The organism is Serratia rhizosphaerae, from assembly GCF_009817885.1.
GTDB lineage: Bacteria > Pseudomonadota > Gammaproteobacteria > Enterobacterales > Enterobacteriaceae > Serratia_B > Serratia_B rhizosphaerae.
Genome location: NZ_CP041764.1, coordinates 1833267 through 1890937 on the forward strand (window position 1 = coordinate 1833267; position 57671 = coordinate 1890937).

General features: G+C 59.2%; 52 protein-coding genes and 1 pseudogene (2 of these 53 cut by a window edge). 13 read left to right on the forward strand and 40 right to left on the reverse strand.

Annotated elements, in window-relative coordinates; all coding sequences use genetic code 11:
- On the forward strand, positions 1-229 hold the 3' end of the coding sequence (gene fadB, locus FO014_RS08645) for a fatty acid oxidation complex subunit alpha FadB (protein WP_160029002.1). The gene continues 1961 nt to the left of window position 1, outside the view; 229 of the gene's 2190 nt are visible here — the last part of the coding sequence; its start codon lies off the left edge, out of view; its stop codon occupies positions 227-229.
- An 11-nt stretch (positions 230-240) separates the two neighbouring features.
- The gene (gene fadA / locus FO014_RS08650; protein WP_160029004.1) at positions 241-1404 is read left to right on the forward strand and encodes an acetyl-CoA C-acyltransferase FadA; all 1164 of its coding nucleotides are present in this window, start codon (positions 241-243) and stop codon (positions 1402-1404) included.
- Positions 1405-1553: 149 nt separating this feature from the next.
- Here fadA and fre read toward each other — a convergent pair whose 3' ends face one another.
- Genes fre through pepE form a run of 3 tightly spaced genes read right to left on the reverse strand, consistent with a single transcriptional unit; the run spans position 1554 to position 4609 of the window.
- Positions 1554-2255, reverse strand: coding sequence for an NAD(P)H-flavin reductase (fre, locus tag FO014_RS08655; protein ID WP_160029006.1), 702 nt, complete (start codon positions 2253-2255; stop codon positions 1554-1556).
- Positions 2256-2306: 51 nt separating this feature from the next.
- Complete coding sequence (gene ubiD, locus FO014_RS08660) at positions 2307-3827, reverse strand: 4-hydroxy-3-polyprenylbenzoate decarboxylase (protein ID WP_160029008.1); 1521 nt, start codon at positions 3825-3827, stop codon at positions 2307-2309.
- Between the two features lie 56 nt (positions 3828-3883).
- Positions 3884-4609 (reverse strand): dipeptidase PepE, encoded by a 726-nt coding sequence (gene pepE / locus FO014_RS08665; protein WP_160029010.1) that lies wholly within the window; start codon positions 4607-4609, stop codon positions 3884-3886.
- A 274-nt stretch (positions 4610-4883) separates the two neighbouring features.
- Here pepE and rfaH point away from each other — a divergent pair, with 274 nt between their 5' ends.
- Positions 4884-5372: a transcription/translation regulatory transformer protein RfaH gene (gene rfaH, locus FO014_RS08670; protein WP_160029012.1), complete on the forward strand. Its 489-nt coding sequence runs from the start codon at positions 4884-4886 to the stop codon at positions 5370-5372.
- Between the two features lie 33 nt (positions 5373-5405).
- On the opposite strand, the gene hemB is transcribed toward rfaH, so the two are convergent.
- From hemB to udp, 12 genes are all read right to left on the reverse strand, one after another.
- The gene (hemB, locus tag FO014_RS08675) at positions 5406-6428 is read right to left on the reverse strand and encodes a porphobilinogen synthase (RefSeq protein WP_105229411.1); all 1023 of its coding nucleotides are present in this window, start codon (positions 6426-6428) and stop codon (positions 5406-5408) included.
- A 14-nt stretch (positions 6429-6442) separates the two neighbouring features.
- On the reverse strand, positions 6443-7225 hold the full coding sequence (gene tatD, locus FO014_RS08680; RefSeq protein ID WP_160029014.1) for a 3'-5' ssDNA/RNA exonuclease TatD: 783 nt from the start codon (positions 7223-7225) through the stop codon (positions 6443-6445).
- Positions 7226-7278: 53 nt separating this feature from the next.
- Positions 7279-8049 carry a Sec-independent protein translocase subunit TatC gene (tatC, locus tag FO014_RS08685; protein WP_160029016.1) on the reverse strand — a complete coding sequence of 257 codons (771 nt, stop codon included), beginning with the start codon at positions 8047-8049 and terminating at the stop codon, positions 7279-7281.
- A 3-nt stretch (positions 8050-8052) separates the two neighbouring features.
- Positions 8053-8595, reverse strand: coding sequence for a Sec-independent protein translocase protein TatB (gene tatB / locus FO014_RS08690; protein WP_160029018.1), 543 nt, complete (start codon positions 8593-8595; stop codon positions 8053-8055).
- Positions 8596-8598: 3 nt separating this feature from the next.
- On the reverse strand, positions 8599-8862 hold the full coding sequence (gene tatA / locus FO014_RS08695; protein ID WP_160029020.1) for a Sec-independent protein translocase subunit TatA: 264 nt from the start codon (positions 8860-8862) through the stop codon (positions 8599-8601).
- A 133-nt stretch (positions 8863-8995) separates the two neighbouring features.
- Positions 8996-10627 (reverse strand): ubiquinone biosynthesis regulatory protein kinase UbiB, encoded by a 1632-nt coding sequence (gene ubiB, locus FO014_RS08700; protein ID WP_160029022.1) that lies wholly within the window; start codon positions 10625-10627, stop codon positions 8996-8998.
- Positions 10624-11232, reverse strand: a complete 609-nt coding sequence (gene ubiJ / locus FO014_RS08705) for a ubiquinone biosynthesis protein UbiJ (RefSeq protein WP_160029024.1) — start codon at positions 11230-11232, stop codon at positions 10624-10626. The genes ubiB and ubiJ overlap by 4 nt, the downstream gene beginning before the upstream one ends.
- A 13-nt stretch (positions 11233-11245) precedes the next feature.
- Positions 11246-12001: a bifunctional demethylmenaquinone methyltransferase/2-methoxy-6-polyprenyl-1,4-benzoquinol methylase UbiE gene (gene ubiE / locus FO014_RS08710; protein ID WP_160029026.1), complete on the reverse strand. Its 756-nt coding sequence runs from the start codon at positions 11999-12001 to the stop codon at positions 11246-11248.
- Positions 12002-12081: 80 nt separating this feature from the next.
- A complete protein-coding gene (gene rmuC / locus FO014_RS08715; protein ID WP_160029028.1) occupies positions 12082-13617 on the reverse strand; it encodes a DNA recombination protein RmuC in 1536 nt (511 codons plus the stop codon).
- Between the two features lie 125 nt (positions 13618-13742).
- On the reverse strand, positions 13743-14273 hold the full coding sequence (locus FO014_RS08720) for a DedA family protein (RefSeq protein WP_105229405.1): 531 nt from the start codon (positions 14271-14273) through the stop codon (positions 13743-13745).
- A gap of 90 nt (positions 14274-14363) precedes the next feature.
- Positions 14364-15146, reverse strand: coding sequence for a tyrosine-protein phosphatase (locus FO014_RS08725; RefSeq protein ID WP_105229404.1), 783 nt, complete (start codon positions 15144-15146; stop codon positions 14364-14366).
- Positions 15147-15379: 233 nt separating this feature from the next.
- Positions 15380-16141 (reverse strand): uridine phosphorylase, encoded by a 762-nt coding sequence (gene udp, locus FO014_RS08730; RefSeq protein ID WP_160029031.1) that lies wholly within the window; start codon positions 16139-16141, stop codon positions 15380-15382.
- 272 nt (positions 16142-16413) lie between these two features.
- On the opposite strand from udp, the gene FO014_RS08735 reads away from it, so the two are divergent.
- Complete coding sequence (locus FO014_RS08735; RefSeq protein WP_160029033.1) at positions 16414-17250, forward strand: dienelactone hydrolase family protein; 837 nt, start codon at positions 16414-16416, stop codon at positions 17248-17250.
- A 72-nt stretch (positions 17251-17322) separates the two neighbouring features.
- Here the strand turns inward: FO014_RS08735 and FO014_RS08740 are convergent, their stop codons facing one another.
- The 4 genes and pseudogenes from FO014_RS08740 to metE form a co-directional block, all read right to left on the reverse strand.
- Entirely contained in the window at positions 17323-18258 is a 936-nt protein-coding gene (locus FO014_RS08740; protein ID WP_160031381.1) for a FecCD family ABC transporter permease, read from the reverse strand.
- A gap of 62 nt (positions 18259-18320) precedes the next feature.
- Positions 18321-19274, reverse strand: a complete 954-nt coding sequence (locus tag FO014_RS08745; RefSeq protein ID WP_160029035.1) for an ABC transporter substrate-binding protein — start codon at positions 19272-19274, stop codon at positions 18321-18323.
- Between the two features lie 8 nt (positions 19275-19282).
- Positions 19283-19990 (reverse strand): annotated as a pseudogene (locus tag FO014_RS08750) (ABC transporter ATP-binding protein); the annotation flags it as partial.
- A 363-nt stretch (positions 19991-20353) separates the two neighbouring features.
- Entirely contained in the window at positions 20354-22627 is a 2274-nt protein-coding gene (metE, locus tag FO014_RS08755; RefSeq protein WP_160029039.1) for a 5-methyltetrahydropteroyltriglutamate--homocysteine S-methyltransferase, read from the reverse strand.
- 126 nt (positions 22628-22753) lie between these two features.
- On the opposite strand from metE, the gene metR reads away from it, so the two are divergent.
- Positions 22754-23704 carry an HTH-type transcriptional regulator MetR gene (gene metR, locus FO014_RS08760; RefSeq protein WP_160029041.1) on the forward strand — a complete coding sequence of 317 codons (951 nt, stop codon included), beginning with the start codon at positions 22754-22756 and terminating at the stop codon, positions 23702-23704.
- Between the two features lie 45 nt (positions 23705-23749).
- Here metR and FO014_RS08765 read toward each other — a convergent pair whose 3' ends face one another.
- From FO014_RS08765 to FO014_RS08805, 9 genes are all read right to left on the reverse strand, one after another.
- Positions 23750-24868: a porin gene (locus tag FO014_RS08765; RefSeq protein ID WP_160029043.1), complete on the reverse strand. Its 1119-nt coding sequence runs from the start codon at positions 24866-24868 to the stop codon at positions 23750-23752.
- Between the two features lie 44 nt (positions 24869-24912).
- Positions 24913-26031, reverse strand: a complete 1119-nt coding sequence (locus FO014_RS08770; protein ID WP_160029045.1) for a phosphotransferase — start codon at positions 26029-26031, stop codon at positions 24913-24915.
- Between the two features lie 14 nt (positions 26032-26045).
- Positions 26046-27146, reverse strand: a complete 1101-nt coding sequence (locus FO014_RS08775) for a phosphotransferase (protein ID WP_160029047.1) — start codon at positions 27144-27146, stop codon at positions 26046-26048.
- Entirely contained in the window at positions 27136-28968 is a 1833-nt protein-coding gene (locus FO014_RS08780; protein ID WP_160029049.1) for an ABC transporter ATP-binding protein, read from the reverse strand. The genes FO014_RS08775 and FO014_RS08780 overlap by 11 nt, the downstream gene beginning before the upstream one ends.
- Positions 28965-30113, reverse strand: a complete 1149-nt coding sequence (locus tag FO014_RS08785) for a glycosyltransferase family 4 protein (protein WP_160029051.1) — start codon at positions 30111-30113, stop codon at positions 28965-28967. The genes FO014_RS08780 and FO014_RS08785 overlap by 4 nt, the downstream gene beginning before the upstream one ends.
- The gene (locus tag FO014_RS08790) at positions 30110-31348 is read right to left on the reverse strand and encodes a glycosyltransferase family 4 protein (protein WP_160029053.1); all 1239 of its coding nucleotides are present in this window, start codon (positions 31346-31348) and stop codon (positions 30110-30112) included. Before FO014_RS08790 ends, FO014_RS08785 begins: the two co-directional genes overlap by 4 nt.
- Positions 31293-32324 (reverse strand): glycosyltransferase family protein, encoded by a 1032-nt coding sequence (locus FO014_RS08795; protein WP_160029055.1) that lies wholly within the window; start codon positions 32322-32324, stop codon positions 31293-31295. The genes FO014_RS08790 and FO014_RS08795 overlap by 56 nt, the downstream gene beginning before the upstream one ends.
- Positions 32325-32860: 536 nt before the next feature.
- Positions 32861-33721 carry a carboxylate/amino acid/amine transporter gene (locus FO014_RS08800; protein ID WP_160029057.1) on the reverse strand — a complete coding sequence of 287 codons (861 nt, stop codon included), beginning with the start codon at positions 33719-33721 and terminating at the stop codon, positions 32861-32863.
- 139 nt (positions 33722-33860) lie between these two features.
- The gene (locus tag FO014_RS08805) at positions 33861-35759 is read right to left on the reverse strand and encodes an ATP phosphoribosyltransferase regulatory subunit (RefSeq protein ID WP_160029059.1); all 1899 of its coding nucleotides are present in this window, start codon (positions 35757-35759) and stop codon (positions 33861-33863) included.
- 424 nt (positions 35760-36183) lie between these two features.
- Between FO014_RS08805 and hdcC the strand changes: the two genes are divergently transcribed.
- The 5 genes from hdcC to FO014_RS08830 all read left to right on the forward strand — a co-directional run bounded on the left by hdcC (position 36184) and on the right by FO014_RS08830 (position 41991).
- The gene (gene hdcC / locus FO014_RS08810) at positions 36184-37536 is read left to right on the forward strand and encodes a histidine-histamine antiporter (protein WP_160029061.1); all 1353 of its coding nucleotides are present in this window, start codon (positions 36184-36186) and stop codon (positions 37534-37536) included.
- 38 nt (positions 37537-37574) lie between these two features.
- On the forward strand, positions 37575-38711 hold the full coding sequence (locus tag FO014_RS08815; protein WP_160029063.1) for a histidine decarboxylase: 1137 nt from the start codon (positions 37575-37577) through the stop codon (positions 38709-38711).
- 201 nt (positions 38712-38912) lie between these two features.
- Positions 38913-40328 (forward strand): amino acid permease, encoded by a 1416-nt coding sequence (locus FO014_RS08820; RefSeq protein ID WP_201282924.1) that lies wholly within the window; start codon positions 38913-38915, stop codon positions 40326-40328.
- 2 nt (positions 40329-40330) lie between these two features.
- Positions 40331-41590 carry a histidine--tRNA ligase gene (gene hisS / locus FO014_RS08825; protein WP_160029065.1) on the forward strand — a complete coding sequence of 420 codons (1260 nt, stop codon included), beginning with the start codon at positions 40331-40333 and terminating at the stop codon, positions 41588-41590.
- 77 nt (positions 41591-41667) lie between these two features.
- Positions 41668-41991 carry a hypothetical protein gene (locus FO014_RS08830; RefSeq protein WP_160029067.1) on the forward strand — a complete coding sequence of 108 codons (324 nt, stop codon included), beginning with the start codon at positions 41668-41670 and terminating at the stop codon, positions 41989-41991.
- A 1-nt stretch (position 41992) separates the two neighbouring features.
- On the opposite strand, the gene ugpQ is transcribed toward FO014_RS08830, so the two are convergent.
- The 11 genes from ugpQ to FO014_RS08885 form a co-directional block, all read right to left on the reverse strand.
- Positions 41993-42730 carry a glycerophosphodiester phosphodiesterase gene (gene ugpQ, locus FO014_RS08835; protein WP_160031383.1) on the reverse strand — a complete coding sequence of 246 codons (738 nt, stop codon included), beginning with the start codon at positions 42728-42730 and terminating at the stop codon, positions 41993-41995.
- Positions 42730-43803 (reverse strand): sn-glycerol-3-phosphate import ATP-binding protein UgpC, encoded by a 1074-nt coding sequence (locus tag FO014_RS08840; protein ID WP_105229388.1) that lies wholly within the window; start codon positions 43801-43803, stop codon positions 42730-42732. The genes ugpQ and FO014_RS08840 overlap by 1 nt, the downstream gene beginning before the upstream one ends.
- Positions 43804-44649 carry a sn-glycerol-3-phosphate ABC transporter permease UgpE gene (ugpE, locus tag FO014_RS08845; protein WP_160029069.1) on the reverse strand — a complete coding sequence of 282 codons (846 nt, stop codon included), beginning with the start codon at positions 44647-44649 and terminating at the stop codon, positions 43804-43806. It abuts the gene before it with no gap.
- Positions 44646-45533: a sn-glycerol-3-phosphate ABC transporter permease UgpA gene (gene ugpA, locus FO014_RS08850; protein ID WP_160029071.1), complete on the reverse strand. Its 888-nt coding sequence runs from the start codon at positions 45531-45533 to the stop codon at positions 44646-44648. The genes ugpE and ugpA overlap by 4 nt, the downstream gene beginning before the upstream one ends.
- 95 nt (positions 45534-45628) lie before the next feature.
- Complete coding sequence (gene ugpB, locus FO014_RS08855; RefSeq protein ID WP_160029073.1) at positions 45629-46942, reverse strand: sn-glycerol-3-phosphate ABC transporter substrate-binding protein UgpB; 1314 nt, start codon at positions 46940-46942, stop codon at positions 45629-45631.
- A 192-nt stretch (positions 46943-47134) separates the two neighbouring features.
- Positions 47135-48322 (reverse strand): aminotransferase-like domain-containing protein, encoded by a 1188-nt coding sequence (locus FO014_RS08860; protein ID WP_105229384.1) that lies wholly within the window; start codon positions 48320-48322, stop codon positions 47135-47137.
- Between the two features lie 78 nt (positions 48323-48400).
- Positions 48401-49102 carry a high-affinity branched-chain amino acid ABC transporter ATP-binding protein LivF gene (gene livF / locus FO014_RS08865; protein ID WP_105233184.1) on the reverse strand — a complete coding sequence of 234 codons (702 nt, stop codon included), beginning with the start codon at positions 49100-49102 and terminating at the stop codon, positions 48401-48403.
- A 5-nt stretch (positions 49103-49107) separates the two neighbouring features.
- The gene (gene livG, locus FO014_RS08870) at positions 49108-49878 is read right to left on the reverse strand and encodes a high-affinity branched-chain amino acid ABC transporter ATP-binding protein LivG (protein WP_160029075.1); all 771 of its coding nucleotides are present in this window, start codon (positions 49876-49878) and stop codon (positions 49108-49110) included.
- Complete coding sequence (locus tag FO014_RS08875; protein ID WP_160029077.1) at positions 49875-51158, reverse strand: high-affinity branched-chain amino acid ABC transporter permease LivM; 1284 nt, start codon at positions 51156-51158, stop codon at positions 49875-49877. The genes livG and FO014_RS08875 overlap by 4 nt, the downstream gene beginning before the upstream one ends.
- Entirely contained in the window at positions 51155-52081 is a 927-nt protein-coding gene (livH, locus tag FO014_RS08880; protein WP_105229381.1) for a high-affinity branched-chain amino acid ABC transporter permease LivH, read from the reverse strand. The genes FO014_RS08875 and livH overlap by 4 nt, the downstream gene beginning before the upstream one ends.
- 109 nt (positions 52082-52190) lie before the next feature.
- Positions 52191-53303 carry a branched-chain amino acid ABC transporter substrate-binding protein gene (locus tag FO014_RS08885; protein ID WP_160029079.1) on the reverse strand — a complete coding sequence of 371 codons (1113 nt, stop codon included), beginning with the start codon at positions 53301-53303 and terminating at the stop codon, positions 52191-52193.
- Positions 53304-53708: 405 nt separating this feature from the next.
- On the opposite strand from FO014_RS08885, the gene panM reads away from it, so the two are divergent.
- Genes panM through FO014_RS08900 form a run of 3 tightly spaced genes read left to right on the forward strand, consistent with a single transcriptional unit; the run spans position 53709 to position 57365 of the window.
- Entirely contained in the window at positions 53709-54101 is a 393-nt protein-coding gene (panM, locus tag FO014_RS08890) for an aspartate 1-decarboxylase autocleavage activator PanM (protein WP_160029081.1), read from the forward strand.
- A complete protein-coding gene (locus FO014_RS08895; protein ID WP_160029083.1) occupies positions 54098-55315 on the forward strand; it encodes a DUF3142 domain-containing protein in 1218 nt (405 codons plus the stop codon). The genes panM and FO014_RS08895 overlap by 4 nt, the downstream gene beginning before the upstream one ends.
- Positions 55302-57365: a hypothetical protein gene (locus tag FO014_RS08900; RefSeq protein ID WP_160029085.1), complete on the forward strand. Its 2064-nt coding sequence runs from the start codon at positions 55302-55304 to the stop codon at positions 57363-57365. The genes FO014_RS08895 and FO014_RS08900 overlap by 14 nt, the downstream gene beginning before the upstream one ends.
- A 66-nt stretch (positions 57366-57431) precedes the next feature.
- Here the strand turns inward: FO014_RS08900 and rpoH are convergent, their stop codons facing one another.
- A protein-coding gene (gene rpoH, locus FO014_RS08905; protein WP_105229375.1) for an RNA polymerase sigma factor RpoH crosses the window boundary here: on the reverse strand, positions 57432-57671 show its end. 618 nt of this gene lie beyond the right edge of the window; only the last 240 of its 858 coding nucleotides appear in the window; its start codon lies beyond the right edge, outside the window; the stop codon is at positions 57432-57434.

The following is a 57671-nucleotide window of genomic DNA, read 5'->3' on the forward strand; positions in this document are numbered from 1 at the left end:
CGATATGGCGCTGGTTTACGGCATCGGTTTCCCGCCGTTCCACGGCGGCGTCTTCCGCTACCTGGATACCATGGGCACGGCTCATTACGTTGAAATGGCGCAGCGTTACGCACATCTGGGCGCGCTGTATCAGGTTCCGGCCGGCCTGCGCGCCAAAGCCGAACGTAATGAAACCTACTACCCGGTGACGGCGCCAATCGCGAATGTCTCCACGGGCCAACCGGCATGAGGTCATAAAAGATGGAAAACGTAGTTATTGTTGACGCCGTCCGTACGCCGATGGGCCGCTCAAAAGGCGGCGCCTTCCGTCAGGTGCGCGCCGAGGATCTGTCCGCCCACCTGATGCGTACGCTGCTCAGCCGCAATCCGGTAGTGGAACCCAGCGCAATTGACGATATTTACTGGGGCTGCGTACAGCAAACGCTGGAGCAAGGCTTTAACGTCGCGCGTAATGCCGCACTACTGGCGGAAATTCCCCATACGGTGCCCGCCGTTACCGTGAACCGCCTGTGCGGCTCCTCCATGCAGGCGCTACACGACGCCGCTCGCGCCATTATGGTCGGCGATGCGCAGGTCAGCCTGATCGGCGGCGTCGAGCACATGGGCCACGTGCCGATGAACCACGGCATTGATTTCCACCCAGGCCTCAGTCGTTCGGTCGCCAAAGCCGCCGGCATGATGGGGCTGACCGCCGAGATGCTGGCCAAGATGCATAACATCAGCCGCCAGATGCAGGATGAGTTCGCCGCACGTTCGCACCAGCGGGCCCATGCCGCTACTCTGGCCGGTCATTTTAAACAGGAGATCGTCGCCACCACCGGTCACGATGCCGATGGCGTACTGACCCGCTACGATTTTGATGAGGTGATCCGCCCGGAAACCACGGTGGAAACGCTGGCGGCGTTGCGCCCGGCCTTCGACCCGGTGAACGGTACGGTCACCGCCGGCAGCTCCTCCGCCCTGTCAGACGGCGCTTCCGCCATGCTGCTGATGAGCGAATCGCACGCCAAATCCCTGGGACTGAAAGCACGTGCGCGCATCCGCTCCATGGCGGTGGTGGGTTGCGATCCGTCCATCATGGGCTACGGTCCGGTACCGGCCAGCCGGCTGGCGCTGAAGCGCGCCGGACTAACCACGCAGGACATCGACCTGTTTGAACTGAACGAAGCCTTCGCCGCCCAGTCGCTGCCCTGCATCAAGGATCTGGGGCTTCTGGACAGCCTTGACGATAAGGTGAACCTGAACGGCGGCGCTATTGCGCTGGGTCACCCGCTGGGCTGCTCCGGCTCGCGTATCTCCACCACCCTGCTGAACCTGATGGAACGCCGCGACGCGCAGTTTGGCCTGGCCACTATGTGCATCGGCCTGGGACAAGGCATCGCCACCGTGTTCGAACGCGTATAACACACCCTTTGCCGGCCCGCCGGGTCGGCACCTCAGTTTAGTTGCCGTGCTTCCCGCCTGTCAGGGGCGGGTTTTTTCTGTCTGCCGTTTCACCGACAAAAAATAGGGCGGCTTGCGCCACCCCTGTTACAACCCGTATCGCATCCCGCTTAAATAAACGAGAAAGCATCGCCAAACATGCGCGACGCCTGCGCACCGCGCTCAGCGCAGAAGCGCTCACGGGCAATCTTCGCCATTTCAAAGCGTCCAGCGATATAAATATCGTGGTCGGCCAGCGAACCGTAATCCTGCAGCACCGCGCTCAATACCGTGCCGCTGCGGCCGCGCCATTCTGGGTCTGGCTGTTCCACCACCGGGATCACCTGCAGATTCGGGTGCTGCAACGACAGCGCTTCCAGCTCGCTCAGGTCATACAGATGCTGCAGTTCACGGCCGCCCCAGTAAATCGCGATATCGCGATCCGGCTGCTGCTCCAGCGCGGTCAGCAAAATGGAACGCGCATACGAGAAGCCGGTACCTCCGGCGATCAGCACCAGCGGGCGGCTGCCGTCTTCACGCAGCCAGGCATCGCCATGCGGTACGTCGACGGTAATCGCCTGCTCTTTCAAAATACGGTCCATCACCGCCATGGCGTACAGATTCAGCTCTGAAGCGCCGATATGCAGCTCAATATACTCCTGCTGCGACGGGGTGGAGGCCAGTGAGAACGGGCGCTTGTCGCGCTCGTCCATCACCACCATCAAATATTGTCCGGCCTTGAATGAAAACGGCGCTTCCGGCACCAAACGTACCCGATAAACGGTATCGGTAATGGCCTCTACGGAGGTCACTTTACAGCTCAATATTGTCATGCGTTCCCTCTGTCGGGTCATCAATGCAAAACTGAGAACAGAGAGCTGACGCTACAGCGTCGGCTCTCTGTCACTGAAGATTGCGAGTTCGTCCCAGATCTCATCGATGCGCGCACGCACCTTTTCGTCCATCACAATCGGACGGCCCCACTCGCGTTGGGTTTCCCCCGGCCATTTATTGGTGGCGTCCAGCCCCATCTTCGAACCCAGCCCGGAAACCGGCGAGGCGAAGTCCAGATAGTCAATCGGCGTATTTTCCACCATCACGGTATCCCTTGCCGGATCCATTCGTGTGGTAATCGCCCAAATCACATCATTCCAGTCGCGCGCGTTGACATCGTCATCACAAACAATCACGAACTTGGTGTACATAAACTGACGCAGGAACGACCAAACGCCCATCATCACACGTTTGGCATGGCCCGGATACTGCTTCTTGATGGTGACTACCGCCAGGCGATAGGAGCAGCCTTCCGGCGGCAGGTAGAAGTCGACGATTTCCGGGAACTGTTTTTGCAGAATCGGCACAAACACTTCATTCAACGCCACGCCCAACACCGCCGGCTCATCCGGCGGACGACCAGTATAGGTGGAATGGTAAATGGCGTCACGACGCTGCGTCACATGCGTGACGGTGAATACCGGGAAATGGTCGATTTCATTGTAGTAACCGGTGTGGTCGCCGTATGGCCCTTCCGGCGCCATTTCGCCCGGTTCAATATAGCCCTCGAGCACAATTTCGGCGCTGGCGGGTACTTCCAGATCGTTGGAAATACATTTGACGACTTCGGTTTTATTGCCGCGCAGCAGCCCGGCGAAGGCGTATTCAGACAGCGTATCCGGCACTGGCGTCACCGCACCGAGGATGGTGGCTGGATCGGCCCCCAACGCCACGGAAACCGGGAAGCGCTCGCCGGGGTGCGCCTGGCACCACTCCTGGAAATCCAACGCGCCGCCGCGGTGCGACAGCCAGCGCATGATAACCTTATTCTTACCCAGCACCTGCTGACGGTAGATGCCCAGGTTCTGACGCTCTTTCTCCGGGCCGCGGGTCACGGTCAGCCCCCAGGTAATCAGCGGCGCAGCGTCTTCCGGCCAGCAATGCATCACCGGGATGCGGCCAAGATCGACATCATCGCCCTGCCACACCTGTTCCTGACACGGTGCCGCCCCCAGGACTTTGGTTGGCATGTTCAGCACCTGCTTGAACTTCGGCATCTTGTCGAACAGATCGCGGAAGCCCTTCGGCGGCTCAGGCTCTTTCAGAAACGCCAGCAGTTTGCCCACATCGCGCAGTGCGCTGACGTCTTCCTGGCCCATGCCCATCGCCACACGGTTCGCCGTGCCGAACAGGTTGCACAGCACCGGCATGTCATAGCCTTTCGGGTTTTCAAACAGCAGCGCCGGGCCGCCCGCACGCAGGGTGCGATCGGCAATTTCCGTCATTTCCAGATAGGGATCGATAGGCTGGCTGATGCGTTTTAGTTCCCCTCTCTTTTCCAGCAATGAGAGGAAATCGCGTAAGTCACGGTATTTCATACTGTTCATTATAACGGCCAGTGAGGCGGGCATTATAAGCCCTCTTCACGGTTGATGCTGCAATTTTGTTAAACAGAGCCGCGGCGCTGTCAGTGGCAGTCGAATGGCACCAGCGCCTGCAGCGCCAGCGTATCCTGATGTTCCTGCGTCGCCGTATTATGGCGGAACAGCTTGTAGCCCTGCCCGCGGGGGCTGAAATAACGCAGCGCATTGTCACAGACATGCAGCAAACTGCCTTCGTGCAGCGCCACAACGGATTCGCTTGGATTGACCGCACAGAATTCGGCCAGGCGTTCATCGCGCGTTTCACCCATATGCCCGCTGATATGCGCATCAATATAATGCGGGTTAATCTGCAGCGGGAACAGCCCTAATGACGGCAAGACGACGCTGTTGCGTACCGGCATATCATTGGTCGTACGAATACTCGGCGTCGCCACGTTGCAGCCGGCGCTCCAGCCGACATACGGTACATGGCGTTCACGCACCGCACGCTGAATGGGGACGATCAGGCCATTTTCATGCAGCTGTTGATTCAGCAGCCAGCTGTTGCCGCCGCTGACCAGAATGCATTCAGCCTGTTCAACCGCCGCCGCCGGCGATGACGAGTGGTGAATGCTGGCGACGGGAATGCCCAGCGTCTGCGTCAGCTCCTGCGCGCGCTCATCATAATCACTGCGGATCAGCGCGTAAGGAATCAGCAGCGCTGAGGTGAGATGACGACGGGCAACCATCTCCAGCAGTTGTTCTTTGGCGTAGCCCAGCAGCTCCGCTTCCCCGGAAAGCTTACCGTTGCTCAGTAGAAATAGTTCCATTGCTCTCTCTTATCTAAGAAGGATGAATAACATCACATTGGCGCTCGCCGCGCTTTGCCATACTGCTCACGGTAACAAATTTTGCGCCTACAGTTATACCCGGGTGCGGCAGATATGTGTGTGACGACACATCCAACGCCGCAGGTTAAGTACGATCTACGCCAGCAGCGTTGGTTATATCTGATTAACCCCATTTCACGATTGTGGGGCTTGGCCTAGGTATCCGTAATGGCTTTTGCTATGCTTAACGGCTGACAGAAAGGCATGTGAAATTATGGAATCTTGGTATTTACTCTATTGTAAACGCGGCCAGCTCTTGCGGGCACAGGAACACTTGGAACGACAGGCGGTGGGCTGCTTTAGCCCGATAATCGCGCTGGAAAAGATTGTGCGCGGCAAGCGCACCACGGTGAACGAACCGCTGTTTCCCAACTACCTGTTTGTGGCGTTCGATCCTGAGCGGATCCACACCACAACCATCAGCGCAACCCGCGGCGTCAGCCATTTTGTCCGCTTCGGTTCGCTGCCAACGATCATTCCACAGACGGTTATCGAAGAACTGCGCACCCATACCAGCGACACCTATGTCGACCCGGAAACGCCGCAGCCGGGCGATACCGTGCTGATTACCGACGGTGTGTTCGAGGGCCTGCAGGCTATCTATACCGAGCCAGACGGCGAGGCGCGCTCCATGCTGCTGCTCAACCTGATTAACAAACAGGTGACGCAAAGCCTGGATAACCGCCAGTTCGAAAAGATGTAAACAAGGCGCCGCAGGGCGCCTTTTTATGCTCTCTCAGCGCTGCATCGCTTCGTCATGCAACCACTGCGCCACGCGCTTGGCGAAATAGGTCAGCACACCATCGGCACCGGCGCGTTTGAAACACATCAGCGATTCCATAATGGCCGGTTGCTCCTGCAGCCAACCATTCTGGATTGCCGCCATATGCATCGCATACTCACCGGAAACCTGATAGGCGAATGTCGGCACGCCAAAGTTATCCTTAACGCGGCGCACCACATCCAGATACGGCATGCCAGGCTTCACCATCACCATATCCGCGCCTTCCTGCAGGTCCTGCGCAATTTCCTGCAGCGCTTCGTCGCTATTGGCCGGATCCATCTGATAGGTTTTTTTGTTGCCGCCTTTCAGATTGCCGCTGGAGCCCAGCGCATCGCGGAACGGGCCGTAATAGCAAGAGGCATATTTGGCAGAGTAGGCCATGATCTGCGTATTGATCAGCCCCTGCTGTTCCAGACTGTCGCGAATGGCGCCGATGCGACCATCCATCATATCGCTCGGGGCGACGATTTCTGCGCCGGCTTCTGCGTGTGACAACGCCTGGCGCACCAAAATCTCTTTGGTGACATCGTTAATCACATAGCCGTCGCTATCAATCACGCCGTCCTGACCGTGTGTGGTATAGGGATCCAGCGCCACATCGGTCAGGATCCCCAGCTCAGGCACCGCATCTTTCAGGGCGCGCACCGTACGCTGCACCAGGCCATCCGGGTTATAGGCTTCTTCCGCATGCAAAGATTTCTGCGCGGACTCAATCACCGGAAATAACGAAATCACCGGCACGCCAAGCTTGGCGATGGCTTCCGCCTCTTTGACCAGCAGATCGATAGACATACGTGACACACCCGGCATGGAGCTGACCGCCTCTTGACGTTGGCTGCCTTCCATCACGAAAACTGGATAAATCAAATCGTTAACGCTCAGTTGATTTTCAGCCACCAGGCGGCGGCTGAAATCATGGCGACGCACGCGACGCATGCGACGCCCCGGGAAAGTGCCCGGAAACGCATAGCTCATACTCTTCTCCTGACTCATGCCAACCGGAATAACCGGCGGGCGTTACGATCGGTTTCCTGCGCCAGCCATTGCGCATCTTCCTGACGCCAGGTTGCCACCTGACGGACGATATGGGGCAGAAAACAGGGTTCATTACGACGCGAGGCGGGTTTTGGCTGCAAATCCCGCGGTAACAAATACGGCGCGTCGGTTTCCAGCAGCAACCGGTCAACGGGAATTTTCGGCAACAGCGCGCGCAGCGCCAGGCCGCGACGCTCATCACACACCCAGCCGGTAATGCCGACGGATAAGCCCAACGACAGGCAGCCTGCCAGTTCCTCTTCGTTGCCGGTAAAACAGTGCACGACGGCGGCCGGCAGCTTATCCAGCCAAGGCTCCAGCAATGCGACAAAACGTGCGTGCGCATCACGGCAGTGTAAAAACACCGGCATCGCCAGCTCCGCCGCCAGCGCCAGCTGCGCGCTAAAGGCCGCCTCCTGTTCCTGCGGCGTAGAGAAATTGCGGTTAAAATCCAGCCCGCACTCACCAATGGCCACCACTTCCTCCCTGGCGGCCAATGCGCCTATCTGCAGAGCGATATCATCGTTCCAGCTGCTGGCCTGATGCGGATGCACCCCGGCGGTAGACCAGCAGAACCCTCGGTACTGCCGCGCCAGCGCGCTGGCCGCCTCGCTTTCCGGCAGGTCGGTGCCGGTAATTAACATCCCCGTGACGCCGGCTTCCCGGGCGCGCTCAACCACCTGAGCGGTATCTTTGGCAAATTGTGAACTGGTCAGGTTAACACCGATATCAAACATGGCTTTTCCAAAACAGAAGCCGCCCATCAGGGCGGCTTGGCAATAACAATAACTCAGGACGTCGGGTGTTCTTCACCCTCATCCTCTTCTTCCGGCTGCGGCCGTCGCTTGCCGACGTAGAAGCGGGCAAAGAAGATGCCGACTTCAAACAGCAGATACATCGGGATAGCCAGCAGCGTCTGCGAGAACACGTCCGGCGGCGTCAGCAGCATCCCCACCACAAAGGCGCCGACCAGCACATAAGGACGCTTCTTCTTCAGGTCTTCCGGCGAGGTGACGCCACTCCAGCACAGCAGAATTATCGCAACCGGCACCTCAAACGCCACGCCAAACGCCATAAACAGCGCCATCACAAAGTCGAGGTAGTTGTTAATATCGGTAGCAATCAATACGCCGGCCGGCGCGGTTTTGGCAAAGAAGCCGAACGCCAGCGGGAACACGATAAAGTAGGCAAACGCCATGCCCAGATAGAACAGGACGCTGCTGGAAAACAGCAGCGGCATCATCAGGCGGCGTTCATGCTTATACAGCGCCGGCGCAATAAATGCCCAGACCTGATACAGGATGACCGGCGCCGAAACGAACACCGAAACAATCATCGTCAGTTTAATCGGGGTAAAGAAAGGAGAAGCCACGTCGGTGGCTATCATGCTCGCCCCGGCCGGCAGCTGCTTGATTAACGGCGCAGAAACCAGCTGATAAATATCATTGGCAAAAAATACCAACGCAACAAAGATCACCAGTACGCTGATGATTGAGTTCAACAGCCGCTTACGCAGTTCGATCAGATGACTGATAAGCGGTTGGGTGTCTTCCACAGCCATGTTTTAACGATCGCCATTAGATGAGTGGGACGCTGGGGTGTGGTCCGCAGCAGACGTGACGGGAGCCTTGACCGCAGACGAGGTCGGCGCTACAGATTCCTGCGCCGGCGCTTCCGCCGCCGGCAGCGTGGTTTTCGCGTCGGCGGCCGGCGCGGCGCGGTTCGCCGCCTCACCCGTGATCACGTCGTCATGCGCCGCCTCAGGTTCGTCGGTCCGTGGATTATGGATAGTGTTGGCTTCAGCATCGGCACCAGGCTGATACGAACGCTTCAGCGAGTCGGCCGCTTCTTTCAGCTCATCCATCGACGCCTTCAGCTCCGGCGTCAGATTTTGCAGACCGGCATTTTCCGCTTTCTTCAGGCTGTCCTGCAGTTCCTGCAGCTTCAGCTCCTGAGAGAGTTCATTTTGCACCGATGCCGCCAGAGAACGCAGAGCACGGATCCAGCCCGCAACTGTTCTTACCGCAACCGGCAACCGTTCCGGCCCCAGCACAACCAGACCAATCACCAGTACCAGCAGCAGCTCACTAAAACCAATGTCAAACACGGTTTATACCTGCTCTTTGTTCTTCGACTCTTCAGTTTTCGTTTCCGGCTGCTTATCCGCGATAGGCTTGGCCGCAAAGTCAGCATCGTGGCTGGTTTTTTCCGTCGTGTTGGTTGGCGAGGTGTTGTTGTCGTCGCCAATCGCCTTTTTGAAGCCCTTGATTGATGCGCCGAGATCTGAGCCCAGCGTACGGAGCTTATTGGTACCAAACAGCAGCACCACGATCACCGCAATGATCAACAATTGCCAAATACTAATACCGCCCATTACAATTACCTCTAGATTTACAGGGGTTATTCAACGTTGCCGCATTATACGGCAACTGTTAACCGGGTTACGAGTGCCTCGTCGACTTTTACATTACGCTGACAAGCGCAAACGCGGTCAACGAAAGGCAGATTCAGCTCGCACGCTTCCAGCCCACGATCCAGGCGACGATCCCTCCGGCCATCATCCAGGCCGGCAGTACCTCGGTACCGCCCAGCAGCAGGACAGAGCCGCCTACTATCAGTGTAGCGCCAACGCCGAACAAATACCGCGACTGTCCCTGCCGGACGCGCTGCGCCTGCATCTGATGGGTCAGCTTATCAACGCTTTGTTGCAACAGTTTATGCTGCTGCAGGCTATCATAAAATAATTCCGGCAATTCAGGCAGCTTCTCCGCCCAGAACGGCGCCTTGTCTTTCAGGGCGCGGATCACCGCAGGAATGCCGACCTGATCTCGCAGCCAGCTTTCCAGGAAAGGTTTCGCCGTGGTCCACAGATCCAACTGCGGGTAAAGCTGCCGCCCCAGGCCTTCAACGTACAGCAGGGTCTTCTGCAGCAGCACCAGCTGCGGCTGCACTTCCATATTGAAACGGCGCGCGGTGTTAAACAAGTTCAACAGCACGTTGCCGAATGAAATCTCCGCCAGCGGCTTTTCAAAAATAGGCTCGCACACGGTACGGATGGCGAATTCAAAGTCTTCCACGTTGGTATCGCGCGGCACCCAGCCGGAATCGACGTGCAGTTCCGCCACCTTGCGGTAGTCGCGGTTAAAGAAGGCGATAAAGTTTTCCGCCAGGTAACGTTTGTCGTCTTTGTTCAGCGAGCCGACGATACCGCAGTCAATGCCGATATAGCGGGGATCGTCCGGGTGCTCATAGCTGACAAAGATATTGCCCGGATGCATATCGGCATGGAAGAAGCTGTCGCGGAACACCTGGGTGAAGAACACCTGCACGCCACGCTCGGCCAGCAGTTTCATGTTGGTGCCCTGCGCTTCCAGCGTCGGGATGTCCGACACCGGAATGCCGTAGATGCGCTCCATCACCAACAGGCTCTCGCGGCAGTAATCGGAATAAACTTCCGGCACGTAAAGCATCGGGCTGCCGTCGAAGTTACGCCGCAGCTGAATGGCATTCGCCGCTTCACGCAGCAGGTTCAGTTCGTCCAGCAGGGTCTTCTCATACTCGCGCACCACTTCACGCGGCCGCAGGCGGCGGCCGTCCGGCAACAGTTTCGGCACCCAGCCGGCCAGGCGGTACATCAGGCGCACGTCGGCCTTGATAATCGGCCCGATATCAGGCCGGATCACCTTCAGCACCACTTCCTTGCCAGTGGTTTTCAGGCGGGCGGTATGCACCTGCGCAATCGACGCCGAAGCCAAGGGCTGTTGTTCAAAGTCGTCAAACCACTCTTCCAGCGGCCCGCCCAGCGCTAGCTCGATATGCTTGCGCGCCAGCGCGCCGTCAAACGGCGCTACGCGGTCCTGCAGCAGCGTCAGCTGGTCGGCAATGTGCGGCGGGAACAAATCGCGCCGCGTCGACATCATCTGGCCGAACTTGATCCACACCGGGCCCAGTTCCTGCAATGCCAAACGCAGACGTTCGCCCAGCGGCTGATCCTTGTGTTTGTTCGGCATCCAGAACAGTAAACGCCGGCCAAAACGCAGCGGCAGGGTCAGACGCATGTTAGGGATTAGCTCATCCAGGCCGTAGCTAAGAAAAACGCGAACGATAAAGTACAGGCGGCGTAATTCGCCAGGGGTCATCGCTTACCCTCCAACTTGTCCATGCGGGCCAATAAGGCTTCCAGACTGCGGGTTGCGGCGTCCACTTCTTCGTTGAACCACACCACTTCCAGCGGCCCCGGCGCAACGCGCCACTCTTCGGTCAGCGTTTCCGCCACGTAGCGCTGCTGGCGCTGCAGGCCGGACTTCAGCAGACAGGCGCCTTTGCCCATCACCTGCGTAATACCCTGTGCGGCAATATCGCCGATGTAGGGCGCCAGCCACTCTGCCGGATCCCACTCCGCCAAATCCAGCAGCCCGACCAGCTGTTGCACCACCTGAATATCGCCTTCGACAACCAGCTCGCCGCTGCGCATCAACGGCGACAGCTGCTGACGGTCACGCAATTTCAGCAGCACCGGAATACGCGTCTGCACCGTGCAGTCGGCAGCATCTTCGGATTGCCCCAGCACGTCGACCCGCTGTTCGCTGAAAATCAGCACCAGCGGCGCAGAAAACTCCTGCAGTTCAATCCGCAGCACCTTGCCGGCCAAACGCTGACGCGCGGCCTTCATGCTGCGATCGCGGAACAGCAGGCTATTGAGCGACGTTTCCAACACGCCGGTCAGCAGCGGGGTTAACAGCATCGGCATGTCCATATCAGAACTTAAAGCCCCGGTGCAGTGCGACGATGCCGCCGGTCAGGTTGAAGTAGCTGACGTTGTCGAAGCCGGCGTTCTGCATCATGCCTTTCAGGGTTTCCTGATCGGGATGCATACGGATGGATTCCGCCAGATAGCGGTAGCTTTCCGGATCCTTCACCACCAGCTCGCCGATTTTCGGCAGCACATGGAAGGAGTAGGCGTCGTAGGCCTTGCTCAGCGGCGCCAGCAGCGGCTTGGAAAACTCCAGCACCAGCAGACGGCCGCCCGGCTTCAGCACGCGGAACATCGAACGCAGCGCCTTGTCTTTATCGGTAACGTTACGCAGACCGAAAGAGATGGTGATGCAGTCGAAATAGTTATCCGGGAACGGCAGCGCTTCAGCATTGGCCTGCACGTAGTTGATGTTGCCGACAATGCCGCGATCGCGCAGCTTATCGCGCCCCATCTTCAGCATGGATTCGTTGATATCCGCCAGTACCACCTGCCCCTGTTCCCCGACCATGCGTGAGAACTTGGCGGCCAGATCGCCGGTGCCACCGGCCAGATCCAGAACGTGCTGACCGCGGCGCACGCCGCTGCAATCAATGGTAAAACGCTTCCAGACCCGATGAATGCCGAATGACATCAGGTCATTCATTACGTCATATTTGGCCGCTACCGAGTGAAAAACATCGGCCACCATGGCCTGTTTTTCTTCACGTGCTACGGTACGAAAACCGAAATCTGTGGTTTCCTGCGATTGATCTGCCATTGTCTTGCCTGCTATTCAGTCAATTTTGTAGTTGTGGAGTGTACCAGAACCCCACGAAATACCCCACCTCGCCGCAGTTTTCATCCCTGCGACGCCTGGTCGGTAGCATCTTTTGCCTCTGCCCCTGGCAGCGCACCGGCGGCGTCACCGGCCACCTGAGCATCTTGCCGCTCCTGCTCGCTGGCCTGCTGCGCCAGCTGCGGGTTTATCGGCCGTTTCACCTCAACCCCCAAGGCGCGAAAGCCCTCGATCTGGCCGATAAGATTACCACGGCCTTCGCTGAGTTTGTTCATCGCCTGTCGATAGCTGCCCTGCGCCTTATCCAGGCTTTGCCCCAGCGCCGACATATCATCGACGAACAGGCGCATCTTGTCATACAGCCGCGCCGCGCGGTCAGCAATGCGCTGGGCGTTCTGGCTCTGGTGCTCATAGCGCCACAGGTTGGTGATGGTGCGCAACGCCACCAGCAGCGTTGTCGGGCTGACCAACATAATATTGTGCTTCAGCGCTTCGCTGATAAGCTCCGGCTCGCGATCAATGGCCAGCAAGAACGCCGGCTCCACCGGAATAAACATCAGAACGTAGTCCAGCGAGCGCAGCCCCGGCAGCTGTTGGTAGTCTTTACGCCCCAGCAGCCGGATATGCCCGCGCAGGGAGGCGATATGCTCATTCAGCGCGGCTTCGCGCTCCGCCTCATCTTCGCTGTTGAAGTAACGCTCATAGGCCACCAGCGACATTTTGGCGTCGATCACCACGTCTTTCCCCTGCGGGAGACGCACGATCACGTCAGGCTGCATACGGCTCTGATGGTCCAGCCGCACGTTCACCTGCGTTTCATACTCATGCCCTTCCCGCAGGCCGGAGGCCTCGAGTACCCGGCTGAGCACCACCTCGCCCCAGTTGCCCTGAGTTTTGTTATCGCCTTTCAGCGCTTTGGTCAGGTTGATCGCCTCACGCGCCATCTGCGCATTCAGCTGCTGCAGATTACGTATCTCGTGAGTCAGGGTGTGGCGCTCCCGCGCTTCCTGGCCAAAGCTGTCCTGCACCTGACGACGAAAGCCGTCCAGCTGTTCGCGCAGCGGCAGCAGCAGCCGATCCAGACTCTGCCGGTTCTGTTCATCCACCTTACGGCCGCTGTGTTCGAAGATGCGGTTAGCCAGATTCTCAAACTGGGTGGTCAGCCGCTGCTCGCTGTTGATCAGCAGCCGCTGTTTCTCTTCGGCCGCCATGCGCGTTTCTTCCAGGCGAATCGTCACCTCACGCAGCTCGGCCTCCTGCATGCTGTTGACCTCGCGCTGGGCGCGCAGCTCCTGGTTGAGCTGCTCACACTCGCCACGCCAGTGTTCAAGCTGTTGTAGCTTCTCCCGCGCTGCGGCGAACTGCCCGTGCAGATTACGCAGGTCCAAATCGTTTTGCCGCAGCTGCTGCTCCTGCCGCTGCGCCGCCTCCTGGCGCGCCGCAATCTCCTGCTGCGCCTGCTGCAGCGACTGCTCCAGCAAACGCAGTTCCGTTTCGTGATGCGCCTGGTTCTGCTGCTGCCTCAGGTTGGCGATCAACCACCCCAACAGCATGCCGATGACCACGCCGCCAATACCGTACACCAAGCTGGTATCCACCCTGCCTCCCGTTAACCCGTACCGTCCGGCGCTTCGCGCCCGCTGCCCGTCACGTTAAGGGGAGACTGTATGGATGTCCAGTCAGAATTTTATCTGCCGTGCAATTATGCGCAACGCTGCGCAAACTAGGCAAACCACTGACTTAACCACTTGATACCGAACGCCCCCGGCGCAAGAATGCCGAACGCCCAGATCATCGCCGAGGTCAGGTTGGCCAGTTGAAAATAGCGCTGCGGCATGGCGCAGATACCGCCGACCAGCGGCACCACCGCGCGCAGCGGGCCGAAGAAACGGCCGAAGAAAATGCCCAGCACGCCCCAGCGTTCAAAGAACGCATGGCCGCGCACCAGTAATTGCGGATTGCGCGACAGCGGCCACATATGGGCCACGCGGTCCTGATAGCGGTAGCCGATCCAATAAGAGAGCCAGTCGCCAAAGAATGCGCCGGCCGCCGCCGCCGCCCAGATCGGCCAGAAGGCGATGCCGCTTTCCCCGATCAGCGCGCCCAGCGCCAGCAGGATCACCGTCGCCGGCAGCAGCAGGGAAAGAAACGCCAGCGATTCGCCGAAGGCCAGGAAGAAAATAATCGGAATGGCCCAGCCCTCGTGCTGCCGCACGACGTCGCTGACCCAGTGAATAACGTCGCTGAGACTCAAAGACAGGCTCCTTTACGGCGCTGTGATAGTTAGATCCTATGCTCGCCGGGGCTGCTTAAACCCCGGCTAAACGCGGCGGCGATAGCCGCCTCACTCCAGATAGTGCGCCTGCAGCGCGGCACGCTGGCTGGCGCCCAGGCCATACTCCGCCTCCAGCCAGCGGTCGGTGCTGCCGTACTGTTCGCGGATACAGCCCAGCGCCGTCATCAGAAACTCTTCACGGGCGCTCAGCACATAGGCAAACTGCGCCAGCGCAGACTCATTCAGACGTACCGACAGCTGATCCAGCATCTGTTCGCGGAAGGCGGCCAGCGTGGTTTCCGTCAGCAGGTAATCTTCCACCACCGTCGCCTCGTCCGCGCCTAACGCAAACAGCACCAGCGCAGAGCCGACCCCGGTACGGTCCTTGCCAACCGCACAGTGCTGCACAATGGCCCCTTCCGCTGGGTTGCCGAGCAGGCTCGTCAGCTGCTGATAGGCCGCATTGCCAAACGGCAGACGACGATACAGCTCCAGCATAAAAGCACGCGCATCAAACGTCGCCAGCGTCTCGCTGGTGAGTTTTTCCAGGTTGGCGTTCACTTCATTGCTCAGCGGGTTGGCAGGGAAATGGTGGTACTGCGCCCCCTGCCATAAAATATCCGGCTTGGCCTGCACCTCATCGGTATCGCGGTAGTCCAGCACCGAACGCACCGGGACGCCCGCCAGGAACGTACAGTCGTTTTCCGTCAGGCGTTCCAGCGAGCCGGAACGAAACAACAGGCCGCGCTTGATGCGCCGTCCGTCGGCAGCGCTGTTGCCGCCTAAATCACGAAAGTTGATGCCGCCATCCAGTGGCGCAAGCGAGGGGTGGAGCAGAATTTGGGCGGTCATAGACATCCTCTTGATTATTGTCTGAGAAAGCGCCAACGCAGCGAGTGGACAAAGCGGGCGGACGCTGAAGGTTATACCCTAAATAATTCAAGTTGCGGCAACAGACAAGGGAGTATGACTGAAAAGGCGCAAAACTTTTTACCGCCGGCAGCGCCGCAGCTTACGTACTGATGCTGAATTTAACGCGCAGGAAGGGAGAAACGGGCCGCATGACGGCCCGTAAAAACAGCGGATTACAGCAGGCGACGCGCCGCGTCCACCACGATCTGCACCGCTTTGCTTTCGGTCTGCTTCATGGTTTCCGCGTTCGGGATTTCCTGCTGGGTACGGTTGACGATCACGCCGGCCACCATGCCGGCACGCAGCCCCTGGCTGGCGCACATGGTCAGCAACGTGGCAGATTCCATTTCATAGTTCATTACGCCCATCGCCTGCCACTCCTCCATCGAGCCTTTGAAGCGGCTGACCACGCGGCCGGAATAGGTGTCGTAACGCTCCTGTCCCGGGTAGAAGGTGTCAGAAGAGGCGGTAACGCCGATATGGGTCACAGCGCCGTTCTCCTTGGCCGCCTCGACCAGCGCGGTGGTACAGGCGAAATCGGCCACGGCAGGGAACTCCATCGGCGCAAAGTGCAGGCTGGCGCCGTCAAGACGCACCGCCGCGGTGGTCACCAACACGTCGCCGACGTTGATATTCGATTGAATGGCGCCGGTGGTGCCGATACGCAAAAACGTACGAATCCCCAGCTGTGCCAGTTCTTCCACCGCGATGGAGGTCGACGGCCCGCCGATACCGGTGGAACAAACGATCACCGCTTTGCCGTCCAGCTCCGCGCGCCAGGTGGTGAACTCACGATGGGACGCCAGATGCACCGGGTTCTCCATCAGTTTGGCAATTTTTTCTACGCGCTGCGGATCGCCGGGAACAATTGCCAACTGAGCCCCTTGTAAATCGTTTTTGGTGAGGCCGAGATGAAAAACATCAGACTGAGACATACGAGACTCCTCATAAATCAGGATTATTGGGAGGAACAAAAAAGCACTCTACTGAAAATCTTCGCCATTTTTCGTGACTAACATCACCACAAAAGAAGAAACAGACAGCGATCGACATATTTTATGTGATTTAAATCACATTAATAACCCCAAAGAGCCATGTTTTCACTGGCTCAAGCATAGCCGACAAACGCCACAAAACGGCGATGACAACCGGCCATCTTGTTATCTATAGTTAATCTTTGCTCCGCTTCTCTTGGATGGAGACCGCCATGAAAACCGAACACGCAATGACACTAGAACCGGTACAGGGAAGCTTCGCCCCTGCCGCCGAGCCGTTGGCCGATACGACAATTTACACCGACGATCAGGGCATTCACGCCGGGGAAACCACCATCCCCTCGCAGGGCGATAATCTGCCGGCCTATATTGCCAAGCCGGCTAACCATCAGGGCCCTTTCCCGGTGGTCCTGGTGGTGCAGGAAATTTTCGGCGTCCATCAGCATATTCAGGATCTCTGCCGCCGGCTGGCGAAAGAGGGCTACCTGGCCATTGCCCCGGAGCTGTACTTCCGCCAGGGTGATGCCGCCGACTACAGCGAGATCGGCGACCTGCTGCAAAAGCTGGTCAGCAAAGTACCGGACAACCAGGTGCTGGCGGATCTGGACCACGTCGCCCACTGGGCGACCCGGCACGGCGGCGACGCCAGCAAACTGGCCATCACCGGTTTCTGCTGGGGCGGACGCATCACCTGGCTGTATGCCGCGCATAACCCGCAGCTCAAGGCTGCGGTAGCGTGGTACGGCAAACTGGTGGGGGAAAAGACGCTGAATTCGCCCAAGCATCCGGTTGATATCGCCAGCCATCTGTCGACCCCGGTGCTGGGGCTGTACGGCGGTCAGGACAGCGGTATTTCACTGGAAAGCGTGGAAAGCATGCGCCAGGCGATCCGCGCCGCCAACGCCGATGCGGAGATCGTGGTTTACCCTGAAGCCGGTCACGCCTTTAACGCGGATTACCGCCCGAGCTTTAACGCCGAAGCCGCGCAGGACGGCTGGCAGCGCATGCTGAACTGGTTTATACAGCACGGCGTGGTCGGGGTGAAGTAAACGTCATACGGGCTCAGCGCAACGGCTGAGCCCAATCACGACGCCGGCACGGCGGTGGCTCTGACTTAGCACTTAGCGTTTAAACAGAATCATCAGCACAAACACGCCGCCTAATCCGGCGGTAATCACGCCAATCGGCAGCTCCTGCGGCGCCATCAGGGTGCGGCTGAGCACATCGCCGGCGGTCAGCAACAGTGCGCCGATAACGGCGCTCAGCGGCAACAATGGCAAATGACGCACGCCGCACAGCGGCCGCGCCAAGTGCGGCACCATCAGGCCGACGAAGCCAATCACCCCGGTGAGCGCCACCAATGCAGACGTCGCCAGCGCGCAGCAAAGAAATACCTCACTGCGTAACCGCGTCAGCTGGACTCCCAGCGAAACGGCGGTCTGTTCCCCGCCAAGCAAAGCGTCCAGTGACCGCCAGCGTAAGCAGATAAAGCTTATCAGCAACAGGTTGGCGGCGGCCGCCAGCCAAAGATTTTGCCAGCTTGCCAGCCCCAGACCGCCCAATGACCAAAACAGAATCGCGCTTGCCGCACGCTGATCGCCGGTGAACACCAGGTAATTCGTCATCGCGCCGAACAAAAAAGAGATCGCCAGGCCGCTGATCACAATACGCTCCGCGCCTTTATGCTGTTGCAAACGCAACAGCAGCATGACGGCAATGGCGGACACCAGGCCGCCGACAAAGGCTGCAATGGGTAATGTCCAGTTCCCCAGGCGGTCGCCCAGACGCGTAATCACCGCAACGGCCCCGGCCGATGCGCCGGACGAAAGGCCAAATAAAAACGGGTCCGCCAGCTCATTGCGCGTGGCGGTCTGCAGCAACGCGCCAACCAGCGCCAGCCCCGCGCCGGTGAGCGCCGCCAGCAACACCCGCGGCACACGCAGCTCAAACACGATCCGGGCGATCATCGGCGACGCCGGTCGATCGCCCAGCCCTAATACCGCCATCAGCTGTCCATCAGGTAAACGGGTCGCACCGATAGCGATACCGACCAGCATCAGCACCGCCAGCAATGCCAACAGCAGTACGATCGCCACGACATAGCGCAGCCTGCCGTTAATCAATCAAAGACCTCCGGATACAGCACGCGCGCCAGTTTCTCTATCGCCGCGATATTGGCCGGCCCGGGCGTCAACTCGGCATACTTCAGGCGCAGATAACGCTGATGACGCACTGCCGGGGTGTGTTTCATTAACGGATGCGCGGCAAGAAACTGCTGCAAGTGCGCCGCGCCTCCCCCATGTTGATAATCCAGCAGCACAATCACATCCGGCTGCTGTCGCGCCACTTCTTCCCACGACGTGGTCGCCCAGCTGGCCGCCAAGGTATCCATCACGTTTTTGCCGCCGGCGGCCTCAATCAGCGCGGTCGGCATGGCATATTTCCCGCTGGTGAAAGGTTTATCCTCACCAGAGTCATAGACAAAGACCTTGGGCGCCGGCCGCTGGCCGATACGTTGACGCAGCGTTTCCAGCCGCTGTCGCCACAGATTAACCCGCTGGACAGCCTGCGTTTCACGACCGAAGATTTTCCCCAGTTTCAGCATATCGTCATACAGCAGCGCCATACTGGCGCGCGGCCGTGACCGCTGAGTCCAGATACAGCTTTCGCTCAACACCAGGGTTTTAATGCCATATTTCGCCAGCGACTGCGGCGTAACCTCGCCGCCGATTTTCATGCCATAGTTCCAGCCGGCGAAGAAGAAATCCGGATTGGCTGCCAACAGCGTTTCCAGTGACGGATACTTGTCCGCCAGCTCAGGAATCGTTCCCTGCTGACGTTTGAATTCGGCATCGACCTGATACCAGCCAGATATGCCGGTCAGCCCGACGATATGCGGCTGCAGCCCCAGCGCAAATGCCATCTCGGCCATGTTTAAATCGTTGATTACCGCCCGCTGCGGCGCAGCGTTGAAGGTCAGCGGTTCGCCGCAGCTGTCGACCGTCACCGGAAACGCCGCACCCAACGCCGGCCACGCCAGCAGCAATAACGCATGCAATACTGCCCTGCTCATAAACACCCTCACCCTGCGCATGGCGGCGCTTCAAAGATATGTAACGGCTGGCCGGTTTGCGGATGCGGGATAACAAAGCTGTCCAACCCGAATACCGCGCGGATACAGTCGGCGGCCAGCGCGCGCTCCGGCACATCGCAGCGCACCAGACGACCGCGTTCAATCACCGCTACCCGGTCGGCAAACGGTGCAACCAGCGGTAAATCATGCAGCACTGCAATCACCGTAATCCCCTTGCGTTTCACCCATGACAACAGGCTGGCACGCGCCAGCGGGTCAAGATGATTGGTCGGTTCATCCAGCAGCAATAGCTGCGGCGTTTGAGCAAAAACGCGCGCCAGCGCCGCCCGCTGTCGCTCGCCGCCGGAAAGCCGGGCAAAGCGGCGCTGCCTCAGCGCCTGCATGCGGGTTTCCAGCAGCGCCTGTTCGACGATCTGCCGGTGTTGCCGCATGCTCTCCTCTCCCTGATAGGGCAACCGTCCCAAAGAGACGTATTCATCGACGGTCAGGTGCGGATGAGCGCTGTCATTTTGCGCCAGGAGCGCAATCGCACGGGCGCGTTGCATACGGCTAAGCTGAGGCAGGGCGCGGCCGGTAAACCGCACGTCACCCGACGTCGGCTGCAGCTCGCCGGTCAGAATACGCAGCAGCGTGCTTTTGCCGCTGCCGTTAGGGCCGATGATCGCCAGCCGCTCTCCCTGCCGCAGGCTCAGACTGATATCGGACAGCAGCGGTTTACCGCCGATGGACAACGACAGCCGCCGTAATTGCAATAACGCAGGGCCATCAGATTGAACAAACAATGAGAAGCACCTCAAATAATATGTTATAACATAACAATATCGAATGAGGGCACAGCCCGCAATCCCCTTTAGCACCGTAATAATAAAAAAGGGCGCCGAAGCGCCCTGAAGTTGATGACAAAGTCGTCTGATGGCCGGAGATACCCGGGCCTAGCGTAACGAGGGGCACTCCGGCGGCTTACGCCGCTACGACCCCATCGCCACTCTCTCCCTAATAACTAACTTTGTCAGCAGTCTGAGGGCGCCGAAGCGCCCTCAATCCTGTTGCTGTCTGGCTTATGCGTTTTCACGCAGACGCTGCGCCGCCAGCACCATGTTCGCCAGCGACTGACGGGTCTCCGGCCAGCCGCGGGTTTTCAGGCCACAGTCCGGGTTCACCCACAGACGCTCCGCCGGAATGTTCTGCGCCGCCTTGCGCAGCAGCGCTTCAATCCATTCCACGCTCGGCACGTTAGGCGAGTGGATATCGTATACGCCCGGCCCGATTTCATTCGGGTATTCGAACTCTTTGAAGGCTTCCAGCAGATCCATATCGGAACGTGAGGTTTCGATCGTGATCACATCCGCATCCAGCGCCGCAATCGAATCCATGATGTCGTTAAACTCGCAGTAACACATATGGGTGTGGATCTGCGTATCGTCACGTGCCACTGCGGCATTCAGCTTGAAGGCATCCACCGCCCAGTTCAGGTAAGCGGCCCAGTCGGAGCGACGCAGCGGCAGCCCTTCGCGCAGCGCCGGCTCGTCAATCTGAATAATGCCGATACCGGCCTTTTCCAGATCTGCCACTTCGTCGCGCAGCGCCAGCGCAATCTGCTTGGCGATGGTTTCACGCGTGACGTCTTCGCGCGGGAACGACCAGCACAGAATGGTCACCGGCCCGGTCAGCATGCCTTTAACCGGCTTGTCGGTCAGCGACTGGGCAAACTTGGCCCACTCGACGGTAATCGCCTGCGGACGGCTAACGTCGCCGATAATCACCGGCGGTTTCACACAGCGGGAGCCGTAGCTCTGCACCCAGCCATTGTGCGTAAACACAAAGCCGTCGAGGTTTTCACCGAAGTATTCCACCATGTCGTTACGTTCGGCTTCGCCGTGCACCAGCACGTCCAGGCCCAGGCGCTCCTGCTCGGTAATCGCCTGTTTGATATGTTCGCCGATACTGGTGCGGTAATGGCTGCCGTCCAGCCTCCCCTGTTTGAAATCAAGACGCAGGCCGCGGATTTCAGTGGTCTGCGGGAATGAGCCAATGGTGGTGGTCGGCCAGGTCGGCAGGTTGAAACGCTCACGCTGCGCGTCGGCGCGCTGCGGATACAGGCTGCTGCGCTCGCTGTCCTGCGCGGTGATCGCCGCCAGGCGTTGTTCCACCTGCGCGTTATGTACGCGGCTGGAGTGACGGCGGGCGCGGATTGGCGCGCTGTAGGCGTCCAACTGCGCCTGTTTGTCCGCATCCGGGGCATTCAGCGCCGCGCTCAGCAGCGACAGCTCCGCACATTTCTGCAGGGCGAAAGCAAACCAGCTCTTCACCTCTTCATCGAGGCGCGTTTCCACACTCAGGTCGATCGGGCTGTGCAGCAGCGAACAGGAAGAGCCAATCCACAGCGGACGGCTGCCCACCAGCGGCTGCAGACTCTCGAACCAGCGGCTCAGATCGGCGCGCCATACGTTGCGGCCGTTGATCACGCCCAGCGATAGCAGCCAGTCTTTCGGCAATGCATTGTTCAGCACAGCAATATCGTCGCTGCCCGCCACCAGATCGACATGCAGCCCCTGCACCGGCAGCGCGCGGATGGTGTCCAGGTTATGGCCGACGCTGTCGAAATAGGTAGTCAGCAGCAGTTTTACCTGGCCCCGCAGCGCCTGATACGCCGGCTGGTAAGCATCCAGCCACGCCTGCGGCAGTTCCAGCACCAGCGCTGGCTCATCAATTTGCACCCACTCCACGCCGCGTCTGGCCAGCTCCGCCAGTACCTGCTGATACACCGGCAGAATATCCTGCAGCAGCGTCAGGCGGTCAAACGGCTCACCCTTAACCTTGCCCAGCCACAGGTAGGTCAGCGGCCCCAACAGCACCGGCTTGATCTTATGTCCCAGCGCCAGCGCCTCGTCCACTTCATCCAGCAGCTGCGTCCAGCCCAGCTTGAACGGCTGGCCCTGATGGAATTCCGGCACCATGTAGTGATAGTTGGTGTTAAACCATTTGGTCATTTCCGCCGCCGCCGCCGGCTCGCCGCTCGGAGCGCGGCCGCGGCCAATGCGGAACAGCGTATCCAGATCGACGGTACCATCCTGGTTCTGATGACGTGCCGGCACGTTGCCCAGCAGCAGACTGGTGGTCAGTACGTGATCGTACCAGGCGAAGTCGCCGACCGGCACCAAATCGACGCCGGCCTGCCGTTGTTGCTGCCAGTGACGCGCGCGCAGCTCACGGCCCACGGCCAGCAGTTCTTCCTGCGTTGAGTTACCTGCCCAATAGCTTTCCTGCGCTTTTTTCAGCTCACGCCGTAGCCCAACACGCGGAAAACCCAGAGTGTGATTCAAAATTGTCATCGTCTTTTCCCCATTGTGGCCCAGACAAATGGGCACTTAGCCGTCTAGATGTTTACACATCCATAATCAACAGGTACTGTAGTAACCACAAGCGCAAATTATTCACTGTCACCGTGAAGGACTCTCATGATCGAACTGAAACACTTACGGACGCTGCAGGCACTGTGTAATACCGGCTCGTTAGCCGCCGCGGCAGCCCAACTCCATCAGACCCAGTCTGCCCTTTCGCATCAGTTCAGCGATCTGGAACAACGTCTGGGTTTCAAGCTGTTCGTTCGTAAAAGCCAACCGCTGCGCTTTACCGCGCAAGGAGAGATCCTGTTGCAGCTGGCGGAGCAGGTGCTGCCGCAGATCCAACAGGCGCTGCAGGCCTGTCATGAACCGCATCAGACCACGCTGCGCATCGCCATCGAATGCCACAGCTGCATCCAGTGGCTGACGCCGGCGCTGGATAACTTCCGCCAGCGCTACCCGCAGGTGGTGATGGATTTTAAATCCGGCGTCACCTTCGACCCACAGCCGGCGCTGCAGCAGGGCGAGCTGGATCTGGTAATGACCTCCGATATTCTGCCGCGCAGCGGTCTGCACTATTCGCCGATGTTTGATTTTGAGGTGCGTCTGGTGCTGGCGCCGGATCACCCGCTGGCCGGTAAAACGCAGATCACACCGGAAGATTTGAGCGATGAAACGCTAATGATTTACCCGGTGCAGCGCCAACGGCTGGATATTTGGCGTTACTTCCTGCAGCCGGCTGGCATCAGTCCGGCGTTAAAAAGCGTCGATAATACGCTGCTGCTGATTCAGATGGTGGCGGCGCGCATGGGCATTGCCGCTCTGCCGCACTGGGTGGTGGAGAGCTTTGAACGTCAGGGGCTGGTGATCACAAAAACCCTCGGCGACGGCCTGTGGAGCCGGCTGTACGCCGCGGTGCGCGACGGCGAACAGCGCCAGGCGATCACCGAAGCGTTTATTCGTTCCGCCCGTCAGCATGCCTGCGATCATCTGCCGTTCGTGCGCGACGCCGCACGCCCCAACGCGGTGCCGCCCGTCACTCAACCGCTGGCGTCACAGCCCTGAACCATGCCGGCCGGACGCCCGATCGTCGGCGTCCGGCCGGACGCTTTAGAAATAGATGCGCAGCCCCAGCCCCAGCAGTCTGTCGGTCACTTTGTCGTACTGGTCGGCGCGTTGATCTTCATGGGCCAGCTCGACCCAGGTGACGACCTTTTTCGTCAGTTCATAATCTGCGCCTATCACATAACGTTGCTCCCGCCAGTTATTGGCGTCATGATTACCCGCCTTCCGGTAATAACCGCCGTAGAGATTACCCCGGCCCCAGTCCCAGTTGGCTCCCAGCCCCAGCAGTTCAGCCTTCGGCGTCCCGTTGACTTTTTTATACGCATCTCCCGAGCGCTGGTTGCCGTTTTTGATGCGCAACCGCCCGTAGTCAACCGCCAGAGAGAGATCGAGATCCGCCAGGGTATACTCTGCGCCGATGCCCCAGATCTCTTCTTTGATCGCCTTCACTCGCTCCTTGCTGTCCATATAATTCTGGGGTTTCTTCGCGCGTTCACCGTTGCCTTCCGCCGCACCGTATCCTGCGGCCAGCCGCAGGTTCGCCTGGCGGAAAAAGGCCGCCAGCGTGTAGGCGTTATTGATCTCGTTAACCTCATCACCGTTTTGCAGGGTGTAGGTTGCGCCGGCGCTGAAACCGGCAAACTCGGCGGACATCATGCGCACAGAATTGGACACGCGGCCGATAAAGTCATTTTTACCGTCATCGGAGCTGCCGGTGGAACGGCCAATATACCTATCGCCGAAATCCAATACGCCGCCATATTCGTAGGTATAGTCTGAACGCGCCACCTTATCGAACGGCGACAGGACGCGACCAATGGCGATATCGCCAAGACTGCGCCGCGCCAGACCGACATACGCCTGGCGGTTGCCCAGTTTGAATTTGTTCTCCGCCGACTGGGTATCGTTGCCAAACTCTAAATAACCAAAACCGCGCAGGTCGCTGTCGATTTGGTGTGAAATGCCAATACCGAAACGCGAACTCTCATCCTTGATATGCGTGCTGTTTTGCCCCGCGTCGGTTTTCTTCGCATTTTCGAACATCAGGCGAATTGAACCGGAAAAATCCAGCGTGGTGCCCTTTTCTTCATACAGCGTTATCGCCTCAGCCGCACCAGAAAGGAATAACAACGGTACTGCCGCTAAACATGAATTCCTTATCATCCTTCTCTCCCGCTTGTTCATATTCCGCCGCCGATAAAGACGGCTTACAGCCCCTGATGGTCGTCAGCCTGCACCATATGCTTAGCCATTTTTTGCCAGGCTGGCCGCCACTGATAAACGCCTGCCAGGCGGATCCAGCTCAGCTCGGTAAATAAGTTCGCACGCGCCATCGACGCCTCATCCGGCGCCCAACCGTTCAGCAAGGCCTGTCGCGCCAGACGAAAACGAGTAAAACTGAGCGAGGGCTCCAGTTCGCTGCACCAGGCATGCTGATAGGCCCGCAACCGCAGATGTGCCAATACGTTGCCCAGATCCAGCGCCGCATCGCCCAGCGCCAGCGTGTCAAAATCCAGCAGCGCCGGCCCGTCCGGCGTGAACAACACCTGTTTGTCGTGCAAATCCCGATGCAGCAGAGACAGCGGCACAACGCCCTCACCGGCCAGCGCGCCGCAAAGCTGCTGACTGCGCTGGTGCAGAACCAGCACGCGCTCCGGCGGCACCTGCCCAGACAGCATCATGCGCATCAGCCAGTCATCAACGATGCGCCACTCATCCTCAAGGCGATGCTGAGGCAAACCACACCAGTCGGCAGGGAGTTCACGTTGACAGCGGCGCATCATGCTGCCGAAAGCGAACCAGCAACCGGCCAGCCCGCCGTCATCCAGCGACGGGTCATTTCCCAGTTCGGCCAGCGTCCGGCCCGCCAGCGGGGCGGTGATTAACGCCGCATCGTCATGCTGCAACAGCGCCGCCAACACGGCGTGTCCGCCGTAATAGCGTGCGGCGCACGCCTGACGATGCACCAGCGTCGGCGCTTTCCCCGGCCGCAGCACCTTGACAAAGCCGCGGACGGAACGGATCACCGCCCGCTTCCCCCTGCGGTGCGCCACGACCACGGCGCTGGGGTCGTCCCGCAGCGCGTGCTGTAAATGCTCCGTCAGCGCCGGCAGCGCCGCATCCTGACCATAGGGATGAAGTTGCAGCCACAGCGCCTCCTCCGGCTGGAGCGGATTGACACTCAGCAGCGCTGCATGACGACGGCTGCGATCGCCGTGCATCGGCGTCGCCTCCACGATGATGCGCTTCACCGCCGGCGGCTGACTATCGACCAGCGACGGCCAGCAGCGCTGCAGACGCCAGATGCCGCCTGACAGAGCAAACATGATCTCCGGTAGTTTCATTCCAGCACCGCCCACGCCTGTTGAATGCGCGCCTGCAGTGCATCCTGCCAGTTCTCATCGCCATAACGATACGGTTCGGCCGCCCGCTGCAGCAGCGCATACGCCACCCACGCCGACAACGCAGGGTAAGGCAGCGCGGGCAGGCTGCGTAAGTCTCCCTGCAGCATCTCAACCGCCAACAGCGAACCGATGTCCATTACCGGCTGTCCGTAGCCGGCGCGATCGACATCGATCAGACGCGGCCGCCGCCGGGCGTGCCACACAATCTGGTCGGCGGAGAAATCACCGTGCACTAGCCCCGGCGACCGGCGCAGCGAGTCCGCAACGGCCGCCGGTAAACGCTCCGCCAGCCGCCGCACCTGATGACGCAGCGTCGGCAGCAGCCAGCACAGCGTGCGTTCAGCCTGCGCCAGCGTCTGCGCGAACCAGCTTGCGTCATAATGCGGCAGATCCAGGCCGTCAGCGTGCAGCGCATGCAACCGGGCAGCAGCAAACAAGGACTCCTCCAGCCTCTCGGCCGGCACGCTCCCGGCGGTCTCACCTTCCAGCCACTGCAGGCTGACGATATGATGCCGTGTGTCCATCCGTTGCAACGCCGCCCCCAGCCCGGCCTGATGAACCAGCCTCACCACCGCTGCATAAGCCGGCGTGCAGCGGGCCAGCACTCTGACCAACACAGAGCCGCCATGCCGCTCTTCAACCCGTAACACCATCCGCCGCCCCGGTCGATATTTCAGCAGCGACCAGCCTGTCGTCGCCTCGCCAGACAGCCGGCGACGCAATACCCGCCAGCCGCGGTGCAGCACCGGATCGAGCGCCATGCTGCCCATGATCGCTCCGGATCCCAATGCGAGCAGCGGCAGGCCGTAGCGTTCAGCACGCTGCCTGAATTTATTCGCCTTCAGTGGATCGGCGTGGACATAGAGCCAGCCTCTGCCGAGGCCGTCGCCGAAGTCGCCCGAGATCTCTCCCCACACCGAGGTGCCGGGCTTGACGCGCAGGTAATGGCAGCCGATGGGCTGCCCGGCCATCTGGGTTAACGCCTGGTCGCTCAACGCGCGCCGGATAGCCTGCGGATCCGCCAGATTAATCATCATATTTCCCCTCCGTGCTGCGAGTGGCTGGGGCGCGCTCTGCCCCCCAGCGAGCAAAACGACCATCCCCCGCCAGCAAGGCGTCCCGCGGCCCGGACTCAACCACCCTGCCGTCCTCCAGCCAGATGATGCGCTCACAGCGCATCGCGACGTCAAAGTCATGGGTGATCACCAGCGTGGTTCTGGCGCGAATCAAACGGTCAAGACTATTCAGCACCGCCTGCGCCGCCCGGCTGTCCAGCCCGGACGTCACCTCATCCAGCACCACCACCGCCGCATCGCGCAACAGCGCCCGGGCAATGGCAATACGCTGACGCTGGCCGCCGGACAACGTCTCGCCGCGCTCCCCTAGCACCGTATCAAAACCGGCCGGCAGCACCTGAATAAAGGCCAGGGCGTCAGCCTGCCGGGCGGCGGCGACAATCGCCGTCTCATCCGCGGCCAAATTGCCCATGCGGATGTTGTCGCGAATACTCATGGCGAACAGCACCGGCTCCTGATGCACCACCGCCACCTGCGCACGCAGGGAGGCCAGCGTCAGGCTGCGCAACGGCCGCCCGTCAAGGCGCACTTCACCCCGGGCAGGATCCTGCAGGCGCATCACCAGCGCCGCCAGACTGGACTTCCCGGCTCCGGATGCGCCGACCAGCGCGACGTGCTCGCCGGCCCGAATATGCAGCTCAACACCCTTCAACACCGGCGCACCGCCGTAGTCTGACCAGACACGGTCAAAATGCAGTTCGCCGCGCACCGGTTCGGAACAGGGCCGCGCATCGGCAGCGTTGCTGATCGCAGGCTGCTGCCGCAACACCTGCATCACCCGCTCGCCCGAGGCGGCGGCGCGTGCGATCCTGCCGCTATATTTCGCCACGTCACGCAACGGTTTCATGGTGGTTTTCATGTATGTCAGAAACAGCACCAAATCGCCTGGCGTCATCTCGCTGCGCAGCACCTGCAGCCCGCCGAAAAACAGCACCGTCCCTACGGCGAGGGCCACCAGCACATCGGTGGCGCGCTCCAGCGCCGCGGCCAGCCGCCGCGCCCGCACGCCTTCAGTCAGCGATTTTTGATTAGCGCCGGCAAAACGCCGGCTGAGCGCCGACTCCAGGCCATAAGCCTGCACCACCGCAATCGCCCCCAGCGTTTCATGCGCCAGCGAAGCCAGCGCCCCCTCCTGCTTACGGGTTTTCCGCGCTGCGGCGGTGATTTTCGGGGCGGAATAGCGGGTGGCGAGCACAAACGCCGCAGCACAGCCCAAGACACACAGCGTCAGCGGCGGGTTGAGCCACAGCATCACGCCGCTCATGGCCACCAGGGTCAGCATGTTGCCCATCAGCGGCAGACCGGCGGTGACCGCCACCTCCTGCAGACGGCCGATATCCGCCACCAGCCGCTGCACCAGATCGCCCTGCGGCGTAGTGCGGTGATACTGTACGCTCAGACGCTGCACGTGCTGATACAGATCGGCGCGCAGCCGGGTGGCGATGCGGCTGCCGGTCAGCGCAAAGGCCAGCGTGGTCAGAAAGCTCGCCATCGCGCGCAACATCGCCAGCGCCAGCGCACAGCCGCCGCAGACAAGCAGCAGCCACAGCGTCGCCGGCGCCAGATCGCCGTCCAGACGAGCGCCCAGCGAAACCGACAGCGCATCAATCACATATTTCACCGGCCACGGCTCGGCAACGCGCAGCACTACCTCCGTCAACATCGCCAGTACGCCGCCGGCGGCAAGCTTCTTCTGCTGGCGCAGGTAAGGCAGCATATGGCGCACCATCCGTCCGAGCGACGAAGCGGATGCGTGCGCCCCAGGCCCTGTCGCTGACGTCATCGCCGTCCTCCTGGCGTCACGCCGACCGCCATCGCCTGCAGCATACGCGCCGTCACCCGCTGCCAGCTTTGACCCAGCGCCCAGCGGCGCGCCGCCTGCCCCAACCGTTCGCGCAACGCCGGGTCATCCGCCAATGCCAGCAGGTGGCGCGTGAGCGCCTGGCTGTCGCCCGGGGTAAACATCAGCGCCGTTTCACCGTGCAGCAGAATATCCGCCAGTTGCCCGTGCGCGCCCGCCACGATCGGCAGCCCGGCGGCGGCATATTCAAACACCTTGAGCGGGGAGAAATAGGGCTCCGCCTCGGCGGTATAGGGCGCGACCGCAATGTCCATCCGCTGCAACAGTGCAGGAATAGACTCCGGTGTCACCGCGCCGGTAAATTCAACCTGCAGCGCCAGCCTGGCGGCCAGGCTACGGAGACTCTCGGCCTGCGGACCGTCACCGACGACGCACAGCCGCCATGCAGGCCGCCCCGCCTGCGCAGCGGCCTGCAGCAGCACCTCCACCCCGTGCCAGGGCTTCAGCGTGCCGACAAAGCCGATGATCAGCGGTTCCGCCGCATCGCGCCGCGGCTGCGGCACGATGCGTTCGGTATTGACGCCGTTGGGCAACATCAACACCCTGGCGGCCGGCGCATGGCGCAGCACCCAGTCGGCGACGGCGGAAGAAACCGCCACCACTACGCTGGCTGCCCGCGCCGCCGCCTGCAGTGTCGCCAGCGCCCGATCGTGGTAGATCAGGCTACGGTATTTACGCTGCTCCTCCAGCAGCGGCGCATTTACCTCCAGCGCGCAGGGAATGCCAAGCTCGCTGGCCGTCAGCATCACGTCGGCGCTGAATAACGAATAACGTTCAATCACCCGCTCCGGACGCTGAACGGCAATTGCATCCGCCATCCGACGGCCGGCATGCCATACCGCCTCCTCGCGTTCGCGAGGCGTCTGCGCACCCGGCGGCAGCGGGAACACCTCAACCGGCAGATCCGCCAGATCGGCGGGTGCCGCATCGCCGCGCCGCAGACATAACACATTAACCTGATGCCCGGCGCGGCGCAGGGCGCGGATGACCTCCTGCACATGCACGCTGGCTCCCTTGGTGCCGAACAGCGCAATGCCGGGATCCGCACACACATAGGCAATCCTCATCGGTGCGCCCCCCCGGCGGGCGACGGCTCCGCCTGCGCCTGCGCCAGCAGCTGCGCCTGCACGGCGGCGTCGAAGTTGCGCTCGATCAGACTGCGGCCGGCATCGGCCAGGCGGCAACTCAACGCCCGATCCCGAGCCAGCCGCAGCATCGCCTCCGCCAGTGCCTCTGCATCATGCTGCCGCACCAGCAAGCCGGTGTCCTCATGGCGGATCGCTTCGGGAATGCCGGTCACATCCGTCGCGATGCAGGGAAGACCCAGCGCCATCGCCTCCAGCAACACCGTCGGCAATCCGTCCGCATTGCCGTCTTCAGCCACCACGCAGGGCGCGGTAAACGCCGTCGCCTGCCGCAACAGCGGGATCACCAGCTCCTGTGGCAACGCGCCGCGCAGCGCCACTTGCTGCGCCAGGCCGAGACGCATAATCTGCGCCTGCAGCCGAGCCTGCTCCACGCCGCTGCCGATAATATCCACTTGAAAGCTGACACCCCGATCGCGCAACAGTCCGGCGGCGTCAATCAGGGTGGCGAAACCTTTTTTGGCCACCAAACGCCCTACGGCGATAAAACGCGGCGACGCATCCGGCAGAGCGCAAGGTGGCTGGAAAGTAAAAGTTTTTAGATCCAGCCCGTTGTAGATACGCCGGATCCGAAAACCGCCGTGCGGATCCGCGGCGCCCAGGCGCGTTTCCAGCCAGCGGGCATTGTAATCACTGATGGCGACCACATGGTGTGCCTGGGAAAACAGCTGCCGCAAATGTGTGTGAGACACCGAGTGATGGAACAGATCTTTAGCATGGGCGGTCACCGAGAACGGCACCTCCGCCAAGCGTGCCGCTAGCGCCGCCGTATCGGCGGACACCGTAGCGAAATGCGCATGCAGATGGTCGATTTTGTGCGCCCGCACCTGGCATGCAATTGCGCAGGCCTGCGCCGCCACCTCCATTGGCTGGCTGAATAAAACGGGCAGCAATGAAGTCAGCGCGGGCAGCAACGGCTGCGCCTGGCGCAGCAGCGCCCACAACGCATCCGCCGTTTGCGGCCGTATCGGATAACACACCGGCGCTTTGACTCTCCGCACCGCGCCATGAATCAACGTCTCATCAGGCGTGCGCAGGGAAAAGATTTCCAGCGCTTCTCCCGCCGCTTCACGCGCCAGAATTTCCGTCGAGATAAAGGTTTCAGACAGCTTGGGATAGGTTTTCAGCACATATCCTGTGCGCGATGTCCGTTGCATCAGCAGTTCCTTCCTTGGTGGTTAATAATGAGCTGGCCAGAGCCGGCACATGCTGCAGGCCATCCAGATCTATCCTGCTCCGTACAACGCGCCGTGCGCTGCACCGCTCCAGCCAGTCGCCGACGAACGCCGGCGAGATCTGCTCAATCGGGCATATATCAATCAGGCCGCATTCTGCCAGCACCTGAGCCCGGATTTGCTGCTCGAGGCGCGGCGAACGGCGCGGCACCACCAGCGTCGGCGTATCGGTCGCCAACGCTTCGCACAGCGTGTTGTACCCTCCCATGGTCAGCAAACCGGCAGCGTAGGCGATACGGGTGGCCGCATGTTCGATAAACGATGTCACGCTGATGGCCGGCGAAGAGACCATCAGGCGTAGGGCTGCAACGTCTTCTGCCGCCATATCAGGGCCGGTGCAGACAAGATGCTGATACCCCGTCGGCACCCTGGCCCTGACGGCGGCCTGAGCGACGGGAAAACCGTCCGACCCCGCGCCGACAAAGGTCAGAAACTGCCGTCCCCACTGATTTTTCGTCGCGGAGTCAGGTTCGCCCAGCGTACGCCGCCCTTTGGCGAGGTAACCGGTGAAATCGCTTATCGCGCGTAACTCTTCGGGCAGCTCGCCGGAATCAAACGGGGAATGAATGCGCGGATCGCTATAAATCCAGATCCGATGATAATATTCTCTGACCGCCTGATGACTGCCGCTGGCATACCATTGGGCCAACGCGGTTTCCGGCGCGTCCAGTATATCCCGCAGGCCAAGCACCAGCCGGGTTGTCGTCAATGTCTTTAATGCCGGCAACAGCTCACCCTGTAAACCTGCAGGATGTTTATCAACAATTAAAATATCCGGTTCAAACGCCTCCAGTGCGGAAGCGATAATTTTGGCGCGCAGCGCCGCCAATTCTTCCAGCGGCATCACTAATTGACGTGAATGGTAACTACCACCGAGTTTTTCATAACCGGGCAGCACCAGGAGATCCCAATGATCCGGCCGGCTCAGACGGCCTGCGTGGTGGTTGCCTGAGATCAATAATCCGGTCACCGACCTGGACAAGCCGCGGCTCAGGCTGTATGAAAGCGCCAGGTTTCGCCGTAAATGTCCCAGGCCGACAGCATCATGCGAATACAGCACAATTCTAATAGGTTTACCGCATTCCATACGTCACCTTTATTATTTTTCAGCCTAATTTTTATTTACTCACTCAGCTAACGCCGCCAGAGTCAGGAATGAAAAATCAGTAAATGTTGTTTGTAAATAAACATATAACCATCGAATGTTAAGTCATTATATATTGCAAAAAATAAAATGAATTTGGGAATAAGCCGAATTATTCGCAGATAATAAAAAACAAACGGAATTAATACAGAAAAATTCGGGAGGATACTTAGCACAGCGAGAAATATGAGAAATAACCTGAAGAAATAAATAAATTTTGAGGATGTAATAACGGAAAAAACAGCGCTACGAACGAAAAAATATTGAATTCTGTTCGCAGCGCGTCTGTCTTAAAGTACTTCTTTCACCGCCACCCAGCGCCGGTGCACCCACAGCGAGGCGCAAATCACCGCGCCGCCGATAATAAAGCTCGGCCAGTGCGGCTGCTGCTGCCAGATAGCCAGGTTAACCAGCAGCCCGGCCGGCACATGCATATTGTTCATAATGCCGAGGGTACCGGCATCCACCTGCGTCGCGCCATAGTTCCACATAAAATAGCCCAGCCCCGACGCCACCACGCCCAGCCAGACCAGAATGCCCCACTGCAGACCGGTGGTCGGCAACTGTTGCGGGTTACCCCACAGCAGCCAGGCCGTGACGGCCACCACCAGCGCCCCCAGATAAAACCAGGAAAACGCGGTATGCTGCGGCAGCGGATGCACTTCCATCAGACGCTTATAGCCGACAATACCGATGGCGAAGCTGATATTGGCCGCCTGCACCAGCAGCAGCCCCAGCCAGAAGTGCTCGCTCAGTTGGTGATAGCGGATAATCGCCGCCCCCAGCACCGCCAGCAGGGCGCTGAACATATAGCCCCAGCGCAGACGCCGGCGGCTGAGCACATCGTAGATCAGTGTGATATACAGCGGCGTCAGCACGGTAAACAGCAGGAACTCCGGCACAGTCAGATACAAAAAGGCGCGGAAGCTGAACAGGTACATGATGCCCAGCTGGCAAGCCCCCACCAGCATATATAGCAGGATCACCCGCCCCTTGATGTTGCGCCAGCGCAGAAACGGCAGGAATACCACGGCCGCCAGGCCGATACGAATCAGCACCGAAAACCAACTGTCCACCTGACCTGCGAGATATTCGCCAATCAGGCTAAAAGAGAATGCCCATAAAATGGTAGTAATAACCAGCAGTAGCACGTCAAATCGATCCTAAAACAAGAAGGAGAAAGGCAATTGTAACGAAAAGCGGAAAGCAACGCGCCACAAGATAGGTTTACAGGAGAACAAAAAGAAGACACTCATCACCATTATTAAACCGACCTCTCCCCTCCTTCGCCTATGTGTTAAGGCTGTGGCTCAGAATACCTATCGCAGCATTGATATTACCTTCCCAGTGCCGATCAATCTCTTTATCAAAGATTTCAATCTGTTCATGCGATTGCGGCGGCACGACCAGGATAAAACGGCAGCCTTGACGGCTCGCATTCCTTTTACAGACGTTGATATGCCGATGCGATAAATCATTGGCAATACTCAGTTGGGGAAATGCTTCTCTCAGCATTTGCCCAACGCTGAGCGCCTGGTGTTTTGCAACCGGCGTGCGGGGGATAATGATCACGTCAATAAGCCGCTGTTTCAGCCTATTTTCATGCGTAAGCTGTAGCAGGCGCATAATCGGATCCAACATAAAAGCAAAACCGCAGGCAAACACCGGTTTGCTAAGCTGGCTGCTGGCGCGGGCATCGTAGCGCCCTCCGCGGCACAGCAGGGTATCATGATCCAGCTTGTCCGAATGCCATTCAAATATGGTATGACAATAGTCATTCGCCGGATACAGATCGGCATCGATAACAAAAGGAATGCCGGTTTGGTTCAGCGCATCGGTGAGCTGCTCAAAACGCTGTCGGGAAGCCGCAGAGATAAAATCGCTGCGCCTGGGAGCATGCGCTTGCAGCTTTTCCAATAGCGGATCTGCAATTTGCAGCAATTTTTCTGGCGTCTGTTGCAGCCATGCCAACCATGCTTCATCAAACAGGATGAGGAAAGGCTGATAATAAAGGCGTAACGCCGCACGATACTGGGCAAACTCCTGCGCACTGGCGATAGTATTCAGCTTTAACTCAACGTGGGCGGTTAATTGCAACGCCTGAAAGAGATCGTACTGCAGCATAATCTGCTCCAGTTCAATATCCACATGCTGGTAACCAAACGCCTCGACGCCGACCTGCTGATATTGCTCAATATCCTTAATTACCTTGTCCGTTCTACGAAACATGGTGCCGAGGTACCACAGCCTGCCCGTCGTCTGAAGATCCTGATAGCGGGCGATTGCCCGCAGGCTTCCTATCGTGCCGTCCCCACGCAATAAGGCTTGTTGATGACAGGGAAAGTCGCTGCTCACCATCTGCTCATTGGTAAGGGTAAATACGCTATCGATTTGTTCCGGCGCCAGCACCTCCAGCAACGGTAAGCGGATTTCCTGATAACCGTAACGTCGCAACAACCGCATGGCCTGACTTTCCAGCCATACCCAATCGGCGACCTGATTATGGTAATGCTTACGCGGACGGCCGCAATGGCGCGGCCGCACATGGCGGTGAATCAACGTTTCCAGCTTCTGGCAATATTTGGCGGTGCCGAGCACGCAGTTTTGGCTTAAACAGAGTTGGATCCGTTCCTGAATCGCCGGGCTAAGCGCTGCCTGGATAAACCGCCGATACTGCAACGTGCGCTGCTGCGGCGTCGCGCCCAGCTGAACATATTCGGCGTGAGGGGTAATTCTGGCAAGGTCGACCTCGCCGATATTATGACGATAACTGCAGCAATCCTGACTAATCGCCCGCTCTTCCGCCCGCATCCTCTCGTAGGTATCAACGTATTGTTGCGCCAACAGTAAATAGGCGCCCGGCTCGATCAGGCAGCTGTCATAACGCCCTTCCCACAGCGCACCGCTGCGATGATATTTATTATTATAATAAGGCACATAGCTACGCCCTATATGTTGTATAAACCGGCTCAGATCTTCTTTGGTTTCCGGCGTTAATAATAATAACAGTCTATGCGGAAGTAATGCATACGCATGTAATTCACAAGAATATAACTTCAATGCATTATCCAGACAGTTAAGAAAAAATTGACAGTCCGCCTCATCAAAAAACATTATGCCATGATTATGACCTTTAAGTTGAATGAGCTGGGGTAGATCGGCGATATATATGCGTTCCCTTCTGGACATAATGCTCTATCCATTCAATTGCAGAGTAAATAAACACTTAATATTAAACATTGATGCATAAGGCATGGCCCTGACAAATAATTTATTATTCATTATGCCCATGTCAACGAAGTTATCATCAAAACAAAAACAAAAAGCTTAATTTTGTGCCTTGTTATACCAATGTTTTGATAATGTGAATCAATATCTAGCTATTTGAATCGCATCATGGCTGCGGCCTAAATACTAAAAAACAAATGGGACAGAGTGCTTTTTTTATACTATTGAAAAAAACACGCCTTTTTATCAGCCCCAAAAAACCCACCACACAATAAACGTGATCTATGTCACATTTTGCCCCCTGAGTGTTCTTAAAATCCGTTTCTCTTAGTGATGTACCCACTGCATTCACTTCACGTAAATAGTTACTTATAGGACACTCAATATGGGATCTATTAGTGCAAGCTCAGCCAATAAGATGGGGGTTGTCGCGCTTACTCTGGTCACCGCATCGAATATGATGGGGTCCGGCGTATTTATGTTGCCGACCAACCTCGCTGGCGTTGGTTATATATCGCTATGGGGATGGCTATTAACCATTATCGGCGTTATTGCTTTGGCATTGGTATTTGCCAAAACCAGTTTAATTACGCCGCGTAACGGCGGGATTGTTGCCTATGCCAGCGACGCCTTCGGCCCTTTCATCGGTTTCCAGACCACTATGTGCTATTGGATTAGCGCCTGGGTCGGTAATGTGGCCTTGCTGGTGGCCGGGGTCGGCTACCTGAGTTATTTCTTCCCGCAACTGCGCGATCCGACCATTGGCAGCATTGTCGCCATCGTCATTCTTTGGGGCTTTATCATTCTGGCCAGCTTTGGTGCCCGCGTCGCCGGCCGCGCCCAGTCCTTTACCGCCAGCTGCATGCTGGTTGTGGTGCTCGGCGTCGGCGTAGTCGGCTGGTTCTGGTTTGATCCCCATATGTTCACCCAAGTGTATAACGGCACGGGAAAAAGCAACTCATCCGCGATCATCACTGCCGCATCGATTGCACTATGGGGCTTCCTCGGCGTTGAATCGGCCGTCGTCTCCAGCGGACAGGTCAAACAGCCAGAATATACGGTTCCCAGAGCGACCGTTTACGGCCTGCTAATCGCATCCGTATGTTATGTCGGCAGTTGTTCCGTCATTATGGGCTTGGTTCCACACGCCGAACTGGTTAACTCTGCCGCGCCGTTTGCCGACGCAGCCCGCTATATGTTTGGCGAAACCGCCGGTAATATCGCCTCCGCGCTGAGTATTATCGCCTGTTTCGGTTCGATTTCCGGTTGGTTGATTTTACAGTCGGAAGGCCCGCGCGCTGGCGCACAACAGGGGCTGTTCCCGAAATTCTTTGCAGACGCCAATAAAAATGACGTACCGATGAAAAGCCTGATCTTCACCGGGGTATTGATGAGCGCCGTACTGCTGATGACGGCATCGCCAAACCTGGCCAAGCAGTTTGAGGTCGTCATCCTGATGTCCGTATTCGCCTCGCTTCTGCCGTATATGTACGCGCTGATATCCCTGCCAATTATCATGGTTTCCAAAAAATTAAACCGTGGCCGTACCTTTATGTTTTATAGCGTCATGGTCGTTATCGGTATGGTTTACAGCATATTCGCCATGCTCGGTTCAGGCTCAGATTCTATGTTCTGGGGCGTTGTCATGATGATGGTAACCATACCGCTGTTTTGCTTTGTGGCCGTCGGGCGTAATAAAAAAGGCGACGATGTGCTTTACCTTGATAAAAACCAATAACCCTTAATCATTAAAGATACTTAACAAGGAGATAAATAATGACGTTATCTATTCCTGACCAAAACAAACTCGATGCATTCTGGTCATATTGTGTAAAAAACCAATTTTTTAATATCGGCTACCCAGAATCGGCAGATTTTGACTATACCTTGCTTGAGCGTTTCATGCGCTTTTCAATCAATAACTGCGGAGATTGGAGCGAATATTGTAACTATCTTTTAAACTCCTTTGAGTTTGAAAAAGAAGTGATGCAATACTTTTCCGAACTGTTCAAAATTCCATTTGAACAAAGCTGGGGATATGTCACCAACGGCGGGACAGAAAGTAATATGTTTGGCTGCTACCTGGGGCGTGAAATTTTCCCTGACGGCACGCTGTATTATTCCAAGGATACTCACTACTCCGTAGCGAAAATTGTTAAATTGCTGCGTATTAAATCTCAAGTTGTGGAGTCACTACCTAATGGCGAGGTGGATTATAATGATTTAATGGCCAAAATCGCCAAAGATAATGAAAAGCATCCGATTATTTTCGCTAATATCGGCACCACCGTCCGCGGGGCCATCGATGATATCCATATCATCCAGCAACGCCTGAAAGACGCCGGTTTTAAGCGCGAAGATTACTATCTGCATGCGGACGCCGCATTAAGCGGGATGATTTTGCCATTCGTTGACGATCCGCAGGGCTTCACCTTTGCTGATGGTATTGACTCGATCGGGGTATCCGGACACAAAATGATCGGTTCCCCTATTCCCTGTGGGATCGTGCTCGCCAAGAAAAAGAACGTCGATCGCATCTCAGTCGAAATCGACTATATCTCCGCACATGACAAAACCATCACCGGCTCCCGCAACGGCCATACGCCAATGATGATGTGGGAAGCCATCAAAAGCCACAGCTTCGAAGACTGGCAACGACGCATCGCACGCAGCCTGCAGATGGCGCAATATGCGGTCGATCGCCTGCAGTCAGCCGGGGTGAATGCCTGGCGGAATAAAAACTCGATTACGGTCGTCTTCCCCTGCCCGTCGGAAGCCGTATGGAAGAAACACTGCCTGGCAACCTCCGGCGAGGTCGCTCATCTCATTGCTACAGCCCACCATCTGGACTCAAGCAAAATTGATGCGTTGATCGACGACGTCATAGCCGATGCTCAAACCACCGCAGCATAAAAAAAGGCAGTGATAGCCTATCACTGCCTCCGGTCTGACATATGTTGCCGGTACTGACGCCAATCACTCCGGCAACAATGATTAACCTAAACAGTTTCAGCGAACGATGCAATAACCGCGACCGAAACTACTCTGCCGCTGACCGCGCATAACTGCCCGGCATCTTCGCCTCTGTCACCAATTTTGTGAAGATAAAATGACATGGGTTCAAACAGCCAAACCACCAACCGCATGGGACTTACCGCGCTCACCATCATGACAGCCTCTAATATGATGGGGAGCGGCGTCTTTATGCTGCCAAGCTCCTTGGCGCAAATAGGCTCGATTTCCATCTGGGGATGGGCATTAACTTTCTGCGGTGTGCTGGTGCTTGCACTGACATTCGCCAAAACCAATCAGATCTCGCCATGCCAAGGCGGAGTTATCGCACATATCGGCCTGACCTTCGGCCCCTATATCGGCCTGCAAACGACGCTGTATTACTGGCTTGCCACCTGGATAGGCAACTGCGCCTTATTGATCTCCGGCGTCGGCTATCTCGCTTTTTTCTTCCCCATTTTACACCACCCCCTCTACGCTGCCGGCACCTGTATCGCGATCCTCTGGCTCTTTGTCGCCTTAGGCCTGCAAGGTGCCAGAGTCGTCGGTTACGCACAGATTTTCACCGGCAGCTGCATGCTGGCAGTGGTACTCGGCATTGGCGTTCTCGGCTGGTTTCATTTCGATGCCCACCTCTATATGCGCAGCTATAACGTAACACAGCAAAATTCTCACCATGCAATTCTGTCTGCCGCCGCCATTTCACTGTGGGGTTTTTTGGGTATTGAATCCGCTTCCGTCTCATCAGCACAGGCGATAAACCCCAAAAGAAATATTCCGCTGGCGACAATCCTCGGTCTCACGCTGGCCGCCCTGAGCTACGTCAGCTCCAGCAACGTCATCATGGGTATTTTGCCTCATTCTCAGCTCATCGACTCCACCTCGCCCTTTGCCGATACCGCGCGCACATTATGGGGAACGACTGCGGGTGAGTGCGTTTCGGCACTGGCGATCATTGCCTGCCTGGGCGCCATGCCGGGCTGGCAGATTTTACAAACAGAAGTGCCGCGCGCCGCAGCCGAAGCCGGTTTATTCCCCCGACTGTTTGCCGCCACCAACCGGCACGGAGTCGCCTACAAGGGCCTGGTTTGCACCGCTTGTCTGATGACCGGCGTCATTCTGCTCACCATTTCTCCCAATCTGGAACAACAGTTCCGCACGATTATCGTACTGGCGATTTCCGCCAGCCTGATCCCTTATGCCTTCGCCGCCTTATCGTTGCCCGTGACGATGGTGGCAAAAAAACTTAATCGCGGCCGTCAGTTTACCCTGTACAGCTGCCTGAGCCTGCTCGGCCTGGCTTTTGTCACCACGGCGCTGCTCGGCGCGGGTACACAACCGCTTTTCTGGGGAATTATTTTGCAGATGGTAACGATACCCTTGTATTTGCTGTACGTGATGCGCCAGCAAACGCCGCCGCAAAGTGTAACCCCCCCCTGCTTAATGTCAGATCGATGCGCTGGGCACCGATCCTTTATAGCGGTGTCTGTCGATCCAGATGCCGTATCCAAGGAATAATCATGATGAAAATTCAGTCAATCAGAGGAATGAGAGATATCCTGCCGGAAGAAACGCCATTATGGCAGTGGCTGGAAAGCAAAGTGCGGGACATTACCTATCGCTATGGGTATCAGGAAGTACGTCTGCCGATTCTGGAGCCTGTCGCGCTGTTTGAACGCGCCGTCGGAGAATCCACTGACATCGTCTCCAAAGAGATGTACAACTTTTATGACAAGAACGGCGAACATATTACGCTGCGCCCGGAAGGCACCAGCGGCTGCGTCCGCGCCGTAATCGAAAACAACATGTGTTATAACATGACACAGCGTTTGTGGTACCAAGGTCCGATGTTCCGTTATGAACGGCCGCAAAAGGGACGGCTGCGTCAGTTCACCCAGTTTGGTGTAGAAACCTTCGGTATGCCCGGGGCAGATATTGATGCAGAACTGATCTATATGGTGAAAGACCTCTTTAAGGCACTAGGCGTGGATCGCTATGTTCGTCTGGAAATTAACTCGCTGGGCACGCTCGCAGAACGTAAAGAGCACCGCCGCGAGCTGGTTGCATACCTGCATCAGCACCAGTCATTACTGGACGAAGACAGTCAGCGCCGTTTACACAGCAACCCACTGCGCATTTTGGATAGTAAAAATCCGGCTATGCAGGAAATGCTAGCCGGCGCGCCGCGCCTGCTGGATTTTCTTGCGGAACAATCCCGTCAGCATTTCGACGAACTCTGTCAGCTGTTGGATCAAGCAGGCATTGAGTACGTGATCAACCCGCGTCTGGTAAGAGGGTTAGATTACTATACGCGTACCGTCTTTGAATGGATTACTGATGAATTAGGCTCTCAGGGTACCATTTGCGGCGGCGGTCGTTACGACGGACTGGTCGAACTGTTTAGCAGTAAAGGACTGCCCGCCTCCGGCTTCGCCATCGGCATTGAACGCCTGCTCTTGCTGATCCAGTCAGTGGATAAAAACAAAAATATCACCAATGCGCCCGACATCGTCGTCACTTATGAAGACAGCACGTCAAATATCGCCGCATTGATACTGGCGAATCATATCCGCCGGCATCTGCCACAGTACAAAGTACTGAGCGATTTCAGCGCCGCGAAACTGAAACGCCAACACGCTAATGCCTTGAAAAGCGGCTGTCGCTATATCATTACTCTCAATGCCGACGGCAGAGTCGGCCTGTGGGATCTGCTCAAAGACCATAGTGAAACCGTGTCAGAAAATGAAATCTGGGCGATAATAAAAGCGAATTCAAAATAGCAGCAGAACGGCTTCACCCGCTACGTGTTGGCCCCTCCAGCATCGCAACAAGGGTGAAGCCATACAGGAAGGTGCGTATGAAATACCGGCCCATTATTATCTCCTTGCTGTTGTTGCCCTGGTGGGCGGCGGCGGAAAACGGCGTCACGACGCTGAGCGGGCAGCAGCAGTTTCTCAATCAGCGCACGCAGCAACAGCAGCAGCAACGTATGCTGAACAATCAGCAGCGGGATCAGCGTCGCCTGCAGCAGCAGCGGCAATTTGACAACAATCAGCAGCGCTTGCGGCAAATGACGCCGAACGGCAGCCAAACGCTGCCCAACGGCAATCAGCCCCGCAACCCGTTCGATCGCACCACGCCGGCGGTGCCCGTCGCGCCGCGGCCGGCCGGCGCGCGTTAAGTTAAAAATCTGCGCCGATCAGATCGATGCGATCGGTGCAGATGCAATCCACACCCCAATCCAACAGCTGTCGCGCCCGCTCTGGGCGGTTGACGGTATACGCCAGAATCCGCAGGCCGGCCTGCTTCAGCGCCTGCACCCGCTCGGCGGTCAATGCCTGATGCGCAATATGCAGCGACACGCAGCCCAGTTGCTCGGTCAGCGCACGCCAGTCATCCCGCCAGCGTTCCAGCAGCAGGCCGCGCGGCAGCTCCGGCACCGCCGCCTGCGCCGCCGCCAACGCTCCCACGGAGAAAGAAGAGAGCAGCGGATCGGTCTGCCCCTGCCACAGCAGGCGCGCCGCCTGCGCCACCGCCCGGCCGGTTTCCTCGTCCGCGCCGCGGGTGGGTTTAATTTCAATGTTGGCCATCATGCCGTGCTGCCGGCAACGCTGCGCCACCTCGGCCAGCAGCGGCAATCGCTCCCCCTTAAACGCCGCGCTGTACCAATTGCCGGCATCCAGCTGCGCGAGCTTGTCCCACGACAGCTCGCCGGCCACGCCCCAGCCGTTGCTGGTTCTGTCCAGCGTGTCGTCGTGCAGCAGGAAGATCTGTCCGTCCTGCGCCAGCTTGGCGTCGAACTCAATCATTGTATGACCGTGGCGTGCGCCGACGTCGATCGCCGCCAGAGTATTTTCCGGCGCCAAAGAGCCGCCGCCGCGATGGGCGACGATATGAGGATAAGGCCAGGCTTGGGTCATCATTCCATCCGTAATCCGCTTTGAGTATCAAAAAAGTGCAGCGCCTGCGCTGGCAGCTGTAAATATAACGTGCTGCCCGGCGTCGGCAAGTGCTGATGCGCCAGACGCACGATTATCCCCGCGCCGCCCCACTGCCCGTGAGCCAGATTATCGGCCCCCAGCAGCTCCAGCGTCTGCAGGGTCAGCGGAATCGCGCCGCGTGCATCCTGCGCCAGCACGATATGTTCCGGCCGAATCCCCAGCGTCAACCGGCGGCCGCTCCACGCGGGGCGCGCCTGCGGCAATGGCAGGCTGAAGCCGTCCTCCAGCTGCAGGCTGCCGCCGTCAACGCTGATAACGCCGGGCAACAGATTCATCGCCGGCGAACCGATAAAGCTGGCGACAAACAGCGACGCCGGACGCTGATACACCTGCGTCGGCGTGCCGATCTGCTCCGCCACGCCTTTATTCATCACGATCACCCGCTGCGCCAGCGTCATCGCCTCCACCTGATCGTGGGTTACATACAAACTGGTGGTTTTTAGCCTCCGGTGCAGCTGCTGCAGCTCCAGACGCATCTGAACCCGCAGTTTGGCGTCCAGATTGGACAGCGGCTCATCAAACAGAAACACCGCCGGCTCGCGTACGATGGCGCGCCCCATCGCCACCCGCTGGCGCTGCCCGCCGGACAGCTCACGCGGTTTGCGCTGCAGCAACGGCCCCAGCTCCAGAATACGCGCCGCATCGTTCACCCGCTGCTGAATATGCTGTTTACCGAAGCCGCGGATTTTCAGCCCGTAGGCCATATTGTCGTACACGCTCATGTGCGGATACAGCGCATAGTTCTGGAACACCATGGCGATGCCGCGATCTTTCGGCTCCAGCTCGCTGACCCGCTGATGGTCAATGTAAATATCGCCGCTGGAGATACGCTCCAGCCCGGCCACCATGCGCAGCAGCGTCGATTTGCCGCAGCCCGACGGCCCCACCAGCACAATGAACTCGCCGTCGGCGACGTCCAGATCGAACGGCTGGATGACGGTATTTTTGCCGTCATAAGACTTGGTGACTGCCTGTAGTTTTAAACCTGCCATTTATTTCTCACTATCTACCAGACCGCGCACAAACCAGCGCTGCATCAGAAGAACCACCGCCACCGGTGGAATTAAGGTCAGAATCATCGCCGCCATCACCTGATTCCACTGCGTCGGCGCGCCGGAGGTGGAGATCATGCTTTTGATCCCCGCCACCGCGGTACCCATATCGGCATCGCTGACGATCAGCAACGGCCACAGATACTGATTCCAGCCGTAGATAAAGGTGATCACGAACAGCGCTGCCAGGTTGGTTTTCGACAGCGGCAGCACGATATCCCAGAAAAAGCGCAGCGGCCCGGCGCCGTCGATGCGCGCCGCCTCCAGCAGTTCATCCGGCAGCGTCATAAAGAACTGGCGGAACAGGAAGGTGGCGGTGGCCGACGCCATCAGCGGCAGCGTCAGGCCGGTATAGCTGTCCAGCAGGTTAAGATCGGCGATCACCTGCACCGTGGGAAAAATACGCACCTCCACCGGCAGCATCAGCGTCAGAAAGATCAGCCAGAAAAACAGGCTGCGCAGCGGGAAGCGGAAATAGACGATCGCATAGGCCGACAGCATCGAGACCGAGATTTTGCCAATGGTGATCGCCAGCGCCATCACCAGGCTATTGAGCAGCAGCAGCCCGAACGGCGCTTTAACATTACCGATCCCGTCCCGCCAGATGCGGCTGACGTTCTCCCACAAATGATCGCCGGGGATCAGACTCATCGGCACCTGGAACACCTGCCGGTCGTCCAGCGTGGCGGCGACAAACGCCACATACAGCGGAAACAGGATCAGCAGCACGCCGATAATCAGCATCACATGGCAGAAAATATCCAGCCCGCGTCGGTTCTCAATCATTGGTAACGCACCTTACGCTCAACAAAGCGGAACTGGATCACCGTCAGGCCGATCACCAGCAGCATCAGCACCACCGACTGGGCGGCGGAGCTGGACAGATCCAGACCGGCGAAGCCTTCGCGGTAGATTTTGTAGATCAGCGTGGTGGTCGACTGCACCGGCCCGCCGCTGGTGGCGGCGTCAATCACCGGGAAGGTGTCGAAAAAGGCATAAACCAGATTCACCACCAGCAGGAAGAAGCTGACCGGCGAGATCAGCGGCAGCACCAGATGGAAAAAGCGCCGCACCGGGCCGGCGCCGTCGATCGCCGCCGCTTCCACCAGCGAACGGGGAATCGACTGCAGCGCCGCCAGGAAGAACAGGAAGTTATAGCTGATCTGCTTCCACACCGACGCCAGCACCACCAGGAACATCGCCTGGCCGCTGTTCTGCGCGTGGTTCCAGTCGTAGCCCAGCGCGCTGAGCAGATGGGTGATCAGCCCCAGGCCGGGGTTGAACAGAAAAATCCACAGCACCGCCGCTACCGCCGGCGCCACCGCATAGGGCAGGATGATCAGCGTCTGGTAGAGACGGCTGCCGCGCACCACGTGATCGACCAGCGCGGCGAAAAACAGCGACAGCGCCAGACCGATGCCGGCCACCAGTCCGCTGAAAATCAGCGTGGTATAGAACGAGTCCAGGTAATACGGGTCCTGGAACAGCTGGCTAAAGTTCTCCAGCCCGACGAACCGGCTGGAGAGGCCGAACGGATCGAGGCTCTGCACCGAGTACCACAGCGCCTCACCGGCGGGCCACAGGAAAAATATCGCGGTAATCAGCAACTGCGGCAACACCAACGCATAGGGCAGCCAGCTGCAGCCGAAACCGGTACGGGAAGAAGACATAGGATTAACCCATTTATCAGCAGCAGGAACGGGCCCGGCGTGCGTCAGCGCACACGCCGGACGCGGGCGCAGCGGCGGCGCCCGTCATTTGCGTATTAGCGGGTAGACGCCTCAAACCGGCGCAGCTGCGCATCGCCGCGCTGCACCGCGGCGTCTAACGCCTGCTGCGGCGTTTTCTTACCGGTCCACACGCTTTCCAGCTCCTCATCCACCACGCTGCGGATCTGCAGCATATTGCCCAGACGCAGGCCTTTGGTGAACGGCAACGGCGGCTTGTTCAGCATCTGACGCGTCGCCACATCGGCGCCCGGGTTTTTGTCATAAAACCCTTGCTGCCTGGTCAGTTCGTAGGCTGCGGTGGTGATCGGCAGATAGCCGGTTTTCTGGTGCCATTCGGCGGCGATCGCCGGCTGTGCCAGATACTGCAGGAATTCGGCCACGCCTTTATAGGTGGCGGCGTCTTTGCCGTTCATCACCCACAGACTGGCGCCGCCGATAATGGCGTTTTGCGGCGCATTTTTGCTGTCGGCGTCATACGGCATCATGCCGACGCCATAATTAAATTTGGCGTAGTGCTTGATATCCGCCAACGAACCGGAGGAAGCGGTGGTAATGGCGCAGTCGCCGCCGTAGAACTTCTCGGTGGATTCATCTTTACGGCCGAAGTAGGTGAAATCCCCCTTCTTGTTCATCGCTTCCAGCAGCTGGATATGTTTGACCTGCAGCGGCTGGTTGAACAGCAGTTTGGCGCTGACGCCGCCAAAACCGTTGTTCTCACTGGCGAACGGCACGCCGTGCCAGGCGCTGAAGTTTTCCAGCTGGATCCAGCCCTGCCAGCCGCTGGCGTAGCCGCACTTCATGCCGGCCGCGCGCAGCTTGCTGCTGTATTCCGCCAGCTGCTGCCAGGTTTTCGGCGGCTGCTGCGGATCCAGTCCCGCCTGTTTAAACGCATCCTTGTTGTAGTACAGCACCGGGGTGGAGCTGTTGAACGGCTGCGACAGCAGATGACCGCTCTGGCTGTCGGTGTAGTAACCGGCTACCGTCGGCACGAACGCCGACTCATCAACGCTGATATCCGCCTCTTTAAATACCTGATACACCGGCTTAATCGCCTTGCTCGCCATCATGGTGGCGGTGCCCACCTCATACACCTGCAGGATCGCCGGCGCCTTGCCGGAACGGTAGGCGGCAATGCCCGCCGCCAGGCTCTGTTCGTAGTTACCTTTGTAAACCGGCACGATCTTGACGTCGCTGTGCGTCTGGTTAAAACGCTCGGCCAACGAATCCACTTCTTTACCAAGCTGCCCTTCCATCGAGTGCCAGAACGGAATTTCGGTCGCCGCCCGCGCCTGCGCGCCGGCCGCCAGCGTCAGCGCCACGCACAGCGCCGCTTTTTTCATGGTGATCATGCCTTGCTCCTGAAAACTGGTGTAAAAGCGCCTGAGCGCAAAGGGAATTGATTATTGTTCGGCAGCAAACATGTCATGCGCAGATGACAAAATAATAATGATTGGGTGACGGCGGGATGACAGCAGGGTTAAGTGCAGATGGCGTTTTAATGTCATGTCGGCGGCGCGCATTATGCGCACCGCCAGGCAGGGTTACAGCGAACGGCGCAGACGCGCCACCGCTTCCTGCATCTCCTGTTCGCTGGCGGTGGCGAACGACAGACGGAACGTAGAACGATCCGGACGGTTGGCGAAGAAATATTCCCCCGGCACAAACACCACACCGTTGGCCAGCGTCGCGTTCAGCCATTCGGTGGCGTTGAACGGCTGACGGAAACGCGCCCACAGGAACATGCCGCCTTTCGGCATATCGAAGTCGATAACCTCGCCCAGTTCACTGCGCACCAGTTCGGCCAGGAGCTCGCCTTTTTGCTGGTAAGCACGACGGATGGTGTCGATCTGTGCCGGCAGGCGGCCGAGGCCCAGATAACATTCGACGATGCTCTGCGACAGCGCACTGGCGTGCAGATCCGCTGCCTGCTTGATAATCGCCACCTTCTGCAGCAGCAGCGGCGGCAGGATCGCCCAGCCCAGACGCAGGCCCGGCGCCAGGATTTTCGAGAAGGTTGAGGTGTAAATCACGTTATCGGTATGCCCCAGCAGCCGTTGCGCCACCTGATACAGCGTGGCGTTGCGCTCTTCGGTAAAGCGCAGTTCGCCGTAGGGGTCATCTTCAATAATCAGGAAGTTATGCTCCGCCGCCAGCCGGACCAGCTGTTCACGGCGCGCGGCGCTCAGCGTCAGGCCGCTCGGGTTGCCGAAAGTCGGCACCACGTATACCCCTTTGATGCGCTGCGTTTTCAGCAGCTCGGCCAGTTCGTCCACCACCATGCCGTCGCTGTCGGAGGAGACCGACATCACCGTGGCTTCCGCCAGCTCCAGCGTCTGCAGCGCCGCCAGATAGGTCGGGCTTTCCACCACGAACACGTCACCCGGGTTCACCACGGTGCGCATCACCAGATCCAGCGCCTGCTGCGAGCCGGCGGTGACCATCACATCTTCCGGCCGCGCCTGCACCCCACGTTCGGCACACAGCGTGCAGATTCGTTCGCGCAGCAGCGGGCTGCCCTCCGTCAGGCCATACTGGAACGCGCTTTTCGGCTGTTCATCGATCGCCTGCCGGGTGGCGATGCTCAACCCCTCGAAGTCGAACAGCGCATCGGAAGGAATGCCGCCCGCCAGTGAGATGACGCCCGGCATTTTGCTTTGTTTGAGTAATTCACGAATGGCAGAGCTTTTAACATTGATAATACGTTGGGCGAGAAGTCCTTCAGCGTTCATGATTTATCTTTTTATCTCGTAATCGGTAAGAAAAGGGGCGCGCGACAGGCGCCCCGACGCCCCGGGCAATCACCGGGGTCAGCCCCCCAGATAGGCGGAGCGAACTGCTTCGTTTGCTAACAATGCAGCTCCCGTATCTTCCAACACCACGCGGCCGTTTTCCAGTACATAACCGCGATCCGCCAGCTTTAGCGCCTGATTGGCGTTCTGCTCCACCAGGAAGATGGTCATCCCCTCCGCGCGCAGCTGTTCAATGGTGTCGAAAATCTGCTGGATAACGATCGGCGCCAGACCGAGCGACGGTTCATCCAACAGCAGCAGTTTCGGCTGACTCATCAGCGCCCGGCCGATAGCCAGCATCTGTTGCTCGCCGCCGGACATGGTGCCGGCGCGCTGCCCGCGGCGCTCCCGCAGCCGCGGGAACAGCTGGAACACCCGCTCCAGCCGCTGCTGATACTGCGGACGTGCGGCGAAGAAGCCGCCCATTGCCAGATTCTCTTCCACCGTCATGCGTGCAAACACCCGCCGTCCTTCCGGCACGATCGCCACCGCTTCGCGCATAATCCGCGAGGTCGGCCAGCGGGTGATGTCCTGATCCAGCAGCGTGACCGTTCCCTCGCTGGCGCGCGGTTCGCCGCACAGCGTGCCCAGTAAGGTGGTTTTGCCGGCGCCGTTGGCGCCGATCAGCGTGACAATCTCCCCCTGGCGGATGGTCAGGCTGACCTGATGCAGCGCCTGAATTTTTCCGTAATGGGCGGAAACCTGATTAAACGACAGCATCATGATTACGCTTCCCCCAGATATGCCCGGATCACATCCGGGTTATGGCGAATTTGCTCCGGTGTCCCCTGCGCCAACGGCGCGCCCTGATTCACCACATAGATCCGGTCGGAAATCCCCATCACCAACTTCATATCATGCTCAATCAGCAGCACCGAGACCTGATGCTGACTGCGCAGTTCGACAATCAGCCGATCCAGCTCGGCGGTCTCCTTCGGGTTCAGCCCCGCCGCCGGTTCATCCAGCATCAGCAGTTCAGGGCGCGTCACCATGCAGCGGGCGATCTCCAGCCGCCGCTGCTGGCCGTAGGCCAGATTGCCCGCCGAGCGGTTGGCCATCTCCAGCAGGCCGACGCGCTCCAGCCACACCGCCGCCCGCTCGCGCGCGTCGGCTTCGGCGCGGCGAAAGGCCGGCGTTTTCAGCAGTCCGGCGAACACCCCGCTGCGTAAATGCTGGTGCTGCGCCACCAGCAGGTTTTCCACCACCGTCATTTCGCGGAACAGGCGCACGTGCTGAAAGGTGCGCACCACGCCCAGCCGGGCGATCGCCTGGCCGGACAGCCCCGCCAGCTGGCGCTCACGCAGACGAACCGTGCCGCTGGTCGGGCGGTAAAAGCCGGTCAGGCAGTTAAAGATGGTGGTTTTGCCCGCGCCGTTCGGGCCAATCAGCGAGACAATCTCTCCCTGATTGAGCGTCAGGCCGACGTTATTCACCGCCAGCAGTCCGCCAAAACGCATCGACAGTCCTTCGACCGTCAGCAAAGGTTGCGCGCTCATGGCTGCTCCTCCTTCGCCGCCTGAATATCCGCCGCTTTCAGCTTCATCTGCGGACGCTTCATCGGCAGCAGCCCCTGCGGCCGCCAGATCATCATCAGCACCATCAGCGCCCCCAGCAGCAGCATGCTGTACTCATTTAAATCACGCATCATCTCCCGTGACACCACCAGCAGAACCGCCGCCAGGATCACCGCAAACTGCGAACCCATACCACCCAGCACCACGATCGCCAGCACAAACGCCGATTCGACGAAGGTAAAAGACTCCGGGCTGACAAAACCCTGACGCGCGGCGAACAACGTGCCGGCAAAACCGGCGAAGGCGGCGCTGATGGTAAATGCCGTCAGCTTGATTTTGGTCGGGCTTAACCCCAGTGAGCGGCAGGCGATCTCATCCTCGCGCAGCGCCTCCCAGGCGCGCCCCAGCGGCATGCGCAGCAGACGGTTAATCACAAACAGCGTCAGAACCACCAGCAGCAGCGCCACCAGATAGAGGAAAATAATGCGGTCGCTGGGGTCATATTTCAGATCAAAGAAGTTATGGAAGGTATCCCAGCCGCCGTCGCGCGCGCTGCGGCTGAACTCCAGCCCGAACAGGGTCGGCTTCGGGATCTGGCTGATGCCGTTCGGCCCGCCGGTGATCTCGGTATTGTTCAGCAGCAGAATGCGCACGATCTCCCCGAAGCCGAGCGTGACGATCGCCAGATAGTCGCCGCGCAGCCGCAGAACCGGGAACCCCAGCAGAAAGCCGAACGCCGCGGTCACCATCCCCGCCAGCGGCAGGCTCTCCCAGAAACCAAAGCCGTAATAGTGGTTGAGCAGCGCATAGGTGTAGGCGCCGATGGCATAAAAGCCGCCGTAGCCCAGTACCAGCAGGCCGGACAGCCCCACCACCACGTTCAGCCCCAGCCCCAGCATGACGTAGATCAGCGTCAGGGTGGCGATATCCACCGTCCCGCGCGACACCAGAAACGGCCAGGCGACGGCAGCGACGATCAGCAGCGCGGCCAGCAGCTTTTGTCGCGCCGTGCTGCCGTCAAAGCTCGGCAATACCCAGGCAGGGCCGTTCACTTTACTCAGCCCCTGCTGCAACAGCGGGCGCAGCAGTTGAAAAACAAACACCACCGCGCAGCCGATGCCAATCCACATCCAGCGCACTTCTGCCGCGCCGCGCACCACCAGTTTGGTGCCGTCCAGGCCCAGCTGCATGCCCATCAGAAAGGCCGCCATCACAAACAGCACCGCCGCGGCGAGCAGGGCATTAAGCAGATTGAGTTTCATACCTTCTCAACCTCCGGACGGCCCAGAATCCCGGTCGGCATCACCAACAGCACCACGATCAGCAGGGCGAATGACACCACGTCTTTATATTCGGCGCTCAGGTAGGCCGAGGTCAGCGCTTCAGCCACCCCCAGCACCAGACCGCCGATCATCGCCCCCGGAATGCTGCCGATGCCGCCCAACACGGCGGCGGTAAAGGCCTTCATCCCGGCCATAAAGCCGATATACGGGTTAATCACGCCATAGAACTGCCCCAGCAACACGCCGGCCACCGCCGCCATCACCGCGCCGATCACAAAGGTCAGCGAGATCACCCGATCGGTGTTGATGCCCAGCAGGCTGGCCATTTTTAAATCTTCCGCACAGGCACGACAGGCACGCCCCATGCGTGAATAGCGGATAAACAGCGTCAGCGCCAGCATCGCCAGGAAGGTGACCACCCAGATGGTGAGCTGCATGGTGCTGACGGTGGCGGCGAAGCCGTTACTTTCCCCCAGCACCCAGCGGCCGGTCACCAGGCTCGGCAACGCCAGATCGCGCGAGCCCTGCGTCAGGCTGACGTAGTTTTGCAGGAAGATCGACATGCCGATAGCGGAGATCAGCGCGATCAGCCGTTTGGAGTAACGCACCGGCTTATAGGCCACCCGTTCAATGCTCCAGCCGTACGCGCTGGCGATCACGATCGACACCAAAAACGCCGCGCCGATCAGCAGCCAACCGGCGTCGATGCCGAACATCATCAACGCGGCGATGACGATAAACGAGACATAGCTGCCGATCATATACACTTCGCCGTGGGCGAAGTTAATCATGCCGATAATGCCGTACACCATGGTGTAACCGATGGCGATCAGGGCATAGGTGCTGCCCAGCGTCACCCCGTTGAACATTTGCTGCAGAAAGTAGAGAAACTGCTCAGACATACGCGGACCCTCGGCTGCGCGTTGAGTGCAGGGCGCGGCATGCCGCGCCCACGCCCGCCGGGATGCGCCTTCCCCCGGCAAGACTGCAACGTGAAAGACGAAAGGTCGGTTACTTCACCGGCGTCGAGGTGCCGTCGGCGTGCCATTCGAAGACGCCGAACTCGAAGCCTTTCAGGTCGCCCTTGTCATCCCAGCTCAGCGGCCCCATCACGGTATCCACCGGCTTGGCCTTCAGATCCTTGACGATATCCTCCGGCTCCTGGCTGCCGCTGCGCTCCATGCCGGTCGTCAGCGCCTGCAGCGCCGCATAGGTGGTCCAGACGAAAGGACCGGTAGGATCCTGTTTCTTGGCCTTCAACGCATCGACAACCGCTTTGTTGGCCGGCACCTGATCGTAACGCTTCGGCAGCGTTACCAGCATGCCTTCCGACGCCGCGCCGGCGATATTCGACAGCGAGGAGTTGCCCACCCCTTCCGGCCCCATAAAACGGGTCTTCAGCCCGGCCTGTTTGGCCTGGCGCAGAATCTGCCCCATTTCCGGGTAATAGCCGCCGAAGTAGACAAAGTCCACGCTCTCTTTTTTCAAGCGGGCGACCAGCGTGGAGAAGTCCTTGTCACCGGCGGTGATCCCTTCAAACATGACCGGTTTTACCCCCGCTTTCTGCAGGCTGTCGCGCACCGCGCGCGCCAGGCCTTCGCCGTACTGCTGCTTATCGTGCACCACGGCGATGCGCTGCGGCTTCAGGGTTTCCATGATGTATTTGGCGGCGGTCGGGCCCTGATCGGAATCCAGCCCGGTGGTGCGCATGATCATCTGGTAACCGCGGGTCGTCAGATCGGCATTGGTGGCCGCCGGGGTAATCATGATCACCCCTTCATCTTCGTAGATATCCGACGCCGGCTGGGTGGATGACGAACACAGGTGGCCGATCACATAGCGAATGCCGTCGTTGATCACTTTGTTGGCCACCGCCACCGCCTGCTTCGGATCGCAGGCGTCGTCATATTCGACCGCCACCAGTTTGTCACCCTTGATGCCGCCCTTGGCGTTGATATCGGCGATCGCCTGACGCGCGCCGGTAAATTCCATATCGCCGTATTGCGCCACCGGACCGGACATCGCCCCGACGACGGCCACTTTAATCTCTTCCGCCAGCGCGCCGTGGCTCATCGCCATGGCGATGCAGCCGGCCAACCATGCCTTACCCTTGGTTACTTTCATCCGCATCATCCCCGTCTGTTGTTGTGTGTGAAGCTGTCCATTGTGTTTGCCATGCCGACGCATCAGCGCTTTATTCATAAGTAATAATGACTTAGGCATTTAAACGGCAATATTTTCTTATAAGACCTTATTTTTCATGCCATTAAACAGGAGTTTTCTTCTGCAAATCAACTTGACCATCCAGAAACAAGCGACGTAAACAGGATAAAGTATGGATGAAATCTGAACTATTTTCTCCTTTATGCAGCGCGTTACACTGGCTAACAAACTGTTTACTAATTTTTTACTCGGAAAATCACCGCGCGGAAAAACATTCTGCGAATCCGTCGTACAGAAAAAGTTACACATCGTGACCAGCAAGATCTATTACACTGACGCCATCGCTAATTTGCCCGGAAAGGTTACATGAAACTCACTATCGAACGGTTAACCACGCTGTCCGCACAGGACCTGATCGATCTTGGAAAAATCTGGCCGCATCAGACGCCGGGGCAGTGGCAATCCTGGTTAACCGGCGAACGGGCGCTGTTTGGCGCGCGCTTTAACGAACGCCTATTAGGCGCGGTAAAGGTCTCGCTGGATGGCGACACCGCGCAGCTGCACGACCTACTGGTGCGTGAAGTCACCCGCCGTCGCGGCGTCGGCCTCTATCTGGTGCAGGATATGCAACGCCAGCTGCCGCAGGCTGCCCATTGGCAGCTCTCTACCGCCGATCTTGCCGCCCGTGAACGCGGTGAGGTGGAAAACTTTATGCGCGCCTGCGGCTTCAGCGTGCACGGCGAAATCTGGCAAAAATGAAACGCTGGGCGGCTGCGCTGTTGCTGGTTCTGCTGGCTTTCGGCGCCTGGTTAGCCGGGCGCCATCAGGCGCTGTCGGCGCCGCCGGTCTGGGATCAGCAGGTTTATCTGTGGCAACGGGTCTGGAGCGCGCAGCACGCCCCGGCGCTGGCCGCCAGCCGCGATCTGTTTTCCAGCTTACGTATTCTCGCTCTGCAACTGCATCCGCGCGAAGGGCTGCGGGTGATGCCGGTCGATACCGCGCTGCTGAAGCAGGACGGCCGCCCGCTGTGGCTGGTGGCGCGTCTGGACGGTTCGCAGCCGCGCTGGGATGAGGAGCGGTTATATTCCCGGCTGCTGCAGCTAGTGCAACAATACCGCGCCGCCGGGCTGCCCGTGGTCGGTATCGAGATCGATCACGACGCCGCCACCGCCCGCCTGCCGCAGTACCACGATGCGCTCCGGCGCCTGCGCCGGCAGCTGCCGGCGGACGTACAGCTGAGCATCACCGCACTGCCGGCCTGGCTCGACTCGCCGCAGCTGCCGGCCCTGCTGCGGCAGGTTGACAGCTCGGTGTTGCAATTACACGCCGTACTCTCCCCGCAGCAGGGGCTGTTCGACAGCCGGCTGGCGCTGCGCTGGACGCAGCGTTACGCCCAGGTGACCGATAAGCCCTTCCGCATTGCTCTGCCGGCCTACGGCATGGGGCTGGTCGGCGTTGATGCGCAGGGCGCGCAGGTGGAGAGCGAGGCCTCACTGCGCGTGGCGGGCAGCCTGCGCGAGCTGACGGTCGCGCCGCAGCACATCGCCGACTTTCTGCAGCGGCTGTCTGCACATCCGCAGCCGCATCTGCAGGGCGTGGTCTGGTTTCGCCTGCCGCTGGCCGGCGACCGCCGCGCCTGGTCGATGAATACCCTGCGCAGGGTTATCCGCCAGCAGCCTTTACACAGCCGCTGGCAGGTAAAAATGCGCCCGCAGCCGCAGCAAAACGGCCTGTATGATCTGATAATTGCCAATGACGGCCCGGCCGATGCGCCGCTGCCCACGGCGGTTACGCTGGCGGCTGGCGACTGTCTGGCCGCCGACGCGGTTGGCCGTTACCGGCTGGACGCAACGGCCACGCAGCTGCGTTTTATCCGCACCGGGGATGAGTTGGTGCGCGCCGGGCAATCACGCCCGCTAGGTTGGCTGCGCTGCCAACATCTGACGCCAGGAGGCATTCGTGTTACACCTTAATTTTCGCACCGCCCGGCCGCTGACGCTGAGCATCGCCATCGCCGCCACGCTGGGCGCGCCGCTGACGCAGGCCTGCGGCCCGGATTTTCCCAACCGTCTGCTGCTCGACCGCAACGGCACGCTGCTGTCGATGCCAGAAGGCAATTTCACCTTTGAAACCAGCCGCCTGACGCCGGTCGATCCGCAACTGCCGCGCTGGCAGGCGCCGCCGCCGCCAGGCCCGATGAAACCGATGCCGCTGTCGCCGGAAACCGTCGCCATTAAACAGATGCGCACTGCCAAAACCGTGGAAGAAGCCGACGCCGTCAACGGCCAGGTACTGTCCGCCGCCGCACGCCAGTACACGCTGGGCGCCGTCGCTTTTGCCGCCCGCGATCCGCGCGCTGCGGACTACTTTCAGCAGGTGCTGGCCCTGCCGGATAGCGAGCAGGGAGCATGGGGGCTGCGCGCGCGCTACTCCCTCGGCAGGCTGCTGATGAACGACTACGGGACACCGGAAGACGCCGATACCTCCGCCACGCCTCCTCGTCCGGACCCGGCGCAGCTGCGTCAGGCGCTGGCCGCCTTTCAGCAGGTTATCGACCGCGTGAAAAGCGGCAGCGACGATCCGGACCAACTGGCGCTCAGCAGCCTCGGGCAGCAGGCGCGCATCCATTTCTGGCTGGGTGATATCGGCCGCGCCGTACACCTCTATGCGCAGCAGGCGGCGCAGGGTGATGCGCAAGGTGGGCGGTCGCTGCAATATGTCGCCAGCTATCTGGTCGATCCGCAGCACTTCGAACAGCTGAAAAAGATCGTGGCCGATCCGCTGGTACAGCAGTTGGTGACCGTCGAGCTGTTCGCCCGCAGCGGCAACCTGCAGGCACAGGATAATGACAGTTCGCCCCCACGTTCGCAGCAGATTACCCAACGTTTGCTGACGCTGCTGGACGCCGAGACAAAAAGCGGCTTCAACGGTAGCGACCGCCTGGCGGCGCTGGCCTACCGTTCCGGTAACTACCCGCTCGCCGCCAGCCTGCTGCGCCATGCCGGTGACTCCGGCCTTGCCTGGTGGCTGCGCGCCAAAATGGCGCTGCGCGACGGCAAGCTGCAGGACGCCACTGCCGCCTACGCCAAAGCGGCGGCCGCTTTCCCGGCGGATGAAAGCTGGGGCGAACAGCGCGGGGACAATTATGCGCAGGAAACCATTATCCCGGACTGCCGCATCGCCGGCGAACAGGCGATTCTGGCGCTGAACCGCGGCGATTATCTGCAGGCGCTGACGCTGCTGTACCACAGTAAGGAGCTGTATTGGGCGGATGTCGCCGACGTGGCCGAGCGGGTGCTGACGGTTGACGAGCTGAAAGCGTTTGTCGATAAGCAGGTGCCGCCGCCCAGTCAGCCGCTCAAACCGGTGGAGCCGAACGTGTATAACAGCCAGGTGCTGACGCCTGATATCCATCTGCGCGAGCTGCTGGCCCGGCGTCTGATGCGCGCCGGACGCTATCAGGAAGCGCAGAACTATTTCGCCGTGCCAAATTATCGCGCCGCCGCCCAGCAGCTGGCGCAGCAGTTCAGCCTTGCGCAGCAAGGCAGCAATAGCAAACTGGCGCGAGCGCAGGCCTACTACCAGGCTGCAACGCTGCTGCGTGAACAGGGGCTAGAGCTGACCGGCTATGAAATGACGCCGGACTACGGCATATACGGCGCCGGGTACTCTTACCTGGGCGACGCCTTCGACACCCGTGAGTTGACGCACAAAAGCTGGATCACCGCGGCAGAGGCCGCGCGCGCCGCCAAGGCATTGCCGCCGCAGGACAACCGCTTCCTGCACTACCGCTGGCAGGCGGTTGCGGCGGCGCAGAAGGCTGCGGACTTATTGCCGCCGAAAAGCCAGGCGTACGGCGCGGTGCTGTGCAACGCCGCCAGTTGGGTGATCAAGCGCGATGCCAAAACCGGCCGCGCGCTGTATAAACGCTACCTCGCCAACGGCAAGCCGGATGCCGCCCTAAATAAGTTCGGCTATCAGTGCCCGGCGCCGGACTTCGATGCGTTAACCGCCGAGTCCTGAACCGCCGCGGCGGACGACAGGCATAAAAAAACCCGGCTCTGCCGGGTTTTTTGACTGCATCAGCAATTATGCTTCGATCGCCATTTTCAGTTTTTTCATGGCGTTCTTTTCCAACTGACGCACACGCTCGGCGGAAACGCCGTAGCGGTCGGCCAGTTCCTGCAGGGTGGACTTGTTCTCATCGTCCAGCCAGCGGGCGCGAATAATATGTTGGCTACGCTCATCCAGACCTTCCAGCGCATAGGCCAGCTTGTCGGCGGCGTTGCTCTCCCAGTTGTCTTCTTCGATACCTTCGGCGAAGTCAGA

Excerpts from the sequence above, each read along its gene's own strand:
- fadA (WP_160029004.1), top strand. The coding sequence starts at position 241 with ATGGAAAACGTAGTTATTGTTGACGCCGTCCGTACGCCGATGGGCCGC.
- fre (WP_160029006.1), bottom strand. The coding sequence starts at position 2,255 with ATGACAATATTGAGCTGTAAAGTGACCTCCGTAGAGGCCATTACCGAT.
- ubiD (WP_160029008.1), bottom strand. The coding sequence starts at position 3,827 with ATGCCCGCCTCACTGGCCGTTATAATGAACAGTATGAAATACCGTGAC.
- pepE (WP_160029010.1), bottom strand. The coding sequence starts at position 4,609 with ATGGAACTATTTCTACTGAGCAACGGTAAGCTTTCCGGGGAAGCGGAG.
- rfaH (WP_160029012.1), top strand. The coding sequence starts at position 4,884 with ATGGAATCTTGGTATTTACTCTATTGTAAACGCGGCCAGCTCTTGCGG.
- hemB (WP_105229411.1), bottom strand. The coding sequence starts at position 6,428 with ATGAGCTATGCGTTTCCGGGCACTTTCCCGGGGCGTCGCATGCGTCGC.
- tatD (WP_160029014.1), bottom strand. The coding sequence starts at position 7,225 with ATGTTTGATATCGGTGTTAACCTGACCAGTTCACAATTTGCCAAAGAT.
- tatC (WP_160029016.1), bottom strand. The coding sequence starts at position 8,049 with ATGGCTGTGGAAGACACCCAACCGCTTATCAGTCATCTGATCGAACTG.
- tatA (WP_160029020.1), bottom strand. The coding sequence starts at position 8,862 with ATGGGCGGTATTAGTATTTGGCAATTGTTGATCATTGCGGTGATCGTG.
- ubiB (WP_160029022.1), bottom strand. The coding sequence starts at position 10,627 with ATGACCCCTGGCGAATTACGCCGCCTGTACTTTATCGTTCGCGTTTTT.
- ubiJ (WP_160029024.1), bottom strand. The coding sequence starts at position 11,232 with ATGCTGTTAACCCCGCTGCTGACCGGCGTGTTGGAAACGTCGCTCAAT.
- ubiE (WP_160029026.1), bottom strand. The coding sequence starts at position 12,001 with ATGGCAGATCAATCGCAGGAAACCACAGATTTCGGTTTTCGTACCGTA.
- FO014_RS08725 (WP_105229404.1), bottom strand. The coding sequence starts at position 15,146 with ATGACCGCCCAAATTCTGCTCCACCCCTCGCTTGCGCCACTGGATGGC.
- udp (WP_160029031.1), bottom strand. The coding sequence starts at position 16,141 with ATGTCTCAGTCTGATGTTTTTCATCTCGGCCTCACCAAAAACGATTTA.
- FO014_RS08735 (WP_160029033.1), top strand. The coding sequence starts at position 16,414 with ATGAAAACCGAACACGCAATGACACTAGAACCGGTACAGGGAAGCTTC.
- FO014_RS08740 (WP_160031381.1), bottom strand. The coding sequence starts at position 18,258 with ATGCTGGTCGGTATCGCTATCGGTGCGACCCGTTTACCTGATGGACAG.
- FO014_RS08745 (WP_160029035.1), bottom strand. The coding sequence starts at position 19,274 with ATGAGCAGGGCAGTATTGCATGCGTTATTGCTGCTGGCGTGGCCGGCG.
- metE (WP_160029039.1), bottom strand. The coding sequence starts at position 22,627 with ATGACAATTTTGAATCACACTCTGGGTTTTCCGCGTGTTGGGCTACGG.
- metR (WP_160029041.1), top strand. The coding sequence starts at position 22,754 with ATGATCGAACTGAAACACTTACGGACGCTGCAGGCACTGTGTAATACC.
- FO014_RS08765 (WP_160029043.1), bottom strand. The coding sequence starts at position 24,868 with ATGATAAGGAATTCATGTTTAGCGGCAGTACCGTTGTTATTCCTTTCT.
- FO014_RS08770 (WP_160029045.1), bottom strand. The coding sequence starts at position 26,031 with ATGTTTGCTCTGTCAGGCGGCATCTGGCGTCTGCAGCGCTGCTGGCCG.
- FO014_RS08775 (WP_160029047.1), bottom strand. The coding sequence starts at position 27,146 with ATGATGATTAATCTGGCGGATCCGCAGGCTATCCGGCGCGCGTTGAGC.
- FO014_RS08780 (WP_160029049.1), bottom strand. The coding sequence starts at position 28,968 with ATGACGTCAGCGACAGGGCCTGGGGCGCACGCATCCGCTTCGTCGCTC.
- FO014_RS08785 (WP_160029051.1), bottom strand. The coding sequence starts at position 30,113 with ATGAGGATTGCCTATGTGTGTGCGGATCCCGGCATTGCGCTGTTCGGC.
- FO014_RS08790 (WP_160029053.1), bottom strand. The coding sequence starts at position 31,348 with ATGCAACGGACATCGCGCACAGGATATGTGCTGAAAACCTATCCCAAG.
- FO014_RS08805 (WP_160029059.1), bottom strand. The coding sequence starts at position 35,759 with ATGTCCAGAAGGGAACGCATATATATCGCCGATCTACCCCAGCTCATT.
- hdcC (WP_160029061.1), top strand. The coding sequence starts at position 36,184 with ATGGGATCTATTAGTGCAAGCTCAGCCAATAAGATGGGGGTTGTCGCG.
- FO014_RS08815 (WP_160029063.1), top strand. The coding sequence starts at position 37,575 with ATGACGTTATCTATTCCTGACCAAAACAAACTCGATGCATTCTGGTCA.
- FO014_RS08820 (WP_201282924.1), top strand. The coding sequence starts at position 38,913 with ATGGGTTCAAACAGCCAAACCACCAACCGCATGGGACTTACCGCGCTC.
- hisS (WP_160029065.1), top strand. The coding sequence starts at position 40,331 with ATGATGAAAATTCAGTCAATCAGAGGAATGAGAGATATCCTGCCGGAA.
- FO014_RS08830 (WP_160029067.1), top strand. The coding sequence starts at position 41,668 with ATGAAATACCGGCCCATTATTATCTCCTTGCTGTTGTTGCCCTGGTGG.
- ugpQ (WP_160031383.1), bottom strand. The coding sequence starts at position 42,730 with ATGACCCAAGCCTGGCCTTATCCTCATATCGTCGCCCATCGCGGCGGC.
- FO014_RS08840 (WP_105229388.1), bottom strand. The coding sequence starts at position 43,803 with ATGGCAGGTTTAAAACTACAGGCAGTCACCAAGTCTTATGACGGCAAA.
- ugpE (WP_160029069.1), bottom strand. The coding sequence starts at position 44,649 with ATGATTGAGAACCGACGCGGGCTGGATATTTTCTGCCATGTGATGCTG.
- ugpA (WP_160029071.1), bottom strand. The coding sequence starts at position 45,533 with ATGTCTTCTTCCCGTACCGGTTTCGGCTGCAGCTGGCTGCCCTATGCG.
- ugpB (WP_160029073.1), bottom strand. The coding sequence starts at position 46,942 with ATGATCACCATGAAAAAAGCGGCGCTGTGCGTGGCGCTGACGCTGGCG.
- FO014_RS08860 (WP_105229384.1), bottom strand. The coding sequence starts at position 48,322 with ATGAACGCTGAAGGACTTCTCGCCCAACGTATTATCAATGTTAAAAGC.
- livF (WP_105233184.1), bottom strand. The coding sequence starts at position 49,102 with ATGCTGTCGTTTAATCAGGTTTCCGCCCATTACGGAAAAATTCAGGCG.
- livG (WP_160029075.1), bottom strand. The coding sequence starts at position 49,878 with ATGAGCGCGCAACCTTTGCTGACGGTCGAAGGACTGTCGATGCGTTTT.
- FO014_RS08875 (WP_160029077.1), bottom strand. The coding sequence starts at position 51,158 with ATGAAACTCAATCTGCTTAATGCCCTGCTCGCCGCGGCGGTGCTGTTT.
- livH (WP_105229381.1), bottom strand. The coding sequence starts at position 52,081 with ATGTCTGAGCAGTTTCTCTACTTTCTGCAGCAAATGTTCAACGGGGTG.
- FO014_RS08885 (WP_160029079.1), bottom strand. The coding sequence starts at position 53,303 with ATGAAAGTAACCAAGGGTAAGGCATGGTTGGCCGGCTGCATCGCCATG.
- panM (WP_160029081.1), top strand. The coding sequence starts at position 53,709 with ATGAAACTCACTATCGAACGGTTAACCACGCTGTCCGCACAGGACCTG.
- FO014_RS08895 (WP_160029083.1), top strand. The coding sequence starts at position 54,098 with ATGAAACGCTGGGCGGCTGCGCTGTTGCTGGTTCTGCTGGCTTTCGGC.